Source organism: Arthrobacter sp. Y3221159 (assembly GCF_059089885.1).
In genome coordinates, this window is the sequence record NZ_JBNHFC010000006.1 from 55188 (window position 1) to 111268 (window position 56081).

General features: G+C 66.0%; 54 protein-coding genes and 1 pseudogene (2 of these 55 cut by a window edge). 26 read left to right on the forward strand and 29 right to left on the reverse strand.

Going from position 1 to position 56081, the window contains the following annotated elements; translation table 11 throughout:
• Positions 1-618, forward strand: partial view of a sugar porter family MFS transporter gene (locus AC5RT3_RS07905; protein ID WP_494051883.1) — the end only. It extends 822 nt beyond the left edge of the window; the window shows 618 of its 1440 coding nt (coding positions 823-1440); the start codon falls outside the window, past its left edge; the stop codon is at positions 616-618.
• Positions 619-673: 55 nt separating this feature from the next.
• On the opposite strand, the gene AC5RT3_RS07910 is transcribed toward AC5RT3_RS07905, so the two are convergent.
• The 4 genes from AC5RT3_RS07910 to AC5RT3_RS07925 all read right to left on the reverse strand — a co-directional run bounded on the left by AC5RT3_RS07910 (position 674) and on the right by AC5RT3_RS07925 (position 5422).
• Positions 674-1195 (reverse strand): GNAT family N-acetyltransferase, encoded by a 522-nt coding sequence (locus tag AC5RT3_RS07910; protein WP_494051884.1) that lies wholly within the window; start codon positions 1193-1195, stop codon positions 674-676.
• A gap of 207 nt (positions 1196-1402) precedes the next feature.
• Entirely contained in the window at positions 1403-2566 is a 1164-nt protein-coding gene (locus AC5RT3_RS07915; protein ID WP_494051885.1) for a mannitol-1-phosphate 5-dehydrogenase, read from the reverse strand.
• Positions 2566-4599 carry a PTS mannitol transporter subunit IICBA gene (locus tag AC5RT3_RS07920; RefSeq protein WP_494051886.1) on the reverse strand — a complete coding sequence of 678 codons (2034 nt, stop codon included), beginning with the start codon at positions 4597-4599 and terminating at the stop codon, positions 2566-2568. The genes AC5RT3_RS07915 and AC5RT3_RS07920 overlap by 1 nt, the downstream gene beginning before the upstream one ends.
• A 97-nt stretch (positions 4600-4696) precedes the next feature.
• The gene (locus tag AC5RT3_RS07925) at positions 4697-5422 is read right to left on the reverse strand and encodes a TetR/AcrR family transcriptional regulator (RefSeq protein WP_494123944.1); all 726 of its coding nucleotides are present in this window, start codon (positions 5420-5422) and stop codon (positions 4697-4699) included.
• A gap of 160 nt (positions 5423-5582) precedes the next feature.
• Between AC5RT3_RS07925 and ptsP the strand changes: the two genes are divergently transcribed.
• Positions 5583-7268, forward strand: a complete 1686-nt coding sequence (gene ptsP / locus AC5RT3_RS07930) for a phosphoenolpyruvate--protein phosphotransferase (protein ID WP_494123945.1) — start codon at positions 5583-5585, stop codon at positions 7266-7268.
• On the opposite strand, the gene AC5RT3_RS07935 is transcribed toward ptsP, so the two are convergent.
• Entirely contained in the window at positions 7269-8051 is a 783-nt protein-coding gene (locus AC5RT3_RS07935; RefSeq protein WP_494051889.1) for an alpha/beta fold hydrolase, read from the reverse strand.
• A gap of 48 nt (positions 8052-8099) precedes the next feature.
• Between AC5RT3_RS07935 and AC5RT3_RS07940 the strand changes: the two genes are divergently transcribed.
• Entirely contained in the window at positions 8100-8546 is a 447-nt protein-coding gene (locus AC5RT3_RS07940) for a helix-turn-helix domain-containing protein (protein WP_494051890.1), read from the forward strand.
• Here the strand turns inward: AC5RT3_RS07940 and AC5RT3_RS07945 are convergent.
• Positions 8543-9760 (reverse strand): PucR family transcriptional regulator, encoded by a 1218-nt coding sequence (locus AC5RT3_RS07945; RefSeq protein ID WP_009357948.1) that lies wholly within the window; start codon positions 9758-9760, stop codon positions 8543-8545. The two genes, AC5RT3_RS07940 and AC5RT3_RS07945, sit on opposite strands and share 4 nt — an antisense overlap.
• A 232-nt stretch (positions 9761-9992) precedes the next feature.
• Here AC5RT3_RS07945 and ald point away from each other — a divergent pair, with 232 nt between their 5' ends.
• The gene (gene ald, locus AC5RT3_RS07950; RefSeq protein WP_494052014.1) at positions 9993-11111 is read left to right on the forward strand and encodes an alanine dehydrogenase; all 1119 of its coding nucleotides are present in this window, start codon (positions 9993-9995) and stop codon (positions 11109-11111) included.
• Between the two features lie 9 nt (positions 11112-11120).
• Here the strand turns inward: ald and AC5RT3_RS07955 are convergent, their stop codons facing one another.
• The 6 genes from AC5RT3_RS07955 to AC5RT3_RS07980 all read right to left on the reverse strand — a co-directional run bounded on the left by AC5RT3_RS07955 (position 11121) and on the right by AC5RT3_RS07980 (position 19163).
• Positions 11121-12182 (reverse strand): Gfo/Idh/MocA family protein, encoded by a 1062-nt coding sequence (locus tag AC5RT3_RS07955; RefSeq protein WP_494051891.1) that lies wholly within the window; start codon positions 12180-12182, stop codon positions 11121-11123.
• Between the two features lie 118 nt (positions 12183-12300).
• On the reverse strand, positions 12301-14019 hold the full coding sequence (locus tag AC5RT3_RS07960) for an ABC transporter family substrate-binding protein (protein WP_494051892.1): 1719 nt from the start codon (positions 14017-14019) through the stop codon (positions 12301-12303).
• A 40-nt stretch (positions 14020-14059) separates the two neighbouring features.
• On the reverse strand, positions 14060-16303 hold the full coding sequence (locus AC5RT3_RS07965) for a dipeptide ABC transporter ATP-binding protein (protein WP_494123946.1): 2244 nt from the start codon (positions 16301-16303) through the stop codon (positions 14060-14062).
• The gene (locus AC5RT3_RS07970) at positions 16300-17304 is read right to left on the reverse strand and encodes an ABC transporter permease (RefSeq protein WP_494051894.1); all 1005 of its coding nucleotides are present in this window, start codon (positions 17302-17304) and stop codon (positions 16300-16302) included. Before AC5RT3_RS07970 ends, AC5RT3_RS07965 begins: the two co-directional genes overlap by 4 nt.
• Positions 17305-17306: 2 nt before the next feature.
• Positions 17307-18290, reverse strand: a complete 984-nt coding sequence (locus AC5RT3_RS07975; protein WP_494051895.1) for an ABC transporter permease — start codon at positions 18288-18290, stop codon at positions 17307-17309.
• 264 nt (positions 18291-18554) lie between these two features.
• Positions 18555-19163: a TetR/AcrR family transcriptional regulator gene (locus AC5RT3_RS07980; RefSeq protein ID WP_494011523.1), complete on the reverse strand. Its 609-nt coding sequence runs from the start codon at positions 19161-19163 to the stop codon at positions 18555-18557.
• Positions 19164-19286: 123 nt separating this feature from the next.
• Here AC5RT3_RS07980 and AC5RT3_RS07985 point away from each other — a divergent pair, with 123 nt between their 5' ends.
• The 5 genes from AC5RT3_RS07985 to AC5RT3_RS08005 all read left to right on the forward strand — a co-directional run bounded on the left by AC5RT3_RS07985 (position 19287) and on the right by AC5RT3_RS08005 (position 23170).
• Positions 19287-19844: an NAD(P)H-dependent oxidoreductase gene (locus AC5RT3_RS07985; protein WP_494051896.1), complete on the forward strand. Its 558-nt coding sequence runs from the start codon at positions 19287-19289 to the stop codon at positions 19842-19844.
• Between the two features lie 173 nt (positions 19845-20017).
• A complete protein-coding gene (locus tag AC5RT3_RS07990) occupies positions 20018-20839 on the forward strand; it encodes a GerMN domain-containing protein (RefSeq protein WP_494051897.1) in 822 nt (273 codons plus the stop codon).
• Positions 20840-20904: 65 nt separating this feature from the next.
• Complete coding sequence (locus AC5RT3_RS07995; RefSeq protein WP_494051898.1) at positions 20905-22194, forward strand: aminotransferase-like domain-containing protein; 1290 nt, start codon at positions 20905-20907, stop codon at positions 22192-22194.
• A gap of 45 nt (positions 22195-22239) precedes the next feature.
• A complete protein-coding gene (locus tag AC5RT3_RS08000) occupies positions 22240-22668 on the forward strand; it encodes a universal stress protein (protein WP_494051899.1) in 429 nt (142 codons plus the stop codon).
• A 154-nt stretch (positions 22669-22822) separates the two neighbouring features.
• Entirely contained in the window at positions 22823-23170 is a 348-nt protein-coding gene (locus AC5RT3_RS08005; RefSeq protein WP_494051900.1) for a hypothetical protein, read from the forward strand.
• Here the strand turns inward: AC5RT3_RS08005 and AC5RT3_RS08010 are convergent.
• The 5 genes from AC5RT3_RS08010 to AC5RT3_RS08030 form a co-directional block, all read right to left on the reverse strand.
• Positions 23149-23766, reverse strand: a complete 618-nt coding sequence (locus AC5RT3_RS08010) for a phosphatase PAP2 family protein (RefSeq protein ID WP_494051901.1) — start codon at positions 23764-23766, stop codon at positions 23149-23151. The genes AC5RT3_RS08005 and AC5RT3_RS08010 overlap by 22 nt on opposite strands.
• 5 nt (positions 23767-23771) lie before the next feature.
• Entirely contained in the window at positions 23772-25262 is a 1491-nt protein-coding gene (locus AC5RT3_RS08015) for a dihydrolipoamide acetyltransferase family protein (protein ID WP_494051902.1), read from the reverse strand.
• A gap of 7 nt (positions 25263-25269) precedes the next feature.
• On the reverse strand, positions 25270-26250 hold the full coding sequence (locus AC5RT3_RS08020; RefSeq protein WP_494051903.1) for an alpha-ketoacid dehydrogenase subunit beta: 981 nt from the start codon (positions 26248-26250) through the stop codon (positions 25270-25272).
• Complete coding sequence (pdhA, locus tag AC5RT3_RS08025; protein WP_494051904.1) at positions 26250-27491, reverse strand: pyruvate dehydrogenase (acetyl-transferring) E1 component subunit alpha; 1242 nt, start codon at positions 27489-27491, stop codon at positions 26250-26252. The genes AC5RT3_RS08020 and pdhA overlap by 1 nt, the downstream gene beginning before the upstream one ends.
• Before the next feature lie 148 nt (positions 27492-27639).
• Entirely contained in the window at positions 27640-28758 is a 1119-nt protein-coding gene (locus tag AC5RT3_RS08030) for a histidinol-phosphate transaminase (RefSeq protein WP_494051905.1), read from the reverse strand.
• 65 nt (positions 28759-28823) lie between these two features.
• Between AC5RT3_RS08030 and AC5RT3_RS08035 the strand changes: the two genes are divergently transcribed.
• The gene (locus AC5RT3_RS08035; protein ID WP_494051906.1) at positions 28824-29252 is read left to right on the forward strand and encodes a phage holin family protein; all 429 of its coding nucleotides are present in this window, start codon (positions 28824-28826) and stop codon (positions 29250-29252) included.
• 14 nt (positions 29253-29266) lie between these two features.
• Here AC5RT3_RS08035 and AC5RT3_RS08040 read toward each other — a convergent pair whose 3' ends face one another.
• A complete protein-coding gene (locus AC5RT3_RS08040) occupies positions 29267-30619 on the reverse strand; it encodes a hypothetical protein (protein WP_494051907.1) in 1353 nt (450 codons plus the stop codon).
• 17 nt (positions 30620-30636) lie between these two features.
• Positions 30637-30936 carry a hypothetical protein gene (locus AC5RT3_RS08045; RefSeq protein WP_494051908.1) on the reverse strand — a complete coding sequence of 100 codons (300 nt, stop codon included), beginning with the start codon at positions 30934-30936 and terminating at the stop codon, positions 30637-30639.
• 167 nt (positions 30937-31103) lie between these two features.
• On the opposite strand from AC5RT3_RS08045, the gene purB reads away from it, so the two are divergent.
• Both purB and AC5RT3_RS08055 read left to right on the forward strand, forming a co-directional pair.
• Complete coding sequence (gene purB / locus AC5RT3_RS08050; protein ID WP_494051909.1) at positions 31104-32546, forward strand: adenylosuccinate lyase; 1443 nt, start codon at positions 31104-31106, stop codon at positions 32544-32546.
• Positions 32547-32671: 125 nt separating this feature from the next.
• A complete protein-coding gene (locus AC5RT3_RS08055) occupies positions 32672-33349 on the forward strand; it encodes a histidine phosphatase family protein (RefSeq protein ID WP_494051910.1) in 678 nt (225 codons plus the stop codon).
• On the opposite strand, the gene AC5RT3_RS08060 is transcribed toward AC5RT3_RS08055, so the two are convergent.
• From AC5RT3_RS08060 to AC5RT3_RS08070, 3 genes are all read right to left on the reverse strand, one after another.
• Positions 33346-34278 (reverse strand): serine/threonine-protein kinase, encoded by a 933-nt coding sequence (locus AC5RT3_RS08060; RefSeq protein WP_494051911.1) that lies wholly within the window; start codon positions 34276-34278, stop codon positions 33346-33348. The genes AC5RT3_RS08055 and AC5RT3_RS08060 overlap by 4 nt on opposite strands.
• On the reverse strand, positions 34275-34469 hold the full coding sequence (locus tag AC5RT3_RS08065; RefSeq protein WP_494123947.1) for a hypothetical protein: 195 nt from the start codon (positions 34467-34469) through the stop codon (positions 34275-34277). Before AC5RT3_RS08065 ends, AC5RT3_RS08060 begins: the two co-directional genes overlap by 4 nt.
• Positions 34470-34621: 152 nt before the next feature.
• Positions 34622-35137: a MarR family winged helix-turn-helix transcriptional regulator gene (locus AC5RT3_RS08070; RefSeq protein ID WP_494051913.1), complete on the reverse strand. Its 516-nt coding sequence runs from the start codon at positions 35135-35137 to the stop codon at positions 34622-34624.
• A gap of 154 nt (positions 35138-35291) precedes the next feature.
• On the opposite strand from AC5RT3_RS08070, the gene AC5RT3_RS08075 reads away from it, so the two are divergent.
• The 4 genes from AC5RT3_RS08075 (at position 35292) to AC5RT3_RS08090 (ending at position 40187) form a co-directional block, all read left to right on the forward strand.
• Positions 35292-35795, forward strand: a complete 504-nt coding sequence (locus tag AC5RT3_RS08075; protein WP_494011506.1) for a GNAT family N-acetyltransferase — start codon at positions 35292-35294, stop codon at positions 35793-35795.
• Between the two features lie 372 nt (positions 35796-36167).
• Positions 36168-37241: an extracellular solute-binding protein gene (locus AC5RT3_RS08080; protein WP_494051914.1), complete on the forward strand. Its 1074-nt coding sequence runs from the start codon at positions 36168-36170 to the stop codon at positions 37239-37241.
• Positions 37242-37302: 61 nt separating this feature from the next.
• Positions 37303-38370 carry an ABC transporter ATP-binding protein gene (locus AC5RT3_RS08085; RefSeq protein WP_494011504.1) on the forward strand — a complete coding sequence of 356 codons (1068 nt, stop codon included), beginning with the start codon at positions 37303-37305 and terminating at the stop codon, positions 38368-38370.
• Positions 38367-40187, forward strand: a complete 1821-nt coding sequence (locus AC5RT3_RS08090; RefSeq protein ID WP_494011503.1) for an ABC transporter permease — start codon at positions 38367-38369, stop codon at positions 40185-40187. The genes AC5RT3_RS08085 and AC5RT3_RS08090 overlap by 4 nt, the downstream gene beginning before the upstream one ends.
• Here AC5RT3_RS08090 and AC5RT3_RS08095 read toward each other — a convergent pair whose 3' ends face one another.
• Positions 40188-40781 carry an FAD-dependent monooxygenase gene (locus AC5RT3_RS08095; RefSeq protein WP_494051915.1) on the reverse strand — a complete coding sequence of 198 codons (594 nt, stop codon included), beginning with the start codon at positions 40779-40781 and terminating at the stop codon, positions 40188-40190.
• Positions 40782-41175: 394 nt separating this feature from the next.
• A pseudogene (locus AC5RT3_RS08100) lies at positions 41176-41241 on the reverse strand (hypothetical protein); the annotation flags it as partial.
• A 55-nt stretch (positions 41242-41296) separates the two neighbouring features.
• Between AC5RT3_RS08100 and AC5RT3_RS08105 the strand changes: the two are divergent.
• Positions 41297-41833, forward strand: coding sequence for a TetR/AcrR family transcriptional regulator (locus AC5RT3_RS08105; RefSeq protein WP_494051916.1), 537 nt, complete (start codon positions 41297-41299; stop codon positions 41831-41833).
• Positions 41834-41907: 74 nt separating this feature from the next.
• Here AC5RT3_RS08105 and AC5RT3_RS08110 read toward each other — a convergent pair whose 3' ends face one another.
• Positions 41908-42972: an FUSC family protein gene (locus AC5RT3_RS08110; RefSeq protein ID WP_494051917.1), complete on the reverse strand. Its 1065-nt coding sequence runs from the start codon at positions 42970-42972 to the stop codon at positions 41908-41910.
• A 170-nt stretch (positions 42973-43142) separates the two neighbouring features.
• Between AC5RT3_RS08110 and AC5RT3_RS08115 the strand changes: the two genes are divergently transcribed.
• The 6 genes from AC5RT3_RS08115 to AC5RT3_RS08140 all read left to right on the forward strand — a co-directional run bounded on the left by AC5RT3_RS08115 (position 43143) and on the right by AC5RT3_RS08140 (position 49353).
• Positions 43143-43985 carry an ACT domain-containing protein gene (locus tag AC5RT3_RS08115; protein ID WP_494051918.1) on the forward strand — a complete coding sequence of 281 codons (843 nt, stop codon included), beginning with the start codon at positions 43143-43145 and terminating at the stop codon, positions 43983-43985.
• 261 nt (positions 43986-44246) lie between these two features.
• Positions 44247-45611: an MFS transporter gene (locus AC5RT3_RS08120; protein ID WP_494051919.1), complete on the forward strand. Its 1365-nt coding sequence runs from the start codon at positions 44247-44249 to the stop codon at positions 45609-45611.
• A gap of 78 nt (positions 45612-45689) precedes the next feature.
• Entirely contained in the window at positions 45690-46370 is a 681-nt protein-coding gene (locus tag AC5RT3_RS08125) for a GntR family transcriptional regulator (protein WP_494011497.1), read from the forward strand.
• Positions 46370-47158 (forward strand): aspartate/glutamate racemase family protein, encoded by a 789-nt coding sequence (locus AC5RT3_RS08130; RefSeq protein WP_494051920.1) that lies wholly within the window; start codon positions 46370-46372, stop codon positions 47156-47158. The genes AC5RT3_RS08125 and AC5RT3_RS08130 overlap by 1 nt, the downstream gene beginning before the upstream one ends.
• 30 nt (positions 47159-47188) lie before the next feature.
• Entirely contained in the window at positions 47189-48616 is a 1428-nt protein-coding gene (locus AC5RT3_RS08135; RefSeq protein WP_494123948.1) for an amidohydrolase family protein, read from the forward strand.
• A gap of 11 nt (positions 48617-48627) precedes the next feature.
• On the forward strand, positions 48628-49353 hold the full coding sequence (locus AC5RT3_RS08140) for a maleate cis-trans isomerase family protein (protein ID WP_494051922.1): 726 nt from the start codon (positions 48628-48630) through the stop codon (positions 49351-49353).
• A gap of 6 nt (positions 49354-49359) precedes the next feature.
• On the opposite strand, the gene AC5RT3_RS08145 is transcribed toward AC5RT3_RS08140, so the two are convergent.
• The 4 genes from AC5RT3_RS08145 to AC5RT3_RS08160 all read right to left on the reverse strand — a co-directional run bounded on the left by AC5RT3_RS08145 (position 49360) and on the right by AC5RT3_RS08160 (position 53229).
• Positions 49360-50280: a diacylglycerol/lipid kinase family protein gene (locus AC5RT3_RS08145; protein ID WP_494051923.1), complete on the reverse strand. Its 921-nt coding sequence runs from the start codon at positions 50278-50280 to the stop codon at positions 49360-49362.
• Positions 50281-50372: 92 nt separating this feature from the next.
• Positions 50373-51746: an NAD(P)(+) transhydrogenase (Re/Si-specific) subunit beta gene (locus AC5RT3_RS08150; protein WP_494051924.1), complete on the reverse strand. Its 1374-nt coding sequence runs from the start codon at positions 51744-51746 to the stop codon at positions 50373-50375.
• A complete protein-coding gene (locus AC5RT3_RS08155) occupies positions 51743-52060 on the reverse strand; it encodes an NAD(P) transhydrogenase subunit alpha part 2 (RefSeq protein WP_494051925.1) in 318 nt (105 codons plus the stop codon). Before AC5RT3_RS08155 ends, AC5RT3_RS08150 begins: the two co-directional genes overlap by 4 nt.
• The gene (locus AC5RT3_RS08160; protein ID WP_494051926.1) at positions 52060-53229 is read right to left on the reverse strand and encodes a Re/Si-specific NAD(P)(+) transhydrogenase subunit alpha; all 1170 of its coding nucleotides are present in this window, start codon (positions 53227-53229) and stop codon (positions 52060-52062) included. Before AC5RT3_RS08160 ends, AC5RT3_RS08155 begins: the two co-directional genes overlap by 1 nt.
• A gap of 323 nt (positions 53230-53552) precedes the next feature.
• Here AC5RT3_RS08160 and AC5RT3_RS08165 point away from each other — a divergent pair, with 323 nt between their 5' ends.
• The 3 genes in view from AC5RT3_RS08165 to AC5RT3_RS08175 are tightly spaced (at most 17 nt apart) and all read left to right on the forward strand, a layout consistent with a single transcriptional unit that may run on beyond the window.
• A complete protein-coding gene (locus AC5RT3_RS08165; protein WP_494051927.1) occupies positions 53553-55109 on the forward strand; it encodes an ABC transporter substrate-binding protein in 1557 nt (518 codons plus the stop codon).
• A 17-nt stretch (positions 55110-55126) separates the two neighbouring features.
• Positions 55127-56068 (forward strand): ABC transporter permease, encoded by a 942-nt coding sequence (locus AC5RT3_RS08170; RefSeq protein ID WP_494051928.1) that lies wholly within the window; start codon positions 55127-55129, stop codon positions 56066-56068.
• Positions 56061-56081 carry the 5' portion of an ABC transporter permease gene (locus AC5RT3_RS08175; RefSeq protein ID WP_494011487.1) on the forward strand. The gene runs 810 nt beyond the window's last position, so only the first 21 of its 831 coding nucleotides appear in the window; it begins with the start codon at positions 56061-56063; the stop codon falls past the right edge of the window. The genes AC5RT3_RS08170 and AC5RT3_RS08175 overlap by 8 nt, the downstream gene beginning before the upstream one ends.

Genomic DNA, 56081 nt, shown 5'->3' on the forward strand with positions numbered 1-56081 from the left:
GTCCTGCAGCAATTCGTGGGCATCAACGTGATCTTCTACTACTCCACCACTCTCTGGAAGGCCGTAGGCTTCCAGGAGAAGGACTCGCTGACCATCTCCGTGGCGACGTCCGTCACCAACATCCTGGTCACCCTGGTGGCCATTGCGCTGGTGGACCGAATCGGCCGCCGGCCCATCCTTCTGGCCGGTTCCGTGGGCATGGCCGTGTCCCTGGGCGCCATGGCTCTGGCCTTCGCCTCCGCTGTTGGCACGGGTTCCGAACTGACCCTTCCGGGCGCCTGGGGCCCGGTTGCCCTGGTGGCCGCGAACGTGTTCGTAATCAGCTTCGGCGCCTCCTGGGGCCCGCTGGTATGGGTGCTCCTGGGCGAAATCTTCCCCTCCCGGATCCGTGCCCGCGCCCTGGGCCTGGCCGCGGCAGCCCAGTGGGTGGCCAACTTCGCCATCACCCTCAGCTTCCCCGTGATGGCTGCCGGTTCCCTGCCGCTGACGTACGCCATGTACGCGCTGTTCGCGGCGGCGTCGTTCTTCTTCGTGATGTTCAAGGTGCCGGAAACCAACGGGATGTCCCTGGAGCAGGCCGAGACGCTGTTCGTACCCAAGGGCTCCGTGAAGGCCTAGACGCCCGCTCACTTCCGGCGGTTCTGGAGCCAACGCCCGCTCACTTCCCGCGGCATTACAGCGCCAGCTTCATGCCTTCGTGGCTTGCCTCGAATCCCAGGCGCTCATAGAAACGGTGTGCGTCGGTCCGGGACTTGTGGGTGGTCAGCTGCACCAGCGCGCAATCCCGCCGCCGGGACTCGTCAATGGCCCAGCGCACCATGAGCTCTCCGATGCCCCGACCGCGCCAGCCGCCACCCACCCGGACGCCTTCGATCTGCGAGCGCCAGGCACCCTGCCGGGATATGCCCGGGAGGAAGCTCAGCTGGAACGTGGCAATGACCGGACCGGCAGCTTCGCCGCGCGGCACCACTTCGCCCACCACCAGCAGGTGGGCCGGATCGCCGTCGATCGCTTCGAAGGCCCGCTCGTAGGGAGCCATATCCCCACCGGTTTCACGGCCCGCGCCCAGTGCGTCGTCAGCCAGCAGGCATACGACGGCGGGAAGGTCGGCACGCGTGGCGCGGCGGAGGCGGAAGGTGCCGCCGTCGACGTCGGCGGTCAGCAAAGGAGGCAGGGCATCAGGGGCGGAAGTCACCGGACCAGCCTTGCACAGGAGTGAGCGGGCGTCCGGCTCATACCCGCCAGAAGTGAGCGGGCGTCCGGCTTCTACCCGCCGAAGCTGAGAGAGGGTCGCTGTTTAGGCTGATAGGTGGTGGAATCACAACGACGACGCCGGCACTTGCGGAAGTGCCGGCGTCGTGCGTTGAGCAATACGTCGGGCGCTGCGGACGCAGGAGCGGGGTCAGGCGGGCGTGCGCGCCACCTCCGCCTGCCGCTCCTCCACCAGGGTGGCGACGGCGCTGAACAGCGGGTGCCCGGGCTCCAGCCCGGTGATTTTCGCCGTGGCGTCCGCGGGGCCGTTGGCAGCCAGGATGCCGGCCAGTTCCGTTGCCTCGGTGTCTGCCGGATCGTTGAAGCGCAGGGCAGCGGCGATGGCACCGAGCAGGGCTTCCGGGACCATACCGCGCTCCGCCAGTTCAGCGGCCGGGCCGATGAACCGTTCATGCCGGCCGAGCTTCCGCAGCGGCGCACGGCCCACCCGGTTGACGGTGTCCGGCAGGTGCGGGTTGGAGAACCTGGCCAGGATCTTCTGGACGTAGGCCTCCTGCTCGTCGTTGCTGAAGCCATGCTTGGTCACCAGCAGCTGCTTGGTCTCCTCCAGCACGGCACGGACGTCCTCTGCCACGTCCTGGTCGGCCATCGCATCGGAGATCTTTTCGATGCCTGCCTCGAACCCGAAATAGGCTGCTGAGGCGTGGCCCGTGTTCACCGTGAACAGCTTCCGCTCGATGTAGGGCGAGAGTTCGTCCACGAAGGTTGCCCCCGGGATGGACGGGGCGGCACCAGCGAAAGGCGTCCTGTCGATGACCCACTCGTAGAAGGTCTCCACTGTGACATCAAGGCCCTTGCCGGCTTCCTGGTTGGGAACGATCCGGTCCACCGCTGTGTTCGCGAACACCGCACGCCCTTCCAGTGCCCCGTTGGCAGCCTCCGGACGGGAGGCCACCTCCCGGGCCAGGATGTCCGAGGCATTGATGGCGTTCTCGCAGGCCATGACCTGCAGCGGCGCCATCCCGTCTTCGCGTGCGGCGATGCCCCTGGCGATGACCGGCGCCACGAACTTGAGGATGTGCGGGCCCACGGCCGTGGTGACGATATCGGCCGTGGAGATCTGCGCGACGAGTTCGGCTTCCTGCGTGTTCGAGTTCAGTGCGCGGAAGTTGTCCACGGTCCGGACGGCGGGGTTCTCCCCCACTTCGTGGACCTGGTAGCTGTCCGCCTCCGCGAGCTGCGCGATGAGGGCATCAGCCACGTCCGCGAAGACCACCTCGTACCCTGCGTCATGCAGGAGCAGTCCAACAAAGCCGCGGCCGATGTTCCCGGCACCGAAATGTACAGCCTTCACTATGCGTTGACCTTTCCGAAGAGCTCCAGGACTTCGTCCACGGATCGGGCGGCTTCCAGTCGGGCCACCTGCTCCTTGTTGGTGAAGACCTTCGCGATGGAGGACAGGATGTGGAGGTGTTCGTTGTTGACGCCTGCAACGCCCACCACGAACTTCACCTGCTTGCCGTTCCAGTCGATGCCCTCGGGGTAGCGGATCACGGACACCGCGGATTTGCGGATGTGGTCCTTCGCGGCGTTTGTGCCGTGCGGGATGGCCAGGAAGCTGCCCATGTAGGTGGAGACGGACGCCTCGCGCTCATGCATGGCCGAGATGTAGCCCTCATCCACGGCGCCGCGGGCCAGCAGCAGCCGGCCGGCTTCGTCGATGGCAGCGTCACGGGTTGTGGCCGAGCCGTCCAGCACCACGCTTTCGCGGGCCAGGATCTCGCCTCCGCCGGACGCCGTTCCAGTATCCGCACCTGCCGCAGCACCCGCGGCCGCACCTGTTCCTGCCGCCCCTCCGGAGGTTCCGGCAGCAGGCTCGGTGCCCGGCACAGTACCGTCCCCGGCGTTGCTTTCCCGGACCAGCTCAACGATCTCGTCGTAGCGAGGGCTGCTCATGAAGTTGTCCACGGAATAGTGGACAGCGCTGGACGTGGCGGGCTTGGCCCGTTCGGTCAGGTCCTGGTGCGTGATCACCACATCGTAGGTGTCGCTGAGGTTGGCGATGGAGGCGTTGGTGACCTTGACGTCCGGGAAGCCGGCCGCCTTGATCTTGTTCCGGAGCACGGAGGCGCCCATGGCACTGGAGCCCATGCCGGCGTCGCACGCGAACACGATGTTCTTCACCGGTCCGGCCAGCACTGCAAGCCCACCGCCGGCTCCCGTGCCCGTCAGGGTGGAGGCAACGGAGCTCTTCTTGCCCTTCATCTGCTCCATCCTGGCGGTGGCGTCATTGAGGTCGACCTCGTCGCTGTGCTTGGTGGTCTTAAGGATGATCGCGGCTACCAGGAAGGACACTGTTGCCGCGAGCAGGACCGCGAGGATGACCCCCACATAGCTGTCACGGGAGGTCTGGGCGAGCACCGCGATGATGGATCCCGGGGCTGCCGGTGCAACCAGGCCGGAGTTGGTGATAGCCAGGGTTGCGACGCCGGTCATGCCGCCGGCGATGGCGGCCAGGATCAGCAACGGGCGCATCAGGACGTAGGGGAAGTAGATTTCGTGGATGCCGCCGAAGAAGTGGATGATCACGGCACCGGGGGCGGAGGCCTTGGCGGCACCGCGGCCAAAGAACATGTAGGCGAGCAGGATGCCCAGGCCCGGGCCGGGGTTGGCCTCGAGCAGGAACAGGATGGACTTGCCCTGCTCCAGGGACTGCTGCACACCCAGCGGGGTCAGCACGCCGTGGTTGATGGCGTTGTTGAGGAAGAGCACCTTGGCCGGCTCAATGAAGATACTGGTCAGCGGCAGCAGGCCGTTGTTGACCAGGAACTGCACCACATTGCCCGCGCCGGTGCTGAAGGCGGACACCAGTGGTGAGATGCCGTAGAAGCCCAGCATGGCCAGGAGGGCACCCCAGATACCTGCCGAGAAGTTGTTCACCAGCATCTCGAAGCCGGGGCGGATCTTGCCGTCCCAGATCGAGTCGATCTTCTTCATGGTCCAGCCGCCCAGGGGGCCCATGATCATGGCGCCGATGAACATTGGGATGCCGGCACCGACGATCACGCCCATGGTGCCGATGGCCCCCACCACGCCGCCGCGGGTGTCGTAGACCATCTTGCCGCCGGTGTAGCCGATCAGCAGGGGCAGCAGGTAGGTGATCATTGGTCCCACGAGGCCGGTGTTGGGCTCGCCTTCGGCGTTGGTGCCGAAGCCGCCCAGTTCAGGAACCGGCAGCCAGCCCTTCTCGATGAAGAGCGCCGTGATGAGGCCCCAGGCGATGAATGCACCGATGTTGGGCATGATCATTCCGGACAGGAACGTTCCGAATTTCTGGACGCCCACCCGCATGCTGGTGCGGGGTTTCGCAACTGTTTCTGTTGCCATGTGATTTCCTAACCGTCTGTCCTGCTGCTGTGCAGGATGGTCCGATGGTGACGAGCGACGTATTGCTGTCTAGCGGGGTAATGCGCAGGAGGCTGCTTCAGGCCGGGCTGGTGGAGATCCTGTGCAGCCATTCGAGGAAGAGTTTGAGTTCCGAGCTCGAGAGCTGGTCTGAGTGCGAGGCCTGAAGTGCGGCGTTCAGGGCGATCGCAGCCACCACTACCGAGGACTTCCCGGTCTCGCCCGGAACCGGGCCCGTGGAGGGCTCGGCGGACACCGCGAAGATCATGGCGTCCCGGGTCATGGTGGACAGTTCGAGGTTCCGTTCGGAGGCGGGCTCCGCAATCAGCATCAGCGTCACGCCCACGTTGGCCGCCAGGATGGACCTGGCCGCTTCCCGGGGCTGGACGTTCAGCTGGCCCGCCGCCGCTGCCTTGTTCAGCATCTCCTCCATCAGGGCCTCGGCATCGGCAACGATGGCGGGGCGGCTCTCCGGACGGATATTGCCGAACATCACCAGGTACAGCTCCGGCTGGTTCAGCCCGAACTGCACATGGTTGTCCCACATTCTCCGGATGTCCTCAAGCGGGTGCCCGGAGGGGGCGAAATCCCTTTCGCCCGCGACATATTCCTCAAAACCCGCGGCGACGACGGCGTCAAACAAGCCTTCCTTGTCGCCGAAGTGGTGGTACAGGGTGGGAGCCGAAACCCCTGCCAGCTGTGTGATCTGGCGGGTGGAGACGGGAGCTCCCGCGGACTTTGCCAGCAATTCGGCCGCCGCACGCAGCAGTCGCATTTTGGGGGGAAGCTGGCCATCCAAACTCATAACCGCTACCCTAGCACCTATAGCATTGCTATATGAACTGAATCACATACAATTTTTTCAGGCACGTTTCCCGCCCTGGACGTAGCAGTCCCCGGGTGGTGCCGGCACGGCGCCGGAGATCATGACGCGCCTGGCTACCGGAAGAGAATGAGGACCTTCAGTGCAGAACTTCCCAGGAGTAGGCGTCAGTCCAGGCCGCGTCATCGGACTCATCCGGCAGATGCCGAAACCGATCAGCGAACCTCCCGCCGGTGAACAGCTGGCACCGGGCACGACGGCCGAGGAAGCAACTGCAGCCCTGAAGGCGGCATCCCAGGCAGTACACGATGAACTGAAGGCACGCGCCGCCCACGCAACCGGCGATGGCAAGGCAGTCCTCGAAGCCACCGCACTGATGGCCAAGGACACCATGCTGATCAAGGGCGCCAGCAAGCTCATTGCCCGCGGGGTGTCCAGCGAGCGCGCCATTTGGGAATCCGGCTCCTCAGTTTCGGAAATGCTGCATAACCTGGGCGGTTACATGGCCGAACGGGCCACCGACGTCCTGGACGTACGTGCCCGGATCGTCGCTGAACTCCGCGGTGTCCCCGCGCCGGGCATCCCCAGCGCCAACTCACCATTCATCCTGGTGGCCGAGGACCTTGCCCCGGCCGACACAGCCACCCTGGACCCCAACAAGGTCCTGGCCCTGGTGACCTCCGGCGGCGGCCCGCAGTCCCATACCGCCATCATTGCCCGCTCCCTTGGCCTCCCCGCCGTGGTCGCCGCGGTGGGCGTGGACGAACTCCCGGACGGCACCGAAGTCTACGTGGACGGGGCCGCCGGCAACATCACCTCCCAGCCCGACGGATCCCTGCGCGCTGCAGCGGAAGCGTGGGCGGCCACGGCTTCCCTGCTGGCCGAGTTCAGCGGTACGGGCGCGACGGCGGACGGCCACCTTGTGCCGTTGCTCGCCAACGTGGGCGGCGGCAAGGACGCCGAGGCGGCCGCCAAGCTGGGCGCCGAGGGCGTGGGCCTGTTCCGCACGGAATTCTGCTTCCTGGAGCGGGACACCGAGCCCAGCGTTGAAGAACAGGCCGCAGCCTACAAGAGTGTTTTTGATGCCTTCCCGGGCAAAAAAGTGGTCCTGCGCACCCTTGATGCCGGCGCGGACAAACCGCTGCCGTTCCTGACTGACTCCACTGAACCCAATCCGGCCCTCGGTGTCCGCGGCTACCGCACCGACTTCACCACGCCCGGGGTCCTCGACCGCCAGCTGGAAGCAATCGCCCTGGCGGAGAAGCAGTCGGAGGCTGACGTGTGGGTGATGGCACCCATGATCTCCACGGCAGAGGAGGCTGCCCACTTCGCGTCCATGTGTACAGGCGCCGGAATCAGGAACCCCGGGGTGATGGTGGAGGTCCCCTCCGCTGCCCTGACGGCCGAGTCCATTCTGCGCGAGGTGAACTTCGCCAGCCTGGGCACCAACGACCTCACCCAGTACGCCATGGCGGCCGACCGACAGCTGGGGCCGCTCGCCAACCTGAACACCCCGTGGCAGCCGGCCGTCCTGCGCCTGGTGGGGCTCACCGTTGAAGGCTCCCGGGCAGAAGGCAGCGGCAAGGCGGTGGGCGTCTGCGGCGAGGCTGCCGCGGACCCCGCCCTCGCCGTCGTGCTGACGGGCCTGGGCGTGAATACGCTGTCCATGACCGCGCGCTCCATCGCGGCCGTGGCCGCCGTCCTGAAGACCGTTACGCTCTCCGAGGCGCAGGAACTTGCCAAGCTGGCCTTGTCCGCACCGAGCGCCACTGAGGCCCGGGCCTGGGTGCGGGAGAAGCTGCCCGTCCTGGAGGAGCTGGGGCTCTGATCAGGCGCTGACGCCGAACTCGTCCACCGCACGGACCCATCCGCTGATGGTTTCCGCTGCGGCTTCGGGGGCGGTGTGCTGGAAGACGTGGCCCTGCCCGGGGATTTCGCCGGCGGTGCCCTGCGGGGCAACGCCGGCCAGGCGTGCGCACCACGGGCGCCGGGCGATCGGGTCCTTTTCGCCCCGGAGAACCAGCACGGGCTGGCTGACGCCTGCCAGGCGCTCCGTGATGGGGTATTCCATCATCACCGGCAGCTCCGTGAGGTACCAGCGCAGGCCGGCCCGGAAGTAGTCGCCGAACACGATGACGTTGGCGGACAGGGATTCGCTGAACATCGCATCCCTGGTCAGTGCCAAGGACTGCCGCGCCACCGACTTCCGGCTGTCATCCACCACCGGCCCCATCAGGACGACGCCGGACACCTGGCCGGGTTCCTGCAGGGCCAGGTCCACTGCCAGCTGGGTTCCCATGGAATGGCCCACGGCCACATAGCTTCGCACCCCGGCGCTGGCCAGGACGGCAGTGACGAAGGCAGCATAGTCTTCAACCTCCAGCCTCCGGCGGGGGCGGTCCGCATTGCCGAAGCCCGGCAGGTCAAGGGTGTAGACGTCCGCTGTCTTGGCCAGCTCCTGATGCAGCCGGGCCAGGTAGCGGTGGGAGACGCCGATACCGTGCAGCAGCACGTACGTAGGCCTGGCCCCGACAGCGGCAGGCAGGACCGAAGCATAGAGCTTTCCATGCAGGCCGCCGTGTTCCACATCTTGTCCGCCACTCAATTCCATCAGCCGAGCATACCGTCCGCCGCAGCAGGGCACGGGTAGGCTGAAATCATGGCACTGATAGCTCCCCGGATGACCGGCGCCCTTCCAGGGGAAGATGCCGACAGGCTCCAGCGGGCACTTGCGGGCAGCGATGACATCACTGTTTTCGTGGACGGCACTGTCCACCGGCTGCCGCCCCTGGCGCGGGACGCCGTCGTCGATCTGCTCCACCGGTTCGGCCGCGGCGAAGCGGTGACCGTCAGCAGCGTTGAGGAAATGCTGACCACCTCCAAGGCGGCGGAACTGGCCGGCATTTCGCACACCTACCTCCGCAACATGACGGACCGCGGCGAAATCCCGGTGGAATACCGCGGCTCACACCGGCGCATCCCGCTGGCGGCCATCATGGCCTGGCTGGACAAGCAGAAGCTTGAACAACAGAAACTGGAGCAGCAGAAGAAGGAATCCAGGAGGAAGGCAGGCCCGCAGGAAGCGGTGGACGGGCAGGACGCCTAGATCCTTGGCCGGCCTGCCCAGCGCCGCATCTTCAGGGCTGCGTGGAGTTCCAGCCGGGGCAGCCCCTTGAGCGGGTCCACGCCCAGGAGCTGCCGGATCCGGCCCAGCCGGTTGTAGATGCTGCTGCGGTGCAGGTGCAGCCGGGCGGCAACGTCCTGCACCGAGCCGTCGTTGTCATAGAGGAGTTCCAGGACGGGAATGAGCTCACCGTTGCGGTCGTGGTCCTCCAGCATCCGGAAGTAGACCGAGCCGGAGTCCGCCCAGGCGCCAACCCCTCCCCCGGCCGAGGCCAGCAGCTGGTACACGCCGGCGGCCCGGCAGTCCACCAGCTCGCCCAGTTGCGGGTCCACCGCCGCAGCCTGCGCCGCAACCCTGGACTGGCGGTACGCCTCTGACAGCTGGCGGGTCCGGCTGAAGCCTTCGCTGATGCCCAGGATGATGCGGTGGACCGGCCGGCCCGAGCGTTTGGCCAGTTCCAGCTGGTAGTGCACCAGCACCTGGGCGTGGTTGGCCCGGCCTGTCGATTCGCGGAACAGCACCACCGAATGCGTCTCGGTGCCGGCGCTGAACAGGGCGGCATCAACACCCACGGTGGCCTGGAGCGCGGTGGAGCGGTGGGTCAGGGTGGCGGCAATGGGATCGGGGCCGCTGGCCCAGCCGTCGGCGTCGAGGACCGTGACCATCTGCCAGGGCCCCTTCCCCTGGACTTCCTTCCACCCGGCTACGGCAGCCACCGCGTTTGGTTCCCCGGCGCAGGCAGCCAGGAACTCCCGCTCACGGCTCCGCCGGTACTCCGATTCGGCCGTGTTGGAATCCAGCAGCAGCCCGGACAGCAGTTCCAGCTCGTGGTTGACTGCCGGGAGCTGGGTGAGGATTGCAGCCGGATTTTCCTCCGCCGAGTCCTGCTGCACCCACAGGTATCCCACGCGGAAACCGCGGACCATCAACGGGACGCACACGCGGCCCAGCATCCCCAGGTCCGGGTTGGCCGGGACCACCACGGGCCGGACGGCGGTGGCGATGCCGTGCGAGAGTTGCCAGGCGCTGACGTCCGCCGGCACCTTCTTGCTGAGCAGGAAGTTCACCCGCACCCGGTCCGCGTGGGACTGGTTGGAGCTGTAGGCGAGCAGCACCCCGTCCAGGTCCTCGAGGGACAGCCCGCGGCCGAGCTTCTGCGCCACCTGCTCCACGAGCTGCTCCACACCCTGCTGCATGGGGCAACACTACTGCTTTTGAGCGGGCGCGGACGAACGGACAGCAGGCGACACCTGACGTTCCAAGGCTCGACATCTGTCGAATGAAAGCCGATAAAATCGGCAGAATTCCGCGGTTCTCCCCACACGTCCACCACTACTCCATGTCGGCTGGCTCACAGCCGGATTTATCGTGGAAACACAGAACCTTCCGCACTTTCCGGCCCACACGGCCGAGAACCTGGAGCCCACGATGATCATCGGTGTCCCCAAAGAAATCAAGAACAACGAATTCCGGGTGGCCATCACTGCCGCCGGCGTCCACGAGTTCCGCACCCACGGCCACACGGTCCTGGTGGAGCGCGGCGCGGGCCTCGGCTCCGGCATCACCGATGAGGAATACTCGATCGCCGGTGCGGAAATCGTCAACGAGGCGGACGACGTCTGGGCCCGTGCGGACATGGTCATGAAGGTCAAGGAGCCGATCAAGGCCGAGTACCACCGCTTCCGCAAGGGCCTGATCCTCTTCACCTACCTGCACCTCGCCGCCGAGCCGGAACTGACCCGCGAGCTCATCAACTCCGGCGTCACGGCCATCGCCTACGAAACCGTGCAGGAGGGGCGCACCCTGCCCCTGCTCGCGCCCATGTCCGAGGTCGCGGGCCGGCTGTCCGTCCAGGTGGGCGCCTCCTCGCTGATGGCACCCGCCGGCGGCAAGGGCATCCTGCTGGGCGGCGTGCCCGGCGTCCGCCCTGCCAAGGTTGTTGTGCTGGGCGCCGGCGTTGCCGGAACCAACGCTGCAGCCATGGCGCTGGGACTCGGCGCAGACGTCACCATCCTGGACATCAACATCAACCGGCTCCGCGAACTGGACGCCCAGTACCAGGGCCGGCTGAAGACGGTGGCCTCGAACAAATACGAGATCGAGAAGTCCGTTGTGGACGCGGACCTGGTGATCGGCTCGGTCCTGATCCCCGGCGCGAAGGCCCCCAAACTGGTGACCCACGACCTCGTGGCGCGGATGAAGCCCGGCTCGGTCCTGGTGGACATCGCCGTTGACCAGGGCGGCTGCTTTGAGGACACCCACCCCACCACGCACCAGGAACCCACCTACAAGGTGCACAACACCATTTTCTACTGCGTGGCGAACATGCCCGGCGCCGTCCCCAACACCTCCACGTACGCGCTGACCAACGTCACCCTGCGCTACGCGGTGGCCCTGGCCAACCTCGGCGTCAAGGCCGCGTTCGACCGTGATCCTGCCCTGGCGGCAGGGCTCAACATCGCCGCCGGCCACGTTGCACACCACTCGGTTTCGGAAGCCCACAACCTGCCCCTCGTGGCCGACTGGCACGAACTCGTCTCGGCGTAACAGGAGGCGCTACCGGGCCAGAGCGCGTGCCGCCTCGATGATCTTGAGGGTCTCGACGGCGTCTGCTGGGTCCACGGGAAGGGGCGCCGCGGAGGCGGCACCGCCGTCGTGGATCTTCCCGGCCAGCAGCCGGTAGAACTCGGGATAGGCCCCCCGCTCGGTGGGCAGGGCATCCAGGTGGCCGTCACGGCCCAGGAGCCCTGCCCATTCCGGTGACTCCACCCCGTATTCCTCGTCGAGCGGGCTGCCTCCGGCCACGATGTAAGGTTCCTGCGGGTCCACGCCGTGCTTGGTGAAGCCGCCCACCGAACCCAGGACGCGGAACCGCGGGGCCTGCTGCGCGCAGAGCATGTTCATGTGCAGGTGGCTGAGGACCCCCGTCTCGTGGCGCAGCACCACGAACACATCATCATCCGCCCGCTCCTCAGAGCGCCGAGCCCGCAGCTCGGCATGGGTCACCGCGGCCGGGCCGAAGAGCTGGAGCGCCTGGTCAATGAGGTGGCTGCCCAGGTCGAACAACGCACCGCCCCCGTCGGCGGCCGTGGCGCGCGCCTTCCAGGCTTTGGCGATGATGGGGGACCAGCGCTCGAAGCGCGATTCGAACCTGGTCACGGTGCCCACGGCGTCCACCGCCAGCAATTTCCGCAGGGTCAGATAATCGCCGTCCCACCGCCGGTTGTGGAAGACCGTCAGCACCCGGCCCAGCTTCCGGGCCAGTTCGATCAGTTCCTGCCCCTGCGCGCTGGTGACAGCGAAAGGCTTGTCCACCACAACGTCCAGCCCCGCTTCCAGGGCAGCCCTGGCCAGGGGGTAGTGCGTGGCCGGCGGGGTTCCCAGCACCACCAGGTCCAGGTGGTCCGCAACGTCCAGGACGGCGTCGCCGTCGCGGACTGTCTTGACCCCCGGATAGCGGGCGGTGGCAGCCGCCTGCCTGCCGGCGTCGGACGTTGCAATGACGTCCAGCGAGTAACTGGGGTCGGCCGCGATCAGCGGGGCGTGGAAGACGCTCCCTGCCAGGCCGTACCCGACGACGGCAGTGCGGATGGGGCGTTCAGCAGCAGTTCCGGTCATGGAAGCTACGCTACTCCGCTGCCTTGCCGGGCGCGCCGGCTGTCCTTATCCGCTGCTACTTAAACGCCGCGGCCGGCACCCCCTGGCGGGAATGCCGGCCTTGGCGATTATGAAGCAGTTACTTCTTTTCCCAGCCAAGGGTGGTCCAGTCCGGAACCTGGGACAGGCTCTGGAACAGGGACGGGCCGTAGTTGGCAAGGCCGGTGCGGACGAAGGAGATCTGCGGGCCGTTCATGACCACGCCCATGGAAAAGTACTTCGCCATGTGCTCCTTCTCCACTTCCATGGCTGCCTTGTTCCGTTCGGCGTTGTCCTCGATGGAGGCGAGCTCGGCGATCCTCTTGTCCAGTTCAGCGTCTCCCAGGCCGTTTTCGTTGGTCTTGGAGTCGTAGTACTGCTTGACGGCGGACGTCGCGTCGGCGCCAACGGTGTAGCCGGAGACGCTCAGGTCGAACTCGCGGCCGCCGATGACCTTTCCGAAGTCGGCCGAGGCCCGCTGGTCGATGCCCACGTCCATGCCGCCGGCCTGGAGCTGCTTCTGCAGGGTCTGGGTGAAGGCCAGCGTGGTGGGATCGTCACCGAAGTTGCTGATCTTGAAGGAGACAGGCTTGCCGTCCTTCTCCATGACGCCGCTGGCGTTCTCCGTGTACCCGGCGTCGGTCAGGACCTTCTTGGCGGCGTCCGGGCCGGTCTCCTTCACGGGGTAGTTGTCCTGGTAGTAGTCCGAGAACGGCAGGAGCATCATGGAACCGGAGCTGGGCTCCTCCCAGTTCAGGCCGTTGAACCGGACCTTTCGCAGGGCCTCGCGGTCCACTGCGGCAAAGATGGCTTCCCGGACAGCGACGTCGGTGATCCGCTGGGCGTTGATGTTCAGGCCGCCGGCGAACAGGCGCTGGCCGCGGCGGACCTCGGCGTCCTTGGTGCCTTCCAGCTGCTTGTAAAGGGCGATGGTGTTGGCGGACATCGCGTCGATCTCGCCGTTCTTGAAGGCTGCGATCTGGGCGCTGGTTTCCAGCTGGCGGAAGACCACGTTCTCCAGGACCGGCTTTGTGCCCCACCACTTTTCATTGGGGACCAGGGAGAGGGTCTTGGCGGCCGGGTCATACTGGTCCACCTTGAACGGGCCGGCCATCCACTCCGGGTGCATCTCGCCGACAAAGCCCTCGTTGAAGATCTCCGGCGTGTTGACGGCCGGGTGGATCAGCCCGAAGAACAGGTCTTCCAGGGGATAGACCGGCTGCGTCATTTTGACGATGACTTCCTTGTCGCTGCTGCCGGCCTCGACCGACTCCACGAAAGCGTAGGAACCGGAGGTCACGATGTCGTAGCCGGCGTCCGGGCTCTTCAGGATGTTCCAGGTGTTCTGGAAGGCCTTGATGTCGATCGGCGTGCCGTCGTTGTAGGTTGCCTTTTCGTTGACCTTGATGGTGACGGTTTGCTTGCCGTCAACCATCTCGCTTTCCACGGACTCGCAGAAGTCCTTGTTGGGGCTCGCCTTGCCCTCGAAATCGACCTTCCAGCAGCCGCCGATTCCGCCGCCCGACACCGCAACCGGATTGATCGGAGCCATCAGCGCGGAGTTGTCCGAGCTGTTGCCGTTGTTGGAGAACCCGTTGAAGTCCGGACCGATGCTGCCCAGCGGAAGTGTCACCTTGCCGCCCTGTTCAAGATCGGCTGCAGGCTTCTCGTTGATGCTGATGAGCTTGGACAGGTCGCTGCCTGCCTCCTGCCCCTTGGCCGTTTCGGGGCCAGTGGCACCGCCACCACCGCCGCAGGCCGTCAGCGCCAGGGCAGCAGCAATGGCAGCTGCCCCGCCGATCCTGTTCAGATTCCTCATGGTTTTCCCTTCGTTTGGTGCTGGTGGAGTGATGGGTCGGCTAATCCTGGGGTGCATGGTGGTCCGCTGTGTCGTGGACCACCAGCATGTCCTCATCCAGCGGTCCGTCCGGGAAGAAACAGGCAAAGCGCTGGTCCGGCAGCGGCACGGGGGCAGCCTCCAGGGTCCGTGCCGCCATTGAGGGCGTTACGGGCTCCAGCGGCGGCTCCAGGGTGAAGCACTTTTCCTGCTTTGCGGGCGGCAGTGCAGCGAAGACGGGGCACCGCGTGGCGAAGTTGCAGCCCTTGGGAGCGTCCAGCGGGGAGGGCAGGTCGCCCTTGAGGATGATGCGTTCGCGGGTGCGTTCCACTTGGGGGTCAGGTACCGGAATGGCGGACAGGAGGGCCCGCGTGTACGGATGGCGGGGGTTGCCGAACACCCGGTCAACCTCGCCGATCTCCACAATCTTGCCCAGGTACATCACGGCAACCCGGTTGGAGATGTGCCGGACCACGGAGAGATCGTGCGCCACCAGGAGGTAGCTCAGGCCCAGCTCGGCACGGAGCCTGTCCAGGAGGTTGATGACCCCTGCCTGCACCGAAACGTCGAGGGCCGAGACGGGCTCGTCAAGAACCACCAGTTTGGGGTTCACGGCCAGCGCGCGTGCAATGCCGATCCGCTGGCGCTGGCCGCCGGAGAACTGGTTGGGGAAGCGGTTGACGTGGTCCGGCTGCAGGCCCACCAGCCTCATCAGCTCCATGATCCGTTTCTTGGCGGCCTGCCGGTCCATGCCTGCGTTCTGCAGCGGTTCGGCGAGGACTTCGTAGACGGTGAACCGCGGGTCCAGGGCACCGGTAGGGTCCTGGAACACCATTTGCAGTTCCCGGCGCATGGCGCCCTTGGTCCTGGCATCCGCGGCCTGCTTGTTGCTCAGGCCGCCGATGACCACTTCGCCGTCCTGGTCCTTGTGGAACTCCATGATCTCCAGGAGGGTGGTGGTCTTTCCCGAACCTGACTCGCCCACGATCGAGAAGCACTCCCCCTCACGGATGTCGAAGCTGATCCCGTCCACGGCCTTGACGGTGCCCATGCGGCGCTTTATCAGGGCTCCCTTGGTGAGCGGGAAGTGCTTGCGCACGTCCTTGAGCTCCAGGACAGCTGTGCGCTCCCCGCGGGGAATGGCATCGAAGCGGGACACCGGCACCGGCGGAGCGGAAAAGACGTCGCGGACGTCCACGTCACCGCCCAAGGCCCCGGATTTGATGCAGGCGGCGCGGTGAAGGGCGCTTCCCGGTACTGGTGCCAGCGCGGGTTCGCCGTCCAGGCAGGCCTCGGAGGCCAGCGGGCAGCGGGGCGCAAACGAACAACCGGTGGGGGTATGGATCAGGTTGGGCGGCATGCCCTCGATGGGAATCAGCGATGGCTTCTCCGCAGCGTCAACGCGCGGCACGGCGCCGAGCAGGCCCATGGTGTAGGGCATCCGCGGGTTGTAGTAGATGTCATCCACCGCCCCTGTCTCCACAGGCTTGCCGGCGTACATCACCATGATGTCGTCTGCCATGCCGGCCACCACGCCCAGGTCGTGGGTGATCATGACGACGGCGGCACCGGTCTCTTCCTGTGCCGTGTGGAGCACCTCAAGGACTTGCGCCTGGATGGTCACGTCCAGCGCCGTCGTCGGCTCATCCGCGATCAGGACCCGAGGGTTGTTGGCGATGGCGATGGCGATCATCACGCGCTGGCGCATGCCGCCGGAGAATTCATGCGGAAAGGCCCTCAGCCTGTGCTTGGGGCTGGGAATCCCCACCATGGCCAGGAGTTCGACGGCGCGCGCTTCCTTCGCCTGCCTGCTCATGCCGGGGTTGTGGATGGTGAGCGCTTCAATGATCTGGGTGCCCACTGTGTACACGGGCGTCAGGGAGGAAAGCGGGTCCTGGAAGACCATGGCCAGTTCGTTGCCGCGGTAACCGCCCATGGCTTTGTCGCTAAGGCCGAGCAGTTCACGGCCGTTGAGGCGGACGGAGCCGGAGACCTCGGCGGCTGGGGGCAGCAGGCCCATGATGGCCAGGGAGGTGACGGACTTGCCGGAGCCGGACTCTCCCACGATGCCGAGCGTCTTGCCGGCCATCAGGTCGAAGTCCATGCCGCGGACTGCGTGGACAACGCCGTTTTCAGAGTTGAACCGGACGTGCAGGTCGCGGACCGACAGTACGGCGTCGGTGGGGCCGGAGAGCCCTGCTACGTGGAGCCGCTCCGCCGGCGACCCCGTGGACTCCGCCGGCCCGGCGGTGGTTTCGCTGCTCATGACGCCTTCTTCTGCACAGGTGCCTGTTGGATTCCGTTGTTGCGGGCTCTGTTTTTCCGCGCCTTGCCGCTGGAGCTGGAGCTGGGGTCGAAGGCGTCACGCAGGCCGTCGTTCATCATCGCCAGGGACCCGGTGAGGAGGAACATGACAGTCAGGGGCACCCAGAACATCCACGGGAATGTCTGGACCTGGGAGGTGGCGCCGCCGATCAGCACGCCGAGGCTTACGTCCGGGAGCTTGATGCCGATGCCGATGAAGGAGAAGGCAACCTCGGCCAGGATGGCGGCGGTGACCCCGCGGGTAATGTCCAGGACCAGCAGCGAGCCGATGTTCGGCACCAGGTGCCGCCAGATGATCCGGAGCGGCGGCACACCCATGTACTGGGCTGCTTTGACGAAGTCCCGCTGCATGAGGGACATGGACAGCGAACGGATGAGGCGTGCGGTTCCCATCCAGCTGAAGACCAGCAGCACGATGATCAGCAGCAGCCAGGATGGCAGGTCCTGTTTGAGTCCCGCTCCGCCGCCGCTGGTGGCCACGGCGACAACCAGGAGTGCCGGCATCATGATGAGCGCTTCGAGGACGAAGAGCATCAGCTTGTCCACTTTGCCGCCGAAGTAGGCCATGGTGCAGCCGTAGACCGCGGCTACGAGGACCGAAACCAGGCCCACCACCAGGCCGATCAGGATGGAGATCCGGGTTCCTTCCACGGTCATGGCGTAGAGGTCGATGCCGGCCTGGGAGGTGCCCAGGTAGTGCACGGCGGACGGCGGCATCCCGATGTTAAAGGGGTCGATGGTTTCCTTGTCCCAGGGCGTGAAGTACCCGCCCACGAAGGAGAACAGGGTCAGGGCAAGGAAGATGGCCAGGCCGGCCACGGCTGTCTTGTTCCGCATGAAGCGGCGGAAGATGATGGTGGACTTGCCGATGACGGCGTCGGCGCCCTCCAGGTGGGCGTCCTGCGCCGCGGCTGCCGGATCGACGGCATTGAGGTTGGTCACGGCTACTGCACCCTCACTCTCGGGTCAACCAGTGTGGTGGCGAAGTCGGCCAGGATGGCGCCAAGCGCGAAAATGACCGAACCGTAGGCGAGGGTGGCAGTGGCGGCGTTCACGTCCTGCAGCGAAATGGCGTCAATGCTCCAGGAACCGATGCCGGGCCAGGCGAAGATCTTTTCCGCGAAGAATCCACCGGCGAAGATGGCCGGGATGGTGAAGGCGATGCTTTGTGCCACCGGGATGAAGGAAACCCGCAGGGCATGCCGGGTTATGGCCTGGTTGCGGCTGAGGCCCTTGGCACGGGCCGTCCGGACGAAATCAGCATTCACGTTGTCCAGCAGGTACTGGCGCTGGGCGATCTGGTAGGAACCCCACCCCACCAGGGTGATGGCGACGGTGGGTACCGCGTAATGCGCCAGCATGTCCACGAATTGCGCCCAGCCCGGTTCTATCCCGGGTGTGGAGATTCCGGTGACGAAGAAGATGCGCTCACCCACGGACTCGTTGATGTTGATGGCTCCGAGCTGCACCAGGAAGTAGGCGATGGGTGCGGGCACGATGTAGGCAAGATAGCTGTAGGAGGTGATGACCCGGTCCTGGAACTTGTACTGCCGGGCGGCGGAGTAGACCCCTAGGGCCACACCAATGACGAGGGTCAAGACGATGGATGCCAGGAACAACCTGGTGGAGATCCAGACTCTGTCGCCGAACTCCGCGTTGATGAAGGCCCCGTTGGGGCTCCTGCCCCAGTCCCAGCGGGTGACGATGGCGGTCAGCCAGTCGACATAGCGCTCCCAGGGGCTCAGGTCCGGGTCAAGTCCCTTCAGTCGCATCGAGGTGGCAACCTGTTCAGGAGTTGGGCGCGGAATGCGTTCCTGTTCGAGCAGTGCAGGCTTCAGGGAACCCACCGCAAGGAAGTAGCCCGCGGAGGTGGTCAGGAAAATCATGACCACATAGATGAGGCCGCGCCTTGCGAGGTACCTGAGCACGCTATCTGGATCCTTCCGTCCTCCCCGGATCAGCGGGAGTTGTACCGCGTCACCGGGACCAGTGCCAGCGGATAGCTGGCGTCCCGCAGCCCTGGCCGGGCGTCCTGGCGGACTATGTCGCGGGTCACATTCCAGAGGAAACTACCACAGGCCATCAGCGAAAATGGGGGCGGACGCGGGGAAAACTACCCGGGCGTATCAGATTGTTATGAACAATTCTGTGAAGTTGATTTGACTGGACGCTGGGGCTTCTGCCCGCGTAATCTATGCGCCTTTGACCACCCGTGTGACAAGATCCCGCCACGACGCGGCCAACCTGTCAGCGGTGATCCCGTGGACGCGGACCAGGTTGAGGAGCCGCCCGGGGTCCAGGGCGGCACCCAGGGAGCCCGCCATGAGCCAGGGGTCGGAGGTGAAGCCTTCTTCCCGGAGCAGCACTTCGATATGCCGGTGCCACAGCGCCGCTGCGGGCACCTCAAAACGGCTGCTGCGGGAGGCGTTCTCCGCCGCGAGCACAAGGTCGCCGAACTCCACCACGTAGGCGATCCGAGCGGCACCGAAGGCAACCAGCCGCTCCAGGCCGGGCGCGCCCGGCCCCAAAGGCGGCGGGCCAAACAGGAAGCGCTCCTGGAACGCCGCTTCAGAATCGTCCAGCAACGTCAGCAGGAGGCCTGCCCGGCTGCCGAAACGGCGGAATACAGTGCCCTTGCCCACACCGGCGCGCTCGGCCAGACGGTCCATGGTGAGCCCCTGGGCGCCGCCCTCCCGGATGATTTCCCGGGCGGCCACCAGCAGCCGCTCCCGGTTGCGGGCGGCGTCACTCCGTTCAGCTGCCGTCGCCGGCATTCCCGGCCGCAGTGGGATCAGGCTCACAGCGTCATTCTAGCCCCCGGGAATAGAACCGGACCACGGTCCGTTTAGTCTGGTGGAAGGCATGACCAGCCTGAGCGAAAACCGGCAAGCGGCGTCCCGCTGCCACCAAGACAAGGAGTTCTTATGACCAAGAGCAAAGTACTGACTCTCGTCGGCAGCCTGCGTGCCGAATCCACGAACCAGAAACTGGCGGAGGCAATCCAACTCAACGCCCCCGAGCAGGTGGACGTCGTCATCCACGAAAGCCTGGGCAATATCCCCTTCTACAACGAGGACATCGACGTTGAAGGCAAGGTTCCCGCCGCTGCCGCCGCCCTCCGTTCCGCAGCCAGCGAAGCCGACACCGTCCTCCTGGTGACCCCCGAGCACAACGGCACCGTGCCCGCAGCCCTGAAGAACGCCATTGACTGGCTGTCCCGCCCCTTCGGCGCCGGCGCCCTGGCCGGCAAGCCCACGGCCGTCGTCGGTACGGCGTTTGGCCAGTATGGCGGCGTGTGGGCCCAGGACGAGGCCCGCAAGGCCGCCGGGATTGCCGGCGCCCAGGTCCTCGAGGACGTGAAGCTGGCCGTCCCCGGCTCGATGGTCCGGTTCGCCGAAGTTCACCCCAAGGACGACGCCGAGGTTGTTGAGCAGATCAAGGGCGTGTTCGATGTCCTTGCTGCTGCCGCACCTGCAGCCTAAGGCTTGAAATGCCCGCAACGCCCGGTCCGCCCGCCAGCGGACCGGGCGTTGCCGCATGCCGGCACCGTGACCAACTCTTGTCCCAACCGGTACCTACCGGACATACGCGGCCGGAAGAGCCAGCCGTAGCATTGATCCACGAAAAAGTACCGGAACGGAATCGCGGTGCAGTCATGGCAGCAGAGCAGAGCGCCGGGAGGCGCCCCGCAAGGAAGCGCTGGGCGGCGGCAGCCCTCGCCCTTCCGCTGCTCCTTGCCTCCTGCGTGGACCAGGCTCCGCAGACGCCCTCCGCCGCTTCCCCCAACCCAGGCAGCGGTTCCGTCAGCAGCCCTGCGCCGCCTCCCGCCCCCACCGTTCCTGCGCCACAGCCGCAGGAACCAGCCTCGGCCGGCACTCCCGCCATGCCGCCCGGACCCACCCTCGCCCCAACCCCAAGCCGGCCACCCACCAGCCCGCCGGCCATGGCGCCACCTCAAGGCATGTCCGTCCCGGAGGCGGGGAAACCACGGGCAACGCCGGCAACACAGACCCCCTCCCCCACTGCTTCGAATCCCCCGGTAATCCCGGCGGCACCGCGAATGCTGACCGCCTACTACGTTCTCCTTGACGACGGCGGCAGCAGCGGCGTGCGTTTCGGCTGCAACGACAGCCTGGTGGGACTGTCCCGGGCCGCGCCAGGGACCGAGCCCCTGTTGACTGCCGCGATGAACGCCCTGCTCGAAGGGGCAGGGGGCGGTGACATTCCACTGGAGCCGATCGAGGTCTCGGACGTCTACAACGCCTTGGACGGCTCCGACCTGACTTTCCTGTCCGGGAGCTTTGACGGGACCACTGTCACGGTCTACCTGGCCGGCACGCTTACCCTTGGCGGCGCGTGTGACATCCTGCGCGTGGAAGCCCAGCTGACCCAGACCGCGGTGGCCGCCGCCGGCGCCATCAGGGCAGAGGTCTACGTGAACGGACAACCCCTCGCTGAAGTGTTGCGCCAGGATTAGTCGGCAGGGCACGGTAGCGCAACAGGTGTTGCTTTTCAGGCAACCTTCAGCTGTATCCTGTCCGTGTGAGCCACGAAACAATCGACGCAGCAGGGACGCTGCCAGCGGAAGCAATAGATGCAATCGAACGGGCCGCCACGTCCGCCCACCGGCACGAGGAACTATTCTCGGACCGGGCCGCGAATATCCGGCAGTCGGCGGTGCGCGACGTCTTTGACATCTCCATGCGCCCGGGCCTGGTCTCCCTTGCCGGCGGAAGCCCTTACCTGCAGTCCCTGCCCTTGGACCGGCTCGCGGCCACGACGGCCCGGATCATTGCAGAGGACGGCCTGACCGCGCTGCAGTACGGGACCGGCCAGGGGACCCTGGAGCTGCGGACACAAATCTGCGAGGTGATGGCCGCCGAGGGAATCCTGGATGCCCTGCCTCAGAACGTGGTGATCACCGCCGGTTCCCAGTCAGCCCAGGATGTGGCCACCAAAGTCTTCTGCAATCCAGGTGACGTGGTGCTGGTGGAAGATCCCACTTATGTGGGAGCACTGAACACGTTCGAGTCGTACCAGGTCCAGGTGGAAACAGTGGACATGGACGAATCCGGCCTGGTCCCGGAGGTGCTGGAAGCGAAGATCGCGGCGCTCCAGCTGTCCGGCAAGAGCATCAAATTCCTCTACACCATCCCCAACTTCAACAACCCTTCCGGAATCACCCTCGCCAAGGAACGCCGCCAGCAGGTGGTCGACATATGTCGCAACGCGAATATTTTGATCCTCGAAGATAACCCCTACGGCCTGCTGCGGTACAGCGGCGAGCCCCTGCCACCGCTGCGTGCGGGAAACCCGGACGACGTCATCTACATGGGTTCGTTCTCCAAGATTTTCGCTCCCGGCCTGCGCATCGGTTGGGCCCTGGTGCCGGAGCATCTGCAGCGCCGGTACTACCTTGCCGCCGAATCCGTCACGCTGTGCCCGCCAACCCTGAACCAGATGCTCGTCTCCGCCTATCTCCGCGAATACGACTGGCAGGGCCAGATCCAGACCTACCGGAGCCTGTACGCGGACCGTTGCCAGGCGATGCTGGCCGCGTTGAAGGAGTTCATGCCCGCGGGGACTAGCTGGACCAGCCCGGAGGGCGGCTTCTTTGTCTGGGTGACGCTGCCGGAAGGACTGGACACCTACCCGCTGCTGCACAAGGCGATTGACGCGGGCGTGGTCTTTATACCCGGTGCCGCCTTCACGCCGTCGGACGATCCGTCCAACAAGCTGCGCCTCGCCTTCAGCGCCGTGCCGCCCGAGGCAATTACCGAGGGCGTGCGCCGGCTGGCCCCGGTGCTTCAGGAAGCCATCGCCGCGCTGTAGCGTTGGCCTCACCAGTGCCGCGGAACCAAGCAAAGGAGCAAACATATGAGCGGAATCATCGTTGTGGGAGTTGACGGCAGCGGAACCGCAAAGAAGGCGGCAGAGTCTGCCCGGGACCTGGCCTTGGCCCTGGATGCCTCACTCCACGTCGTTAGCGCCTTCGACAGTGACAGGACAGAGGTGTTTGGCAGCGGCAGCGACCAGTGGATCGTCTCAGATGCCGATGCTGCCGAGCACGTGGCGCGGACAGTGGCTGAATCACTGGGGGGCGGCGGGAAGGTAACGTATTCGGCTGCCCGCGGGCGGCCCGCTGACGCCTTGATCAAGGAGGCCATCCGGATGGAGGCCCGCATCATCGTAGTGGGAAACCGCAGGATGCAGGGCATCGGCCGGGTCCTGGGCAGTGTGGCGAACAGCGTGGCCCACAACGCGCCCTGCGATGTCTACATCGCCAACACTTACGACGCCGACTAGGAGTTACCGCGGACACTCCCCCTGGTGGCCAACGTCGCGCCGGGGGGTGTTCGTTCTCACCCCCTCTACGCCATTTAAGCCCTGAGCGCAAGGATAAAATCGGATCAGGCCCCAACGGTGCGGACAACGCAGACACCACTATCAAGGGGCACCATTGATCACTCTCCAGCGCCGCCAGCTCGTAGGTCACGACATCCTCCTGGCCCGCCACGGAAACCACATCTGCTCCATGCGGGTTGACCGCAGCAACGGCACCGTTGTGGCGCTGCTGGATGACGGCAGCGTTGACAGCGCCCCTAACCTCATCGCCCCGGACCTGCAGCTTCCCGCAACCGTGGGCAGCGTGCTGCGCGAGGACTGGAAGCTGCTGACCGCGTGGGCCGGAATAGCGGCCGCGATGGGTGTGCTGCTGACGGCAGCGGCTGTGGCCCTGGGGGACACCGCCGATCCGGCCGCCCTCGAGATGTTCACCACGATGTCCTACGGCGCCATCAGGCCCTGAAGCATCCACCAGATGCCCGCCATCACCACCCCGCCGAATAGTGAGCCTGCCACCACCTGAGCAACGGTGTGGGCGCGAAGCACCACGCGGGACCAGCCGACCGCCGGCACCAGGAGCAGCAGCGGCGCCCACGCCGGCCCCAGCATCAGGACGGCGATAACGGCGGAGCAGGAGATGGCGGCGGCATGGCCGCTCATTTTCCAGAACGGGCTCACAGCGGCCAGGACCACCACCCCGCCCACAACGGCGAGGACCATGGCAACAACACTCCGCGGCGCCCCGGCCACCTCCAGGACCAGCAGCCCGGCCAGGATCGAAACCAGCGCCATGAGCAGGACCGGCGCACGCTGCCTCCTGTCACTGACGTGGTGGTCGGTGACCTTTCCAAGCCGCACCAGGACCAGCAGCAGGATCAGCGGGAGCACGCAGACGAACAGGGCTGCCAGCGCCCCGTACACCATGGTCCCGGGGAACCCGTCCTCCGTCAGGGGGCTGATCAGCAGCTGGACGCTGACCACCACAGGCGGCTGGAACGCCTCGGTCAGCCACCTGGCTGTCCTGTTCTTCGCCCGGATGGTATTGCTGTTGACAACCACGTCCCTTAGTCCAGGAGCAGCGCCGGCTCTTCCAGGATGGCAGCGACGTCGGCCATGAAGCGCGCGGACAGGTCACCATCCACCACCCGGTGGTCGAAGGAGCCGCCGAGGGTGGTGATCCAGCGCGGGATGACCTCACCGTCAAGGACCCAGGGCTTCTGCTTGATGGTGCCGAACGCCACGATGGCCACCTCGCCCGGGTTGATGATGGGCGTCCCCGTGTCGATGCCCAGTGCCCCGATGTTCGTGATGGTCAGCGTGCCGCCCTGCATTTCAGCGGGCTGGGTCTTGCCGGCCCGTGCCGTGGTGGCAAGGTTGTTCAGCGCGAGGGCCAGTTCCTTGAGTGAGAGGTCCTGGGCGTTCTTGATGTTCGGGACCATCAGGCCGCGCGGTGTTGCTGCGGCGATGCCCAGGTTCATATAGTGCTTGACGTGGATCTCGGCGGCGTCGCTGCCGTCGGCGTTGTCCACCCATGTGGCATTGACGCTGGGATTCCGTGCGGCAGCCCAAATGACGGCCTTGGCCAGGATCAACAGCGGCGAAACCCGGATGCCCTCAAAGTCCCGTGACGACTTGAGCCGCTTGACGAACTCCATGGTCCGGCTGGCATCGACGTCCACGAAGATGCTGACATGGGGAGCGGAGAAGGCCGACTCCACCATCGCCCTGGCCGTGGCCTTGCGGACGCCCTTGACCGGAATCCGTTCAATTCGCTGGTCCTGCGGCTTGCCCACCTTGCCCCAGAATCCGTCCGCTTTGTCCAGTTCGGCGTCGCGCTGGGCCTGGTAGCTCACCAGGTCCTCGCGGGTCACCTCGCCGCGGGAACCGGTGGCCACCACATCCGCCAGGTCGATGCCCAGGTCCCGGGCGATTTTGCGGACGGGAGGCTTGGCCAGGACACGGTTGACCAGCCCGGTGATGGTGCCGCCCAGGGTAGGCCGGTTGTCGATACCTCCTGCCGGGGACGCAGCGGCGGGGCGCGGGGACTGGACGACCTCAGCCGGCGTGCGTGGCTGGACCGGTTCCACCTCCGGGGCGTTGACGGTCACGGCGGCGGAGGGCTGCGTTTTGCGCGGGCGGCGCTTGACGGCGTCGGCCTTGGGGCCGGAACCCACCAGCGGACCGCCGGCCGGGGCATTGTCCTGGGCGCCGGCGTCGTCCTCCGCGCCCTCTTCACCAGCCGGCAGCGTGCCGTACACCGGCTGCAGGGGCACTTCCGGGGCGCGCACGTCAGCGGGCGTTGGATCGCCTTCCACCTCGTCGCTGACGCTGATGATGGCCGTGCCGACGTCGATGGTCACCCCTTCCGGAACCAGCAGTTCGGTGACGGTCCCGGCGAAGGGGGACGGCAGTTCCACGATGGATTTGGCCGTTTCGATTTCGCAGAGGACGTCGTTGATGGCAACGGCGTCGCCGGGCTTGACCTTCCAGGAGACGATCTCGGCCTCGGTCAGGCCCTCGCCGACGTCGGGCAGGTTGAACTTGTTGAGAGTCATGGGGTCCTCAGTAGGAGAGGGCGCGGTCCAGCGCCTCCAGGATGCGGTCGATGTCCGGAAGGTAGTCTTCCTCCACCTTCGCGACGGGGTACGGCATGTGGAAGCCGCCCACGCGAATGACGGGGGCTTCAAGCGAATGGAAGGCCCGCTCGCTGATGCGGGCCGCGATCTCGCCGCCGATTCCGCCGAACGTGGGCGCCTCGTGGGCGACGATCAGGCGGCCGGTCTTCTGGACGGAGGCGGTGACGGTGTCAAAGTCGAGCGGCGAGATGGAGCGGAGGTCAATGACTTCCACACTGCGGCCGTCTTCCTCGGCGGCGTTGGCGGCCGCGAGGGCGACGGGGACCAGCGGCCCGTAGGCGACGACGGTGGCGTCAGTGCCTTCGCGAAGGACATGGGCCTTGAAGGGGTCGGCAGCGTGGCCAGGTGCGTGGGTGTCCACCTCGCCCTTGAGCCAGTAGCGGCGCTTGGGCTCGAAGACGATCACCGGGTCCTGGCAGTCCACGGCCTGCTGGATCATCCAGTAGGCGTCGTGGGGATTGGACGGGGTGATGATCCGGAGCCCTGCGGTGTGGGCGAACAGCGCTTCGGGCGATTCTGAATGGTGCTCCACGGACCCGATGCCGCCGCCGTAAGGGATGCGGATGACCACCGGCACCGTGAGGTTGCCGTTGCTGCGGGCGTGCATCTTGGCCAGCTGGGTGGTGATCTGGTTGAAGCCGGGGAAGACGAACCCGTCGAACTGGATCTCGCAGACCGGCCGGTAGCCGCGCAGGGCCAGGCCGATGGCGGTGCCGATAATGCCGGACTCAGCCAGCGGGGTATCCACCACCCGGTCCGGGCCGAACTCGCCGATCAGCCCGTCGGTCACCCGGTACACGCCACCGAGGGGACCGATGTCCTCGCCCATCAGGAGTGACTTGGAATTGCCGGCCAAGGTGGCACGCAGGCCCTGGTTGATCGCCTTGGCGATGGTCATGGTGGTCATCAGTGGCCTGCCTTTGCTGCTGCCTGTCCCTGTTCCGCCGAGGAGTCCAGACCGGCAAACCCGGCCTCGTATTCTTCGAACCATGCCAGTTCCTCGGCCACTAGGGGGTGGGCCTCAGCATAGGTGTTGGCAAAGGCGGAGCGGATGTCCGGAGTCTCTAGGTCATGGGTGGTGCGCCGGACATAGGCCGCGAGTTCGTCGCCGTCGGCCTTGACCCTGGCGAAGAAATCATCATCCGCCAGGCCCTCGGCACGGAGGTACTTCTCCAGCCGGAGCAGCGGATCCTTGGCACGCCAGGCCTCTTCTTCAGCCGAATGGCGGTACTTGGTGGGATCGTCAGCGGTGGTGTGCGCACCAACGCGGTAGGTGAAGGCCTCGATCAGGACAGGGCCCTTGCCCTGCCGGGCGTGCTCCAGGGCCCACTCGGTGACGGCGTGCACCGCGATCACATCGTTGCCGTCCACGCGGATGCCCGGGAAGCCGTAGCCCTTAGCCCGGTTGGACAGCGGAACGCGCGTCTGCACGTTGGTGGGGACGGAAATCGCCCAGTGGTTGTTCTGGCAGAAAAACACCACGGGGGCGTTGTAGGAGGAGGCGAAGACCATGGACTCGTGGACGTCGCCTTCGGAACTGGCGCCGTCGCCGAAGTAGGCAATCACAGCGGCGTCCGGTTCCTGCCCGGCCGCGCCGCCCGTCGCGGCCAGCTTCTGGTCCCGCTGGATGCCCATGGCGTAGCCCACCGCGTGAAGTGTCTGGGCGGCGAGCACCAGGGTGTACAGGTGGAAATTAGTGTCCTTCGGGTTCCAGCCGCCATTGGACACTCCGCGGAACTGGCGGAGCAGTTCCGCAAGGTCCACGTTCCTGGTCAGTGCGACGCCGTGTTCCCGGTAGGTGGGAAAGATGTAATCCTGCGGCTGGCTCGCCCGGCCCGAGCCGATCTGCGCTGCTTCCTGTCCGGTCAGCGGAACCCACAGGGCAAGCTGCCCCTGCCGCTGGAGGGCGGTGGCCTCAACATCGAACCGGCGGATCGCGGCCATGTCCGCGTACAGCCCGCGCAGGCGGTCCGGCGTCAGCTTGTCCGCGTACTTGCTGTAGATCGGGTCGGCGCCGAGCTTGCCATCAGGTCCCAGCAGCTGCACCATCTGCGCCGCGGGCTCGCCCATGACGGCCTCCGCATCAGCTTCCCGCTGGTCGTCTACCGCTGTTCCGTCAAACTCGGTGGAAGGCAGATGTGTGCCCATACCGTCTCCTTGCTTGCCGCATCCGGATGCAATGCATGTCGCTGGGATATATGCCTCTTAGGGAATACATTCCTCTTGCGGCATATACATTGGCTTACTGATCCTAACTTTATCTTCAGTAGGTAGGCGCGGGGGTACTTGTTAAGCGCTAGGAAGCACCTGAGGGCTTTGTATAGTCCGCACACAACTGCAGGAACCGGGTGTTGGCCTCCTGCTCTCCGATGCTGACCCGGACCCCGTCCCCTGGGAACGCCCTGACGGACAGGGCCCGTGCGGCGGCGAGGTCTGCAAAGCGTGTACTGTCAGCACCCAGGGCCAACCAGACGAAGTTTCCCTGGGCATCGGGAACGGCCCAGCCCAGGTCCCGCAGGCCGGTTTCCACCCGGGTCCGCTCATCCACGAGCGTTTGTACCCTTTCTACAACCTGCGGAAAATTTTGCAGCGAAACCATTGCGGCTTTTTCTGCGATCTGCGACACGGCGAACGGGGTGGCGGCCACCCTGAGGTGTTGCGTGAGCCCCGGATTCGACACGCTGTAGCCCACGCGGAGCCCTGCCAAACCATGGGCTTTGGAAAACGTGCGGAGCACCACCACGTTGGGGTATTTGCGGTAGAGCACCAGGCCATCCACCGCGTCAGCTGCCCGGACGAACTCCTGGTACGCCTCATCGATGACCACCACTACGTTGGAGGGCACGGAGCGGATGAAGGCTTCAGTTTCGGCTGCTGCCAGTGCAGGACCGGTGGGGTTGTTGGGCGTGCACAGGAGGATCACTTTGGTGCGGGCGGTGACTGCGGCGGCCATGGCTGCCAAATCGTGCCGGCCATCGGCGGTGACCGGGATCGGGACGCTCTCGGCGCCTGCCAGTCCGACGCTGATGGGATAGGCCTCGAACGACCGCCACGCGTAGATGACCTCATCGGGTTTGCCGTCGTCATTCTGGCCCGCAAACGTGGCCAGGACCTGGTTCAGCGCGCCCAGGCTGCCGGCTCCGGTGACGATGTCATCCGCCGGGACGTCCAGGAATTCGGCGAGGGCCGCCCGCAACCGGCTGCTGAGCGGGTCCGGATAGCGGTTGAAGTCCTGCTGGCGCGCGATGGCCTCAACGACGGCGGGGAGCGGCGGAAGCGGGTTCTCATTGGAGGAGAGCTTGTAGCTGGCCAAGCCTTCGACGGCGACTGGCGGCTTCCCCGCCGCATAGCGGGGCAGCCGGCCCACCACCGGGCGCGGCGGAATCCCGCCGGCCAGGGCATCTGAAGACGTCATGCAACCCAGCCTACTTCTCTCCGTCCCGCCCTCCCGTGTGCAAGGCCCTGTGCAAGCATGGGTCAATGGGCTCCTTCATTCTTCGGATCATCATTAACGCCGCAGCGCTGTGGGTGGCGAGCTGGCTTCTGCCGGGACTGGAAATCTCCAGCTCCGCCGCTTCCGAAGCCGTTGCGGAAAGCGGCGTCACGGCGGGCACCGACGCCGTCGGGCTTGTCCTGGCCTACCTGTTCATTGGCGCCCTCTTTGGCATTGTGAACGCTTTCGTCAGGCCGCTGGTCAGGTTCCTCGCCCTGCCCATCACCATCCTGACCCTGGGGCTGTTCACCATCATCATCAATGCGGCCATGCTCTACCTGACGTCCTGGATCAGCAGCTACACACCGGTGGAGTTCACCATCGACTCCTTCTTCTGGACCGCTGTGCTGGCCGCAATCATCATCTCGCTGGTTTCGGTTGTGGCCGGCGTGCTGCCTGGGGCACGGAAGCGCTAGCCGCGGCGCCGGGGCTAGCGACCGCCGTGTCCCCGCTCATGGGCGCGGGGGTCCTGCGGGGTGAGCGTTTGCGCAGGGCCCTTCGTGCGCGACAGGGAGAACCGGGTGGCCGTAGCCGTACCGCCGGCTCCGAGGACGCCGGCCAGCACCGCTGTGGAGTGCACCAGGGACGGATCGTTACTGTCCGCCACGAGGCGCGCGGCTTCCTGGTACCCATCGAAGCTGTGGCCAGGGCCCAGCCCCTTATCCTCCCGGGACGAGACAGGCGTGGACGTGGAGACGGTGACCCGGTTCCGGGTTTCCGGGTTGGCCACACCATCGCTTCCAGGCACCCAGTCGGCTTCATGCTCAAGATGCAGTGCGCTGACTTCCTCTCCGGGCCTGGTTCCGGCCACCGGGGAGCCCGCCGTCAGCACATACTTGACGTCGTACCGTTCCAGGACGCGGGAATCGGCAGCCAGGTTCATGGCATGGATTCCGCCCTGGCTGTAGCCCACCGCGACCACGGCCGCGCCACGTTCCGCCCCGGCCAATGCCAAAGCATCAAGGACGGCCTGGTTCAGTTCCTCCGAGCCGTACAGCATTCCTTCCAGAATGCCGGCTTCGTCGAAGGGGTTGTCACCGCCCGCGTATCTTCCTGACGCCTGGGTGCCGGGAAGGACCACCACGTACGTCGCCTCCCCGCCGTTCTCCACCTCCAGCACCTCAACGTGTCCGGGACCGCGGGCATCTACGTCCCGGATCCGCTCCAGAAGGCCGGCGGGCGACGTATCCAGCTCCACCCGGACGGGTTCTTCCGGCCGTACAGCGATAGGCCGCGGGACGTAATTTGCCACGAGGAACATCAGGGCGTCCCGGACGAAGGGTTCCTGGTCAATTCTTGCCCGGACGTCGGGAGCCGCCAGTCCCAGCATGGTGATGATGGATTCCGTGGTTCGCCGGTCCGGGACTCCTGCTGCCGCCATGGTGTCCCACGAGCTGCTGAACTCCTCCACCCTGGTGATGCCGAAGAACCGTCCCACGTTGGCACGCCACTCGGCGTCCTCGTAGTCGCGGAGGCAGGCACGAATCTGGCTGCTGATGCGCTGCAACTCCGCCCTGGCGGCCTGGACGCGCCATTGACTGTTCCGGACGGCAGCAAGGTGCGCGGACCCGGACCACGCCGGCTGCCGGTCAACCCAGCAGAGGTGGTCCAGGATCCGTCCCGCTTCCTGCTCCACGGCAACGAGGTCCCGGGCAAGGGCATCCAGTTTCTCCGCGCCTGCCGTCAGCTCTTCGAGCTGGACGCTGATGCCACTGCTGCCGCCCCGGATCGTCAGGTGTCCGTCCCTGCCAGGGCCGAACAGTTGGATGCGGTCGTTGTCCATGGATTGTCCGGCGTGCGTTACAGCTGGCCTTTGGCAAGGGCAGCCGTGAAGCTCTCCTGGACGTGGCGTGCAACGGCGGCCCTGGCTTCCTCCAGGCAGTCCGACGCCTGACGCAGGGCAGCACCCTGCCGGGCGACGGTGTTCCGGTAAGCCTGGCCGGCCGGCGACTGCCAGTCGAGCAGTTGGATCTCACGCAGTCCGGCTATGACTTCCTCGACTCCTGCCACGCAGGATGCAAGCCGCCCGGCCAATGGCATGAGATCGGCGGCGACATGGTCTGCAGCTCCCGGCATGCCGTCCCCCAACACGTTCCCCATGACACATTCCCCATCCCGGGCAGCTCCCGCCGGCCCGCATCGCTTTACTGATGCGCCAACGCTAAGGAAAGCCCGGCACCATCCCCAGCACCGCCGTCGGCTATGTGGACAAGTAACGTGGGCAGGCACGCTTCGGGGGCCAACGGAGTTCGTGAAAGAATCAGCACATGCCTGAAACTGCCGCCACAGCTGATACACGTACGCCCTCAGGACGCCTGGCCCTCGCCGCGTCACAGGAAAAGATCGCCCTCGGTCCCCTGGACGGCCGCTACCAGTCCGCCGTCGCGCCGCTGGTGGATTACCTGTCCGAAGCTGCCCTGAACCGCGACCGTGTGGCTGTCGAAGTTGAATGGCTTATCCACCTGACCAGTAACAACGTGCTCCCCGGCGCCGGCGCGCTCAGCCAGGACCAGCAGGATCAGCTCCGTGCCATCGTCACCGAATTCGATGCCGCTTCCGTGGCCGAACTCGCGGAAATCGAAGCCGTGACGGTTCACGACGTGAAGGCCGTGGAGTACTACATCGGCAGGCGCCTCCCCGGCATCGGCATCGAAAACCTGACGGCCATGGTGCACTTCGGCTGCACCTCGGAGGACATCAACAACTTGTCCTACGCCCTCGGCGTCAAGGGTGCTGTGGAGGACGTGTGGCTCCCCGCCGCCCGCGCCCTGGTGGCCCAGATCAGCAAGATGGCAGAGGACAACCGTTCGGTCCCCATGCTCTCGCGGACGCACGGGCAGCCGGCCACGCCCACCACCCTGGGCAAGGAGCTCGCGGTCACCGCTCACCGCCTGAACCGGCAGCTGGACCGGATCGCAAGGACCGAGTACCTCGGCAAGATCAACGGCGCCACCGGTACTTACGCCGCGCATGTTGCCTCCGTTCCCGGCGCCGACTGGCAGCAGGTTTCCAGGTCCTTCGTAGAGGGTCTGGGACTGACCTGGAACCCCCTTACCACCCAGATTGAAAGCCACGATTGGCAGGCGGAGCTGTATGCCGACGTGGCCCGCTTCAACCGCATCCTGCACAACGTCTGCACCGACATCTGGAGCTACATCTCCATCGGCTACTTCGCGCAGATCCCGGTTGCGGGGGCCACCGGCTCCTCCACCATGCCGCACAAGGTGAACCCGATCCGCTTCGAGAACGCCGAAGCGAACCTGGAGATCTCCAACGGCCTGCTGGACACCCTGGCGGCGACACTGGTTACTTCCCGCTGGCAGCGCGACCTCACGGACTCCTCCAGCCAGCGCAACATCGGCGTCGCGTTCGGGCACTCGCTGCTGGCCATCTCCAACGTGGCCAAGGGCCTTGAGCGCCTGGACGTTGCCGAGGACGTGTTGGCCGGCGACCTGGACACGAACTGGGAAGTGCTGGGCGAAGCCATCCAGATGGTCATGCGTGCCGAGGCCGTTGCCGGCGTCAAGGGCATGGAGAACCCCTACGAGCGGCTCAAGGACCTCACCCGCGGCCAGCGCGTGGATGCCGCGCGCATGCGGGAGTTCGTGCAGAGCCTTGGCCTTTCCGCCGATGCGGAGGCACGGCTGCTCGCGCTGACACCGGGCAAGTACACGGGCATCGCGGACCAGCTGGTGGACCACCTCAAGTAGGTCCGCCGCGGGGCGCAGGAGAATTACGACGGCGGCGCCGGGCTTGGAAAGGCCCGGCGCCTTCGCGTTATCAGGGGCAGCTGACGGGTCCGCAGCCAGGTCCCCGGGGTGCGAAACTGGAGAGCATGAAGCTGCTGCTCATCCGCCACGGACAGACCCCCGGCAACGTCCTCGGCCAGTTGGATACCGCCCATCCGGGGCCCGGACTGACAGAACTCGGTGAGCGGCAGGCCGAAGCCATGGCGCGGTCCCTGGCCAATGAGCCAATTGGTGCCCTGTACGCGTCCACGCTGATCAGGACCCAAATCACAGCTGCTCCACTGGGCAGGCTGCGCAGCCTTGACGTCGAAGTGCTGGATGGCCTGCATGAAATCGAGGCCGGCTCGCTGGAGAAACTTACGGACCACGAGTCGCACAAGCGGTATATGGGAACGGTCATCTCCTGGGCCGCCGGCGACCTTGGCCGGCGCATGCCGGGGGGACCTGACGGCCATGCCTTCTTTGAACGTTTTGACGCCGCTATCAAGCAGGTAGTGGAACGTGCCTTCCGGGGCAAGCATGGAACCGCCGCGCTGGTAAGCCATGGCGCCGCGATCCGAACCTGGGCGGGCCGCCGTGCCGAGGACGCCGACCATGAATTCGCTGCCCGCCATGTGCTGGCCAACACGGGAATCGTGGCCCTCGAAGGCGATCCCGATGCCGGCTGGAAGCTGATTCACTGGGATGGAAGCCCGATCGGCGGGCTGGCCCTGGCAGACCCGACGGCGGAAGACCCCATGGGCAGGGACGTAACCGGCCCCTAGACGAGCTGTCGGATGCTGCGGGCAGGAAAAACAGCCGTCCTGCGGCAGGGGCTGATGGCCTCAGGGGCGGGTACGGGGAGAAGCCGGAACGCCATCCGCGCGGCCTCTGCCGCCGTCGGCCGCTCTGCACTGTCCATCGCTGTCAGGGAGCGGAGGAAGGACTGCCAGGCGGGCGGCAGCGAGTCCGGAATATGGGGGCTCCGGAGCGTCCGGGCCACCAGTGACTCGATGGCGGTCCCGGGAAATGCCTCGGCCCCGGTCAGGAGTTCCAAGAGGACAAGCCCCATCGAGTAAACGTCCCAGGACGGTTCGCTTTCCCCGCCGGATGCCTGTTCTGGACTCATGTAGTGCACGGTGCCGGAGGATATGCCGGGTTCCGGCGCCGACCCCGCCGCCGCAGCGATCCCGAAGTCGATGATCCGCACCGGACTCCGCCGCACTCCGCTCAGCATCAGGTTGGCGGGCTTGATGTCGCGGTGCACCAGCCCACGGCCATGCAGATGGGCGAGCGCGCCGAACAGCCCGACCGCCCAGCCGGCTACCTCCCCGGGTTGTTTGCTGTTGCTGCGGACGGCCTCTGCAAGGCTGGTTCCCAGTGCAAGCTCCTCCACAACGAACGGCAGTCCGCCGTGCGGCCCGCCGGACGGCATGAGGCCCTGTGCAATGAACCTGATGATGGACGGGTGATGAAGGGCTGCCAGGACAGCCGCTTCGTTCCGGATGCGCCCGTGTTGCTTGTCCGAGTTCTCCACTGCCAGCTTGACCGCAACATCCGGCCCGCCGTTGATGTCAACAGCCCGGAACACCTCCGCACCGGAACCGCGTCCAAGGCGCTCCCGCAGCAGGTACCGTCCGGCGAGGACGCCGTCTGCGGCAGGAAGCGTTTCGCGGCGCCCACGAACCGGGGGTGCAAGGGCGGGCGAGTTCATGCGGCGTACGGCGCAGCGGCCTCGACGGGAGTGGCCGCCGCCGTGGCGTGCCAGTCGGAGGAAGTGGAAGGCTGCCAGGCGTCAAGCTGGAAACCGCACTGGCAGCGCCAGACCGGCGGCAGTTCCACCGCTCCTGGTCCTTCCGGTTCGAAGGTGTAGACCGCGGCGCCACCCCGGATGGCAGGAGTCACCAGTTCCATTGGGCATACCGCAGTGCATTCCGTTGCTCTGCTGCGGCAAAACTTCGGTAAAAGTAATCAACAGGCTCACGACTCCATCGGGCAGTTTCATTCAAAGGACCGATCGTAAGCTTACATATTACTAGTCAGGCTAGCTAGTCCAACTAGCTACTTTTTGCGTGGCTGGCCTCCTGCGCGCTGACCGCCTCGGTCATCCGCTTCAGGAATTCCACTACCACGCGCGCCTCCTCCGCGGTCAGGCTTTCCGCCACGGCCATCATCCTGCGGTGCATGGCACCCAGCGTCTCGCGCACTTCCTTGTCGGATTCCACCGTGGGGACGATCACGACGGACCGGCGGTCCGACGGGTGGGCCTCGCGCCGGACGTGGCCGCTCGCCACGAGCCGGTCGATCAGCGAGGTGGTGGAGGCGCTGGTGATGCCGAGGAACTGGCTCAGGTCCTTGGGCACCACGGCCTCGCCCGAGGCCTGCACCCGCAGAAGGTACCGCAGCGCCAGGAGGTCGGTTTCCCCCATCCCCATGGAATCCCTGGTGGAACGGCGCATGGTGGTTTCTGCCGAGCGGTAATCGCGCAGGGACTTCAAAACGGCAGCGCCGTAGTCCAGCTGCCCGTCCGGACCGTACCAGTAGCCGGAGCCTTCGTTACCTGTGGAAACCATAGGAATAGTTTAGACTGCCTGATAACTAGACCGCCAAGTAACCTGCTTATTGCTAGCCCTCGGTGTTATCCAGCCCCTTACCCGGAAGAAACACCAGCGTAACCACATGCTTCTAGTTTTTTAGTGCATAACCCTCCGGCGAAACGAGGCACGTATGCAGACCAATCCAAGGCTGAACATCCGCCAGGTTTCCTGGTCGAATCCCGTCGGGGCAGACCTGCGCCGGGCGCAGCAGGCGGAACTTGACGCCCGCTTCGGCACCACGGACCACGAACCAGGCACACCGCCGTCGAGCGCTGACTGCGCCGTCTTCATCGTCGCCTATGACAAAGGCTCGGGCCAACCCGTGGGGTGCGGGGGCCTGCGACTCCTGGACCCGACCACCGCAGAGATCAAACGGCTGTATGTGGTCCCCTACACGCGCGGCTCGGGCGTGGCCAGCTCCATCCTTGCGGCACTGGAGGCGGAGGCCTTCAAGCAGGGAATCACGCGAATCAAGGCGGAAGCCGGCTCCGCGCAGCCGGACGGCCGGAACTTCTACCAGAATTCCGGGTTCGAGCCGGTACCGAATTTCGGCCCTTATGTTGGTCTGGAGCATTCCTACTGCTACGCCAAAAGCATCCACGCGCGCAGCGCCGCCCATACCGCCATGGCGTAAGAGCGGCCGCGGACCTGAATGCGAACGGGACGTTGTTTGGCGGCAGCCTGCTGAAGTGGATCGACGAGGAAGCGGAGATCTACGCCATTCTCCAACGGGGCAACGGCCGTGCCGCCGCAAGTACATCTCCGGCCACACGGAGTTCACCTACGACCGGGTCCGCATTCCCACGCACCACCTGACGGAGACCGTCAGCCAGGAGTGACGTTTCATCCGGCGTTCACCCCGCCGCTTCCATCAGTTCTCTCGACTGGACCACATTGGACAGCCGGGCTGTTTATCGAATCGATAGCAATAACAGCCCCTTATTCCGCATGCCCGGCTATAGGCTGTGCGGACATGCTCCGGTTCCAGCAGAAATGAGTCCTGATCGTGCGTAAATTGCAGACTTTGGTTGCCGCCGCCGTCGCCGTCACCCTCCTTGCCGGATGCGGCGGGGGTGCCCCTTCCCCGGGCGTTTCCGGCGAAGCTTCCTCCCCTGCCGACGGTTCCGGCGAAACCTTGGTGGTGTACACGAACTCCAACGGCGAAGGCCGCGGCGAATGGGTGACAACCAAAGCCGCCGAGGCCGGGTTCAAGATCGAGATCGTTGGCGCCGGTGGTGCAGACGCCACCAACAAGCTCATTGCAGAAAAGAACAATCCCATCGCTGACGTCGCGTTCGGGCTGAACAACATGTACTTCTCGCAGATCAAGGCCGAGGACGTGCTGGAACCCTATGAGCCCTCCTGGGCAGGCGAGGTGGACGAGGAACTGGCCGACGGCGAGACGTACTGGCCGCTGGTCAAGCAGGCCATCCTGCTGGGGTACAACTCCGACAAGATCTCCAAGGATGCTGCCCCGCAGGACTGGACGGACCTGTGGACCAAGGACGAGTTCAAGGAGCGCTACGAGCGCGTGACAGGCCTGGGCACCGCCACCGCGCAGCTCGTATTCGCCGGCATCCTCAGCCGCTACCGGGACGATTCCGGAGACCTGGGCATCTCGAATGAGGGCTGGAAGCAGGTGGAACAGTACTTCCAGAACGGCAGTCCCGCGGTGGCGAAGACCGACCTCTTTGCCCGCATTGCCTCCGGCGAGGTGGACATGGGGCAGATGCCGTCCTCGATCATCGCGGACCGCGAAAAATCCTTCAATGTGAACGTTGAGACGGTGATCCCCTCCGTGGGTGTCCCGCTCGCGGTCGAACAGATTGCCCTCGTCAAGGGCACGGACAAGAAGGACCAGGCCCAGAAGTTCATTGACTGGTTCGGCAGCGCGGACGTTCAGGGCCAGTTCGCCAAACAGTTCAATTCCATGCCGGTCAACGAAGGTGCCGCGGCCCAGGCCAACCCCGAGGTGGTGGACTTCTTCGCTGACCTCAAGCAGCAGGACATCGACTGGGAGTTCGTGCAGGAAAACATGGGCGCCTGGGTGGAAAAGATTGAACTGGAGTACATGACGTAGTCCGGTTATCGGCAGCTTTCCGTTCCGTTCCGCTTGGGCCGCTCCACCAGACAGGTTTGCCATGATCCGCTTGGACAACATCGAAGTTACCTTTGGCGATTTCACCGCCATTCCCAACCTGGACCTGCACGTCCAGCCGGGTGAATTCTTCACCTTGCTGGGGCCCTCCGGATGCGGGAAGACGACGGCGCTGCGCACCCTGGCCGGCTTCATCCAGCCGGCCAAGGGAACGGTCAGGGTGGACGGCAAGGATGTCACCCGGCTTCCCAGCGACAAACGCCAGGTGGGCATGGTGTTCCAGAACTACGCCCTCTTCCCCAGCATGAGCGTGTGGGAGAACATTGCCTTCGGCCTGCGGGTCCGAAAGGAGAAGCCGGCCGACAGCGACCGCCTGGTGCGGGACATTGCCCGCCGGGTGGAGCTGAGCGACGAGCAGTTGGCCAAGAACGTGGCGGAGCTGTCCGGCGGGCAGCAGCAGCGCGTGGCCGTGGCGCGGGCACTGGTGCTGCGGCCCAAGATCCTGCTGCTGGACGAGCCGCTGTCCAACCTGGACGCCAAGCTCCGCCACCAGCTCCGGCAGCAGCTCAAGGACCTTCAGAGCGAGTTCGGAATCACCACCGTCTATGTCACGCACGACCAGGATGAGGCCCTGGCGATGAGCGACCGGGTGGCAGTGTTCAACAAGGGCGTGGTGGAACAGGTCGGGACGCCACAGGAGATCTACGACCATGCCGCCACGGAGTTCGTATGCAACTTCATTGGTGACAGCTCGGCCCTTACACCGGAATTTGTCGCAGAGCTGAACCGGCTCTCAGGGGCCGGGCTCAGCACGGACGCCAAGTCCTACCTCCGGGTGGAAAAGGCGTCCCTGGACGCTCCTGCCAACGGGGGCGCCGGCGTCGGGATTTCCGGCAAGGTGGTATCCCGCACCTATCACGGCCTGCACAGCCGGTACGTGGTGCGAAGCTACGGCACGGAGATCCGCCTGCTGGTGAGGGAGGACGGCGGAGCGCACCCCGAGGCCGGGACCGAAACCACCATCTACCTCCAGCCGGCCCACGTCCTCCAGTACCACCCGGAAACGGGGATTGCCCTGCGGCAGCAGGATGCTGCGGTAGCCCTGCCATGAGCAGCACGTCCGTCCGTGGCATGGCCCGCTCCCCGTTCGTGCTGGTGGTGGGCGTGGTGCTCACGTGGTTCATAGCCGCTTTCCTGGTCTGGCCCAATGTGAACGTGCTGATGGCCACCTTCTTTCCCGACGGCAGCTTTTCCGGACGGGCGGCGGAAAAGCTGTTTTCATCGGAGCGGGCCATGAAGGCGCTGGGCAACAGCTTCCTGCTGGCGGTGGCACTCTCCATCACCGTCAATGTGGTGGGCATCTTCATAGTTCTGGTAACCCACTATTTCCGGATCCGGGGTTCGCGGATCCTGTTCCTGGGCTACGCCTCCACGTTCATCTACGGCGGCATCGTGCTGGCGGCCGGGTACAAGTTCATCTACGGCGACAAGGGAATCGTCACCTCGCTGCTGGTGAAAGTGTTCCCGGGCATGGATCCTGCGTGGTTTTCCGGTTTCTTTGCCGTCCTGGTGGTCATGACCTTTGCCACCACCACCAACCACATGCTGTTCGTGGCCAACGCGCTGAAGGGCGTCGACTATCAGACCATCGAGGCAGCGCGGAACCTTGGTGCATCCACCTGGACCATCCTGCGGCGCATCGTGCTTCCCATGCTCAAGCCCACGCTGTTCGCGGTGACCATCCTGTCCTTCCTCACCGGCCTTGGTGCCCTGAGCGCCCCGCAGGTGCTGGGCGGCCGGGACTTCCAGACCATCACCCCGATGATCCTGACGTTCACCAACAGCCCCACTTCCCGTGACCTTGCCGCACTGCTGGCTGTGATCCTGGGCCTGGCTACCGTGTTAATGCTTACCGTCATGACCCGCATGGAGAAGGGCGGCACGTACTTTTCGGTGTCCAAGGTGTCCTCGGCGCTGCAGAAGCAGCAGATCACCAACCCGCTGGCGAACGCCGCCGTCCATGTGGTGGCATATCTGCTGTTTGCGGTGTACACCCTTCCGGTGGTGCTCATTGTGCTGTACTCGTTCGCCGACGGAGCGGCCATCCAGACCGGTCAGCTCTCCCTGGGGAGCCTGACCCTGGACAACTACGTCCGGGTCCTGACCGAGCAGTCCGGGCTGCGGCCCTTCATTGTCAGTGTTGTGTACAGTGCCCTGGCTGCCCTGATCGCCGTCGGCGGCCTGCTGTTCGTGGCCCGGCTGCTTCAGAGGTACAGGAACTGGGTGTCTTCAGTTTTCGAATACCTGCTCCACATCCCTTGGATCCTTCCTTCGGCACTGCTGGCCCTGGGCCTGATCATCAGCTACGACCACCCGAATCCGCTGGTGGGCGGTGCCGTTCTCACCGGAACCACGGTGATCCTGCTGATCGCGTTCGTCACCGTGAAGATCCCCTTCACGCTGCGCATGCTCAAGGCGTCCTTCGCGTCGGTGAACTCCTCGCTGGAGGAAGCCGCGGCGATCATGGGGGCAAAAACGCTCTATGTGTTCCGGAGGATCCTCCTGCCGCTGGTGCTTCCCGCGGCCGCCGCCATCACCGCACTGAACTTCAACAGCCTGCTGGACGACTACGACACCGCCATCTTCCTGGCACACCCGCTCGTCCAGCCGCTGGGCCTAGTCATCAAGGCCAACACCGACGGCGCCGAAGGCGTGGAAGGGATCGCCAACACCTTCGTTTACACGGTGCTCCTGATGGTGATTACCGGCATCACCATGTACCTGGTGTACGGGCGGTCCGGCCGCCGAGGAGCGGGAAAGAAGCGCCTGCCTGCAGTTGCTCCAGCCTCCCCCGGGGCAGAGCCGCCACCGGCCGCCGCGTCCGCCTCAGGGGAGGACAGCAAGCTTCCAGCCGCGCCCGTGCCCTGATCAGGCCGCTGTGCCGCTTCCGACGGCGGCCCTTCCGTTCCGCCATCGGGCCAGGTTCAGCAGGTGGTCCCGGAAGGGCTGGGCAGCGTCTGCCAGGGCAAGCCGCATCAATGCCATCGACCCCATGCTGAGGGCACGGGTGCGCAGCCGTCGCTGCCTGTTGTACAAGGCGAGTGCCTGACTTGGCGGAAGGCTGTTGAGCAGGTCTGCCAGTGTCACCGCGTCCACGAGCGACTCACAGGCACCGCGGCCCAGGTTGGGGGTCATTGCGTGCGCCGCGTCCCCAATGAGGACAACGCGGCCGCGGACGAAGCTGCGAAGCGGCGGAGTGGTCCAGATCCTCTGGGCAAGGGAGGAGTCCGGAACGGCAGAAGCCAGCACCTGGCGGATCGCCGGCGCATGCCCGGCGAAACGCTGCCGTGCCTGCTCCAGTGCCTCTGCCACGTCGATCCCGGTCGGGCCGAGCCCGGAGCACCAGCTGGCGTACCAGTTGGTGCCGCCCGGCGCGGCCGCGATTCCGAACAGGTCGCCGCGCCCCCAGTACTCCCCAACGTCCCCGGGATTGACGGGAAGGGACCGTGCCGCGTACGGCAAGGTAGGGCATAAGCCGGGCATTGCTGGCCCCGCCCCACACGTCGCGGCGGACAACACTGTGAACACCGTCGGCACCCACCACCAGGCCGCCCTCCGCCGGAAGATGCCGGACGTGCGCAGTGTTGCGGCGGACGCTTGCCGGCATGGCCGAATCAAGCAACCGGAGCAGATGGGTCCTGGAGATGCCGAACATCCCGCGGCCGTCCACCGTGACCCAGGGCTGTCCAGCAGCGTTACGGACGGAACCGCTGCCGATCACCGGGCTGGCCGCCCGCGCCTCCGCTAGGATGCCAATGCGGGCCAGGGCACGCTGGGCGTTCGGCCACATCGCCAGCACAGTCCCGACGGCGGGCAGTTCCGGCCGCTTCTCATAGACAGTGACCCGAAACCGGGTTTGATCCAGGCAGGCCGCGAGCGCCAGCCCGGCGATGCCACCTCCGACGATCGAGATCGTTTCCATGCGCAAATCCTACTACTTTTGTAGTAGAACCGGAGCGGGTCACTAGACTGGCTTCATGCCGGACCGCCGCACCCAACTGCTCGATGCCGCACTGACCGTGGTAGCGGACAAGGGGATGAAGGGCCTCACCCACCGGGCAGTGGATGCCGCAGCAGGACTGACGGAAGGGACAACGTCAAACTACTACCGCAACCGCGCAGCCCTGGTTGATGCAGTCCTCAACCGCCTGCTGCAACTGGATGCCGAACTCCTGCGGAACGTCGGCCCGGCCGGCCCGCCGTCGAACATCGCCGAACTGGCCGGACAACTCGCCGCGATGGTACTGGGCCTGGCCAGGCAGCACACCGGGCTGACCCGCGCCCGAATGGCCCTTTCCCTGGACCACCCCGAGGCCGTGATGGCCGGGCATCGGCTTCTGGTGGGCGGATTGGAACAGATGCTGGTGGCGATGGGCGTCCCGGACGCACCGTCCCGGGCACGGGATGTGGCGGACTATGGCGACGGCCTCCTGCTCCACCTGCTGACCGTACGGCGCGACGACGAGCCGGACGCGGCCGCCGTTGCGGCCGCCATAGGGCGCTTGATCGGCTAGCGTGCGCCCGGCCACCCCGTGTAGGCCTCCGCGAAGTACGCCAATGGTCCGGCACCCAGCGTACCGGGCAGCGGTCAGCCCGCCGTCGTCCGTTCCCGGAACCGGCGCCAGGCAACCGGGGCCAGCACCACGGCAATGCCGACGGCGGCTCCAATCACCGTTTCAATGATGCGGTCGCGGAGCAGGATGGCCGGCGAGGACGGGACCACCAGAAGCGTGGAGATCAGGGCAAGCGGTGTCACGAAGACCTGGGCCAGCAGATACTGGCGGATGATGAACATCTCCGCACCGAACTGGCAGAGTGCCATGACCAGCACCGTCTGCCACGGCTGCAGCTCCAGGAGCACGACGCCGGCAAGGATCACCAGGCCCAGCATGGTGCCGATGATCCTTTGGATGCCGCGGCGGATACGGTGGCGGGTGGTGTGCCCCACCAGGGGAACCACAGCTGCCACCATGGCCCAGTAATTGTGGCCGAATCCCAGCCGCTCCCCGGCCCAGGTGGCGAGCGCTCCGGCGAGTCCGGCAGCCACCAGGTAGCCGAGGCCCTCCAGCCAGGCCGCTCGCTTTTCGTCGGTGGTCCGGCGGATGGGCCGGGGGCGGGTCCAGGGGGTGCGGTGGCAGGGCAGAATCCTCGCGGAGATCCCGATCAGCAGGCACAGCGCCGTGGTGAGGACCGACACCAGCATCCCCTGCCAGAGCGGGGGCTGGTTGGGGATGGATGCGATGGCGGCGAAGGCGAAGATGTGGAACAGGGAGCCGGCAGGCCGCAGCCGGAACCAGGAGATGGCCATCGAGCAGGCGCCGGCCACGACGGTGGTGGCGAGCACCAGGAGCCAGGTGGTGGTTGCGGTGTCCAGCCCCCACGCCGCCTGCATCCTCGCGGCCAGCGAGGCGAGGAGGATGACCAGCAGCATGAGCAGGCCGGCCCGCAGTTGCAGCCCGAAGCGGACGCCATGGGGTTCGCCGCGGCCGTAGATCCCGGTGAAGGCGCCGAAGGAAGCGAAGATCGCCAGGTCCAGCCGTCCCAGGAGCACCAGGGTGAGCAGTGGAACGAAGACTCCCACAGCGCACCTCAGGGCAGGGTGGTGGTCCTTGTTGCCAGGGGCAATGCTGAACATTTCCGCGAGCATCTTCACGTGGACAGTGGCGCCTTTCCTGCAGTTTCCGGGAGGAGGTTTCTTACGGGCGGCCGCGCTGACGTTCCTGCTAAATCCTAAGGGGCACACACCGGAAACCATCCGGCGCGTTCCCTTGAATGGAACGAGGAGGCAATGCGACTGAAACAGCGGCCCGTGATGCTTATGCCATGAAGCCCAGTGCACGGAACTCCCCCGCGGCCGAACTGAGCTGTGAAGTCTGCGGCCTGATGCCCCAGCCGACTAAGGCGCGGCTGACCCTGGCGAACGTGGCCGTGATGCTCCCGATCGAACTCCTGGTGCATGCCCTGGTGGTGGGCACCGAGCTTCCATACCTGGCAAAAGTACTGGCCTTGGCGGTCACCGCCACTGTCCTGGTCATCTGGGTGGCGGAACCCTCGGCCAGCAGGATCCTGCGCGGCTGGCTGCACGCTCCCGCCCTGCGGCTGCGCAGGAAGCTGGGCACCGCACCCGCGCTGTGGCGGGCGCGCACCGTCCTGCGCGATGAGCCCGGCTCGCTGCAGCGTGTCACCAGGGCGCTGGCCCGGACAGGTACCAACATCCTGAGCATCCACGTGCATCCGGTGCCCGGCGGCGTCCTGGACGAGTTTGTCCTTGCGGCACCCGGCGGCATCGGCGAGCGCGAGCTTCTGGACGCATTACGGGACGCCGGCGGCTCCGCCCCGCAGGTGTGGCCGACAACCAGCCTGGCGATGGCTGACGGACAGACCCGCGCGCTGAGCCTTGCCGCGCGGATCGCCGATGCACCCGATGAACTGCCGCTTGCCGTGGCGGAACTGCTGCGGGCCCGGATCCTCACCCCGGCCGAAGAGGCTGCGGCCCCCGCCGCGAACGACGCCGGCACCCGGCTCAAGATCCCCACCGCATGGCACGGCCCCATCACCTTCGCCCGGCCCGGCGAACCGTTCACACCGGCAGAGTCCGCCCGGGCCCACCGGCTCGCAGAACTCGCCGAAATCCTGGCATACCGGTCGCCCGCGCCACCGGAATAGCACTGCCAGCCCGGCTCCGCGGCGGTCACAATCCGTTTGCAGCAGTTTCCGGCGGGGATTTCGGGAAAGTCCTTGACAGTGGTGCGGGTCACTCCTACCGTTGTTTTTGGGATCCCAAAGCGGGATCCCAAAACTGAACAGCCGGCGCTCCGGATCGCTGGCCGACGCGTTGCCCCTGATTCCGCGGAACCCGCCATCTCAGAGCCGGCCCGCCCATCCCGCACTTTCCCCATCCGTATACTTCCCCGTGAAGGAGAAGCTGTGTCCATTCCAAACACCGAGACAACGGCGGCGTCCGCCGGCGATACTTCCCCAGACCAGACCCCGGGCGAGACCCGCAAGGACGGCGTGCAACGGCGCACCTCCGTCCGCTGGAAGCTCTTCCTCCTGCTGCTGGTCCTCGTTGCCGTCAACTACATTGACCGGGGCTCCATCTCGGTTGCCCTCCCCATCATCCAAAAGGAGTTCAATCTCGCTCCTGAACTGGTGGGCCTCCTGCTCTCCGCCTTCTTCTGGACCTACGCCCTGATGCAGATTCCGGTTGGCTGGCTGATCGACAAGTTCGGACCCCGCAAGGTCATGACCGCCTCATGCGTCGGCTGGGGTGCGGCCACTGCCGCATCCGGCATGGCAGGTGGTTTCCTCAGCATGTTCATCGCCCGGATGGGCATCGGCGTCACCGAGGCGGGCGTGATGCCCGCCGGCGGAAAACTCAACGCCATCTGGATGCACAAATCCGAACGCGGCCGCGGTGCCACCATCCTCGACGCCGGCGCTCCCCTGGGTGCCGGGCTCGGCGGCATCATCATCGCCGGGCTCATCGCGGCCACCGGCAGCTGGCGCTGGGCGTTCGTCATCGCCGGCGCCGCCACGGTACTCATGGGCGTGGCCGTCTGGTGGTACGTCCGCGACAATCCCCGGGAGCACCGTGGGGTCAACGAGGCCGAGGCTGCCTACATCGAGGCCTCCCACGCCGAAGAGGATGCCGAGGCAAAACTGGATGGCAGCCAGGGCAAGCGCGCATTGCTCCCCTACCTCAAATTCCGTTCCTTCTGGGCCATGTGCTTGGGATGGCTGGGGTTCAACGGCGTGTTCTACGGCCTGCTGACCTGGGGACCCCTCTACCTGGCACAGGCAAAGGGCTTCGATTTGAAGACCATCGGCTGGTCCACCTTCGTGATCTTCGGAGCAGGTTTCGTGGGCGAGATCATCGGCGGCACCATCGCCGACAAGTGGCGGGCCTCCGGCGCGTCGGCCAACCGCGTCATGCGCACCCTGCTGGGCATCTCCAGTGCCGTGGTCATCGGCGGCCTGGTTGGCGTCACGCTGGTCGCGGACCCCACCACCGCCGTCGCACTGCTCTCGCTTGTCATGTTCTTCCTGCGCTGGGTGGGCCTGTTCTGGAGCATCCCCTCCATCTTGGGCGGCCGCACGAATGCGGGTGTCCTGGGCGGGGCGATGAACTTCAGCGGCAATATCTCCGGCTTCGTCACTCCCATCGCCGTGGGACTGATTGTGGGTGCAACGGGCTCCTACACCTGGGCGCTGCTCTACTTCGTGGGCTCGGCGATTGTCATGGGCGCCTCCGTGCTGACGCTGAACTACAACAAGCGGCTTCCTGTCTAAGCTAGCCATCCAAGGCAACACCTGATCCGCGTTCCCGCTGCCGGGAGCCGTGTCCACCAAGAATCCGATTGGAGCACCATGCTGACCGCAGAAGAAACCCAGGACAAAGAACGCCCGCTGCGCGAGGCCGTCCGGGACACGCTCCGCACCCGGATTTTCGAAGGACACTACCCTCCCGGCACGCGGCTGGTGGAACGCGACCTCGCGGCTGAATTCTCCGTCTCCAGGCTTCCGGTCCGCGAAGCACTCCGCATGCTCCGCCAGGAGGGGCTGATCAGCGACCGGGGCGCCCGGGGAGCAGAAGTCAGCACCCTGAGCCCCAAGGATGTGGAGGACCTCTTCGATGTCCGCCAGTCCCTGGAAGTCCTGGCCTGCCGGCTCGCCGCTGTGCGGGCCACCGCAGAAGACCTTGCGTACCTGAAGGGGCTGCTGGACAGCGCAGACGATTTCCTGGCTAAGGGCGCCGTGATGGAAGCGCACCGTGCCAACAGCGAATTCCACGATGCCATCACAGGCATCGCCGACAACAACTTCCTTAAGTCGGCACTGGAGCCCCTGCAGGGCCGGATGCACTGGCTGTTCCGCCATGTGAGCGACCTGCCGGAGCTGATCAGAGAACACCGCGAACTGTATGCCGCGATTGCCAGCGGCGATCCCGACCGTGCCGCGGCACAGTCTGCGTCCCACATCGGCAAGTACCGGGAGCAATTCCCGGAGGACTTCCAAAAAACCGAACCCCAACTTCACCGGAAGAGATAATGCGACTCCTGGTCATCAACCCCAACATCAGCGACGATGTCACAGCCCTGATCGAATCCGAGGCACTGCGCTCCGCCGCGCCCGGGACCGAGCTGGTGGTCCGCACGGCCGGCTACGGCATGGAGTACATCGAGACCCGCTTTGAATCCCTTGTGGCCGCCGGCGCCGTGGCTGAAATCATTGCCACGCATACCCTCCCCGGCGCTGAAACCGTGGATGCAGTGGTGGTTGCGGCCTTCGGCGACCCCGGGATGCCGGCGCTGAAGGAACTGGCCGGCGTGCCCGTCATCGGCATTACCGAAGCTGCGCTCTGCGCCGCTGCACTGCAAGGCCACCGCTTTTCCATCATCGCCATCTCGGACCGGATCAGGCCCTGGTACCAGGACTGCGTGGACCGGTTCGGCCTTGCCGGACGCCTGGCCTCCATCCGTTCGATCAACGAATCCCTTAAGGGCATCAGCTCCGTCCAGCAGGACTTCAAGGAAACCCTGCTGGCACTGAGCCGCCAGGCCGTGGCGGAGGACGGCGCCGACGTCGTCATCCTGGCAGGAGCCCCGCTCGCCGGGCTCGCCCGCGAACTGAAGGGACAAATCCCTGTTCCCGTGGTGGACGGGATCTCCGCCGGAATCCGGATGGCGGAAGCGGTGGCGGGACTCCAGTCCGGCCCGCACCGTGCAGGCGCCTTCGCTCCGCCGCCCGCCAAGTTCCGCGCCGGCCTCAGCCCCGACCTCGACGCAGCCCTCACCGCAGCCCAGGACAGCGCAGTCCCCGCGCTGCCCACCGCCTGAACCAGCAGCTTTCCCCGAAGGAGGACACCGATGTCCCGCCAGCCAGACCTTGTCATTGCCAACGCCACCGTGGTCAACAGCGATGGGCGCAGGGCCGCCCATATCGTGGTCCGGGACGGCCTGGTCACCGAACTCGCCGACGCCGCTGGGCCGGCGCCTGCCGCCGCACGTACCATCGACGCCGCCGGCAGGCTGGTGATACCCGGCGGCGTGGACGGCCACTGCCATGTTGCCCAGGTGACAGGCCGCTTCCGCACCCTGGACGACTACCGCACTACATCCACCGCAGCCCTGTGGGGCGGCACCACTACCATCATCGACTTCGGAATTCCACGGGACGCCCAGGAGACACCGCTCGCCGCCGTCCTGAACAAGAAGGAGCTGGCCATCGAATCCCGGTGCGACGTCGCCCTTCACGGTGCCGTGATCAACTGGGACGAAACGGTGCCGTGGCAGCTGGAGCAGCTCGCCGCCGAAGGGGTGCGGTCGGTGAAGATGTATACCACCAACCGCGGCACCACCATGGCCGACGGGGACACCATCCTCAAGGTCATGCGTGAGATGGTCCGGCTGGACGGCCTTACCTACATCCATGCCGAGCACGACCCCATCATCGCTGACTGCACGGAACAGCACGCGCAGGATGGCCGGATCGGCATCGGGCACCTGCACCGGACCCGGCCCGAGCTGGCCGAAGAAACCTCCGTCAAGGAGACCCTGGCCATGGCCGAATACATCGGTGCTCCCGTGTACTTCGTGCACCAGTCCACCCCCGGGGCGGTAGACCTGGTTTCCAATGCGCGCGCCCGTGGATTGGAGGCCTTCTCAGAGACCTGCCCCCATTACGTCACCCTGGACGATTCGGTCTACGGCTCAGCCTTTCCGGAGTGGTTCGCTTGCTGCCCTCCCATGCGCAGCGCCCGGACAGTGGCCGCACTCAGGGAACGGCTGGCCAACGGTGCCATCCACACCATGTCCTCGGACCACTCCTGCTACGACCTCTCCCAGAAGCGCGAACGGACTGACGACGTCCGTGCCATGCCGCATGGCCTGCCCGGCGTGGAGACCAGGATGCCCGTCACCTTCACGGCAATGACAGCCGAGGGCGCCAGCGTGGAGGCCTTCGTGGAGGCCTTCTCCGCTGGCCCGGCGCGGATTAACGCCGTGCCCGGAAAAGGCCGCATCGCCGAAGGGTTCGACGCCGACCTCGTCATCTTCGACCCCGCCGAGGAACGCACCGTTGACGGCGCAAACCTGCACATGGGAACCGACTTTTCGCCTTTCCACGGGGATGTGCTGGCCGGCTGGCCCGCCGTCGTTGTTTCCCGCGGCCGGGTGGTGCTGGACGGGGAGGGATTCCACGACCCCGGCGCCGCCGGCCGCTTCCTTGCCCGCAATGGCTTCCGCCAGCACCAGTCCACCTACCCCGCCGGCGTTACCCACACCGCCGCTATCTAGGAGCACCCAATATGCCAGCGACAACACGGCCCCGCAGGATCGGCATGATCGTGCCTTCCTCCAACACCTGCCTGGAGCCGCAGACCTACCGGATCCTCGGTAACCGCACCGACGTCACGGTCCATTTCACCCGTATTCCGGTCACCAGGATCGCCTTGGACGATTCTTCCGACCGGCAGTTCGATGCGACTGTCATGCGCGAGGCGGCCAGGCTTCTTGCGACGGCGGACGTGGACGTTATTGCCTGGAACGGCACCTCCGGCTCCTGGCTCGGTTCTGCACACGACCGTGAACTCGTGGCAGAAATTACCGACGCCACCGGCATCCCCGCCACCACATCCACCCTGGCCTACCTCGAGGCCTTTCGCACTTTCGGCACAGAACGGATGGCGCTGTTTACCCCGTACACGGAGGACGTCAACCGCCAAATCATCGCTTCCTACGAACGGGAAGGGATCAAGACAGTTGACCACCGTGCCCTGGGCCTAAGCGACAACGAGTCGTTTGCCCGGGTCACCGACGATGAAATGCGGCCCGGTTCGCGGGAACTGGCAGCTGCTGCCCCTGACGCGCTCATCTACCTGTGCACGAACCTCTACGGCGCCAGCATCACGGCGGAAATCGAGGAAAGCACCGGCGTTGCCGTGCTGGATTCGGTGGCGGTGACGCTGTGGCATGCCCTGAAGCTCGCAAACGCACCGCTGCTGGAGCCGCGGTGGGGCAGGTTGCTGGGGTAGCAACATCTACATGCGAAGCGTCAGGGCCCCCGGATCCAGGGTCATCAGGACGTGCTTGCCCTGGCCCTCATGGTCGCCGTCGAGCTGGTAATCGTCCTTGTGCTCCAGGATGATTTCCACGGATTTGCCCTGGAAATACTCCACGGAAGTATCCTTGTTCCGGCCCTTGACGATCATTCCGGCGAGTACCGAGAGCCAGCCCAGCCGCCCATGGTGGGGGGCCAGGACGGCCACATCCAGCAGCCCGTCATCCATCTTCGCCTCCGGGAAGATCTCCAGGCCGCCCTGGACCTTGCCGCAGTTACCCACCATGACGCTGCGGACCCCGCGGTGCACGGCCCGCTTGCCGTCGATCACGACGGTAGCCCTGACCGGCTTGCCGGGCAGGTTGCGGATGCCGGCGTCCACGTAGGCCAGCCAGCCCACCTTGTGCTTCAGCTCCTCGTCCGTGTCCGCCATGATGGTGGCGTCGTAGCCAACGCCCGCCATCACCAGGAACAGCTGTTCCATGTCAGGGTCGCTCCGGCGGGCGCGGACGACGTCGATCTTCCGCTCGGTTCCTGCGAGGGCGCCGGCCATGGCACCGTCAAAGTCCGTGATGTCCATGCCCAGGTTGCGTGCCAGCAGATTGCCCGTGCCCAGCGGCAGCAGGCCCATCGGCACCTCCCCGCCGGAGAGGACTTCGGCCACGCACCGTACGGTGCCGTCACCGCCGCCCGCAATCACGATGTCAGCGCCCTGGGCGAGGGCCTCCCTCGCCTGGCCCACGCCGGGGTCCTCCTTGGTGGTCTCGAACCACATCGTCTCGCCCCAGCCGTTTTCGGCGGCGTGCCGGGCGGCAAGTTCCTTGACGTCGATGTCCACCGTTTTGGCCGGATTGATAATGATGGCTGCGCGCTGGGGGGTGAGCGGGCGGGTGGCAGTCATGGCGTCCTTCGGTGGCAATTGGAAAGGCTACTTCTGAAAGAAGAGTAGCCTGCCGGGGCCGGGTTCGGAGCCGGTGTGGCAACGTCCGCAGGCTACAGCGCCTTCACTGCTCCCAGCACCTGCGCCAAAGATTCCTTCGCATCGCCGAAAAGCAGGGACGTCTGCGGCTGGTACAGCAGCTCGTTTTCGATGCCCGCGAAACCCGGCCGCATGGAGCGCTTGAGGAACACTACCTGCCGCGCCTCGGCCACCTCCAGGATGGGCATGCCGTAGATCGGTGAACCGGAGGAGGTCTTGGCTGCCGGGTTCACTACGTCGTTGGCGCCCACCACCAGCGCCACGTCCGCCGTCTTGAACTCGGGGTTGATCTCCCCCATTTCCTTGAGCGACTCATACGGCACGTTAGCCTCTGCCAGGAGCACGTTCATATGCCCGGGCATCCGGCCCGCCACCGGATGGATGGCGAAATCGACGTCGATGCCGCGCGCTTCCAAGGCGTCAGCCAGCTCTGCCGCCGTATGCTGCCCCTGCGCCACCGCCAGGCCGTAGCCGGGGACAATGATCACCCGCTGCGCGTATCCGAGCAGCACCGCCACGTCCTCCGGACTGGAGGACCGGACGGGACGTTCGCTCACGGCGGTGGAACCCGCCGTCGACCCTCCCCGGAAGGCGCCGAACAGGATGCCGGCCACGCTGCGCCCCATCGCTGCGGCCATGGCGCGCGTGAGGATGGTACCGGAGGCGCCCACCAGGGTGCCGGCCACCACCAGGAGGACGTTGCCGAGCACTACGCCGGACGCGGCGACGGCCAGGCCAGTGAACGCGTTCAGCAGCGAGATCACGATGGGAACGTCCGCCCCTCCCACAGGCAGCACCAGCAGGACGCCGGCGGCCAGCCCCAGCACAAGGAGGAGCACTGCAAGTACGGGGGAACCGGTGAGGACGACGGCGACGGCGGACGCCACAGCGGCGAGCAGCACCGCCGCCATCACCACCGGGAGCCCGGGAAACACCACGGGACGGGTGGTCATCAGTTCCTGGAGCTTCGCAAACGTGACGCCGGACCCGGCGAACGAGACGGCACCCACCAGGAGCGTGAACACGATGGCAAGGCGTACCCAGGGATCGTCCGTGTGGGCCAGTTCGAGGAGGGCCACAAGGGCAGCGGCACCGCCGCCCACGCCGTTGAAGATGGCTACCAGCTGGGGCATTTGCGTCATTTTCACACCCCGGGCCACCGGGGCTGCCACCACGGTGCCCACCGCGATGGAGCCGAGGATCCAGGGGATGTTGTCCAGCCGCACGGACAGGAACACAGTGAGCACGCCGATCAGGGCACCAAATGCCCCGATGAGGTTGCCGCGGCGGGCGGTCCGCGGGGAGCTGAGGCCGCGCAGCGCCAGGATGAAGAACACGGCAGCCACGAGGTACAGCAGCGCCGTCCAGACGGGATCGAGGAGGATCATTTGCTGCCTGCCTTTTTCGCCGCCGGCCGGGTGACCTCTTTCTTCGCGTGGAACATGTGCAGCATCCGGTCCGTGACCACGAACCCGCCCACCAGGTTGGCGGTGGCCATGACGACGGCCAGCAGCGCGATGGCCAAGACCCATGGGTCGCCGGCCTGGCCGGCGACGATGATGGCGCCCACCAGGATGATGCCGTGGATGGCGTTGGCGCCGGACATCAGGGGTGTGTGCAGGGTGCTGGAAACTTTGGAGACCACCTCGAACCCAACGAACACGGCCAGGACCGTGATGGTCAGCAGGCTCATTCCGTCCATCAGAGTGCCCCTTCCTGCCGTGCGTGGATCCTCTGCGCCAACAGTTCGGCGGTGGGCTGGTGCCGCACCCCGCCGTCGTGCGTCAGGCATGCGCCCGCCAGCACCTCGTCGCCGAAGTCCGGGGCAACGGTGCCGTCCCGCACCATGAGCGCCAGCAGGTTTGCCACGTTCTTGGCATAAAGCCGGGACGCATCCGAGGCCATTGCGGAGGCCGGATCCTTGAGCCCCACCAGGCTCACGTGTCCTGCGCCGTCGGCTGTGGGGACCGCGATATCCGCACCGGCGACCACGCCCTCCACGTTGCCGCCCGATTCGGCAGCGAGGTCGACGACGACAGAGCCGGGCCGCATGCCCTGCACCATTTCCCGGGTCACCAGGAGCGGGGCGGGCCTGCCGGGGACGGCCGCCGTCGTAATGAGGACGTCCGACTGGGCGACGTGTGGTGCCAGCAGCTGCCGCTGCCGGGTTCCGGCGTCGCTGCTGAGCTGGCGGGCGTAGCCGCCGGCCTCTTCCGCCGTCTCGAGGTCCAGCCGGATGAAGGTGCCGCCCATGGATGCGACCTCGTCGGCGGACGCGGGGCGGATATCGTTCGCGAAGACACGGGCGCCCAGCCGCTTCGCGGTGCCGATGGCCTGCAGCCCTGCCACGCCGGCGCCGAGCACCAGGACCCTGGCGGGGGGCACCGTCCCGGCAGCCGTCATGTAGAGGGGAAAAAAGTGCGGCAGCCGGATGGCCGCTTCCAGGACGCAGCGGTAGCCGGCCACCAGGGCCTGGGAACTGAGGGCGTCCATTGACTGCGCCCGGGAGATCCGGGGGACCAGTTCCAGCGCGAAGGAGGTGATGCGCCCGTCCGCGAGCGCCTGCACGGTGTCCAGTTCGGACGACGGCGAAGCGAGGCCAACGGTGACGGCCCCCGGCTTCAGGGAAAGGGCCGTATGCGGGTCAAGGGGCCGGACGTGGGCCAGGACATCGAGTTCCTTCGCTTCCAGCAGGGGCACGACGGCGGCTCCGGCCTGGCGGTACTCGTCATCCGCATGTCCGGCGGCTTCACCGGCGCCGGACTCTATGAGCACTTCAAGGCCCATGCCTGCCAGTTGCTTGACCGATTCCGGCGTCGCGGCCACGCGCCGCTCGCCCTCGCGGTGTTCCCGCGGTATGCCCAGTTTCACCCGCCAAGCTCCCTCCTGCCGCGACCGGCAGTCGTGTGGCAGCCGCTCTGCTGCGCACAGTTGGCTTGAGTCTAGAGCGCGCACTGCTGCTGCGGGAGTAGGACGGCGGCTTGAATGGCAAACAGTTACGTTTGGCCCACGCCCGCCCGCCCTAACCAGAATTTTTGGGCAGGTATGGTGACCTCCAAGGGCTGCCGGGCGGCCTAGTCATCTGGCGGGCGGGAACGACATCAAATTCACACTTTTCAGGAAGGGAAGGCTACCCTAAGTCGTTCCCATCTTTTGTTCCTGCTTCCCCGGCAGCACTGCAAGGCGGTATTTTCGTGCGCTCGTTCCTTCGGCCCCGCGTCCTCGTGGCAGCCCTCACCACCCTCACCCTGGCCGGCTGCGGCTTCAGCGGCACCCAGACGCAGTCCGTCCAAAGCACCGCCGCCGCGGACACCAGCCAGCGTATCGTGGTGGACAACTTCCGGGCCCCGGTGGCCAACTGGGCCCTCGAATCAGATGCCGCCTACATCCTCTCCCTCTCCGGCTGCCTGGAGACGCTGACCAAGTATGACCAGGCCGAGGGCAAGGTTGTGCCGTTCCTGGCCACCGAATGGAAGCAATCCTCCCCGCTGGACTGGGACTTCACCATCCGCCAGGACGTGTCGTTCCAGGACGGAACCAGGCTCACTGCCGAATCCGTGGTGGCCGCACTGAACCACGTCCTGGATGCCAAGGTCCCCGCCCGCGCCTTCAACCGCACCATGATCAGCAATGTCAGCGCCGTGGACGCGAGCACCGTCCGTGTGAGCACCCCGGCCGAGAACCCTTTGGTCCCGTACCGCCTGGCGAGCGTCAACACCGGCATCCTGGCCCCGGCAGCCTACAAGGACACCGAGGTGGACCCGTTCGGCCACTGCACCGGCCCCTTCACCCCGGTCTCGGAAAAAACCAAGCAGTCGCTGACGCTTGACCGCAATGAAAACTACTGGGGCGGCGACGTCCAGCTGGCAGGGGCGGAGATCCGCTTTATCACCAACGGCGCCACCCGCGCCGCCCAGGTCCAGACCGGCGAAGCGGACATCTCCCTCTCCATCCCCGTCGCCAGCCTGGCCACCCTGAAGGGCGCTGCCGGCGTCACCGTGTTGGGCGCCGACTCACCACGTACAGCCACGCTTTACATGAACAACGGCCGCGCCCCGCTGGACAACGTCGACGTGCGCAAGGCAATCCGCGATTCCCTGGACCTGGAGGCCCTGGCTGCCAGCGTCTACGAAGGCGCGGCCCTGCCAGCCACGGGACCTTTCGCACCGTCGGAGCCCTGGGCCGGCGACGCGCAGGAGGAGTACAAGCAGGACCTGGAGGCGGCCCGCGCCCAGCTGGAAAAAGCCGGCTACACCCCTGACCGCCCGCTGGAGATCATCGCCATCGTGGAGCGCGCCGAGTTCGCGGACGTCGCCGCGGTCATCCAGGAGAACCTGAAGGCCATCGGCATCCCGCTGTCCATCCAGGCAAAGGAATACGCGTCCGCGGAACCTGACGTGCTGGCGGGCAACTACGACATGCTGCTCAGCCAGCGCAACCGGCTGATCGACATCGCCGACCCCATCGGCTTCCTGACGGCCGACTACACCTGCAAGGGCACGTACAACCTGAGCCACTTCTGCGATGCCGAGTACGACAGGATCATCGCCGAGGCGGCCAAGACAGTGGACACCAACGAACGGTACAAGCTGTACGCGGAAGCCGGTCAGATCCTCCGGGACAAGGCGGTCAACGCCTGGCTGGTCAACGAACAGGCCACCGACGCGATCCGCACGGATGTCCTGAACTACGTGCAGGATCCCCTCTCCCGGTACGTCCTGACGGCAAAGACGGCCAAGGCCGCCTCCTAGCCCCTCAGGACCACCGCATGCTGCAGTTCATCGCCAAACGGACCGCCACCCTGGTGGCCGCCGTCGCTGTGTCCTCTTTCGCGGTGTTCCTCATCCCCTACGTCACCCCCGGCGACCCGGTCCGGAAAATCATCCGGTCCAGGGTCACCGGGGATGCCATCGAAGACTCCTCCGTCCAGGCCCTCGCCCAGAGCCTGGGACTGAACGATCCCCTGGCCGCCCAGTACTTCCGGTGGCTGGGCAACTTCTTCAGCGGCGACATGGGGCTGTCCTACGTCAGCCGCACCCCCGTCGCCGAGCAGGTCCTGCCCGCGCTTGCCGTCACGCTCAGCCTCGTGGCCATGTCGCTGGGGCTCGCCGCCGCCGTCGCCCTTCCGCTCGGCATCATCTCCGGACTGCGTCCGGGCAGCCTGCCGGACAAGGCCATCACTGCTGTGACCCAGGCGTTCATCGCAATGCCGGAGTACTGGGTGGCGCCGGTGCTGGTCCTGGTCTTCGCCCTCAAGCTCTCGGTGCTGCCCACGGCCGGGTGGAACGACCTGTCCTCGGCGGTCCTTCCTGCCTTGACCCTGGCACTGCGGCCCATCAGCTTCTTCGCCTCCGCGGTCCGCGCCGGCATCATCGACGCAGCAGCAGCGGACCACGTCCCGGCTGCCCGGGCGCGCGGCCTGAGCCATGCCCAGTCCATCGTCCGGCATGTCATTCCCAACGGGCTGGTACCCCTGTCCACCCTGTTCGCCGTCTGGTTTGCCGGGCTGCTGGGTGGCTCCGTGATCGTGGAGGTGATCTTCGCGGTGCCCGGCATGGGCCGGCTGCTCTTTGATTCCGTGGTCAACAGCGACATCCCCCTCGCACAGGGCGGCGTGGTGGTGGTCGTGGCGCTTGCCGTGGCGGTAACCACCTTTGCCGATTTCGTCCACCGTTTCCTCAACCCCACGGTGGGAGGTTCCCTTGCGTAGCCGGATCACCGTA

What these genes read in the sequence shown, in the direction of transcription:
- purB (WP_494051909.1), top strand. Translation starts at nt 31,104, where the DNA reads ATGCCTGAAACTGCCGCCACAGCTGATACACGTACGCCCTCAGGACGC.
- AC5RT3_RS08115 (WP_494051918.1), top strand. Translation starts at nt 43,143, where the DNA reads ATGAAGCCCAGTGCACGGAACTCCCCCGCGGCCGAACTGAGCTGTGAA.
- AC5RT3_RS07960 (WP_494051892.1), bottom strand. Translation starts at nt 14,019, where the DNA reads ATGAGGAATCTGAACAGGATCGGCGGGGCAGCTGCCATTGCTGCTGCC.
- AC5RT3_RS08085 (WP_494011504.1), top strand. Translation starts at nt 37,303, where the DNA reads ATGATCCGCTTGGACAACATCGAAGTTACCTTTGGCGATTTCACCGCC.
- AC5RT3_RS08105 (WP_494051916.1), top strand. Translation starts at nt 41,297, where the DNA reads ATGCCGGACCGCCGCACCCAACTGCTCGATGCCGCACTGACCGTGGTA.
- AC5RT3_RS08045 (WP_494051908.1), bottom strand. Translation starts at nt 30,936, where the DNA reads ATGGGGAACGTGTTGGGGGACGGCATGCCGGGAGCTGCAGACCATGTC.
- AC5RT3_RS07945 (WP_009357948.1), bottom strand. Translation starts at nt 9,760, where the DNA reads ATGCAGCAGGGTGTGGAGCAGCTCGTGGAGCAGGTGGCGCAGAAGCTC.
- AC5RT3_RS08060 (WP_494051911.1), bottom strand. Translation starts at nt 34,278, where the DNA reads ATGAACTCGCCCGCCCTTGCACCCCCGGTTCGTGGGCGCCGCGAAACG.
- AC5RT3_RS08040 (WP_494051907.1), bottom strand. Translation starts at nt 30,619, where the DNA reads ATGGACAACGACCGCATCCAACTGTTCGGCCCTGGCAGGGACGGACAC.
- AC5RT3_RS08150 (WP_494051924.1), bottom strand. Translation starts at nt 51,746, where the DNA reads ATGATCCTCCTCGATCCCGTCTGGACGGCGCTGCTGTACCTCGTGGCT.
- AC5RT3_RS07955 (WP_494051891.1), bottom strand. Translation starts at nt 12,182, where the DNA reads ATGACCGGAACTGCTGCTGAACGCCCCATCCGCACTGCCGTCGTCGGG.
- AC5RT3_RS08020 (WP_494051903.1), bottom strand. Translation starts at nt 26,250, where the DNA reads ATGACCACCATGACCATCGCCAAGGCGATCAACCAGGGCCTGCGTGCC.
- AC5RT3_RS08055 (WP_494051910.1), top strand. Translation starts at nt 32,672, where the DNA reads ATGAAGCTGCTGCTCATCCGCCACGGACAGACCCCCGGCAACGTCCTC.
- AC5RT3_RS08130 (WP_494051920.1), top strand. Translation starts at nt 46,370, where the DNA reads ATGCGACTCCTGGTCATCAACCCCAACATCAGCGACGATGTCACAGCC.
- pdhA (WP_494051904.1), bottom strand. Translation starts at nt 27,491, where the DNA reads ATGGGCACACATCTGCCTTCCACCGAGTTTGACGGAACAGCGGTAGAC.
- AC5RT3_RS08030 (WP_494051905.1), bottom strand. Translation starts at nt 28,758, where the DNA reads ATGACGTCTTCAGATGCCCTGGCCGGCGGGATTCCGCCGCGCCCGGTG.
- AC5RT3_RS08125 (WP_494011497.1), top strand. Translation starts at nt 45,690, where the DNA reads ATGCTGACCGCAGAAGAAACCCAGGACAAAGAACGCCCGCTGCGCGAG.
- AC5RT3_RS08015 (WP_494051902.1), bottom strand. Translation starts at nt 25,262, where the DNA reads ATGACTCTCAACAAGTTCAACCTGCCCGACGTCGGCGAGGGCCTGACC.
- AC5RT3_RS07990 (WP_494051897.1), top strand. Translation starts at nt 20,018, where the DNA reads ATGGCAGCAGAGCAGAGCGCCGGGAGGCGCCCCGCAAGGAAGCGCTGG.
- AC5RT3_RS07965 (WP_494123946.1), bottom strand. Translation starts at nt 16,303, where the DNA reads ATGAGCAGCGAAACCACCGCCGGGCCGGCGGAGTCCACGGGGTCGCCG.
- AC5RT3_RS08070 (WP_494051913.1), bottom strand. Translation starts at nt 35,137, where the DNA reads ATGGTTTCCACAGGTAACGAAGGCTCCGGCTACTGGTACGGTCCGGAC.
- AC5RT3_RS07925 (WP_494123944.1), bottom strand. Translation starts at nt 5,422, where the DNA reads ATGAGTTTGGATGGCCAGCTTCCCCCCAAAATGCGACTGCTGCGTGCG.
- AC5RT3_RS08090 (WP_494011503.1), top strand. Translation starts at nt 38,367, where the DNA reads ATGAGCAGCACGTCCGTCCGTGGCATGGCCCGCTCCCCGTTCGTGCTG.
- AC5RT3_RS08155 (WP_494051925.1), bottom strand. Translation starts at nt 52,060, where the DNA reads ATGGACGGAATGAGCCTGCTGACCATCACGGTCCTGGCCGTGTTCGTT.
- ald (WP_494052014.1), top strand. Translation starts at nt 9,993, where the DNA reads ATGATCATCGGTGTCCCCAAAGAAATCAAGAACAACGAATTCCGGGTG.
- AC5RT3_RS08000 (WP_494051899.1), top strand. Translation starts at nt 22,240, where the DNA reads ATGAGCGGAATCATCGTTGTGGGAGTTGACGGCAGCGGAACCGCAAAG.
- AC5RT3_RS07920 (WP_494051886.1), bottom strand. Translation starts at nt 4,599, where the DNA reads ATGGCAACAGAAACAGTTGCGAAACCCCGCACCAGCATGCGGGTGGGC.
- AC5RT3_RS08135 (WP_494123948.1), top strand. Translation starts at nt 47,189, where the DNA reads ATGTCCCGCCAGCCAGACCTTGTCATTGCCAACGCCACCGTGGTCAAC.
- AC5RT3_RS07940 (WP_494051890.1), top strand. Translation starts at nt 8,100, where the DNA reads ATGGCACTGATAGCTCCCCGGATGACCGGCGCCCTTCCAGGGGAAGAT.
- AC5RT3_RS08170 (WP_494051928.1), top strand. Translation starts at nt 55,127, where the DNA reads ATGCTGCAGTTCATCGCCAAACGGACCGCCACCCTGGTGGCCGCCGTC.
- AC5RT3_RS07985 (WP_494051896.1), top strand. Translation starts at nt 19,287, where the DNA reads ATGACCAAGAGCAAAGTACTGACTCTCGTCGGCAGCCTGCGTGCCGAA.
- AC5RT3_RS08140 (WP_494051922.1), top strand. Translation starts at nt 48,628, where the DNA reads ATGCCAGCGACAACACGGCCCCGCAGGATCGGCATGATCGTGCCTTCC.
- AC5RT3_RS08035 (WP_494051906.1), top strand. Translation starts at nt 28,824, where the DNA reads ATGGGCTCCTTCATTCTTCGGATCATCATTAACGCCGCAGCGCTGTGG.
- AC5RT3_RS07935 (WP_494051889.1), bottom strand. Translation starts at nt 8,051, where the DNA reads ATGGAATTGAGTGGCGGACAAGATGTGGAACACGGCGGCCTGCATGGA.
- AC5RT3_RS08145 (WP_494051923.1), bottom strand. Translation starts at nt 50,280, where the DNA reads ATGACTGCCACCCGCCCGCTCACCCCCCAGCGCGCAGCCATCATTATC.
- AC5RT3_RS08075 (WP_494011506.1), top strand. Translation starts at nt 35,292, where the DNA reads ATGCAGACCAATCCAAGGCTGAACATCCGCCAGGTTTCCTGGTCGAAT.